Annotated in this window: 44 protein-coding genes (1 of these 44 running past the window's edge); 30 read left to right on the forward strand and 14 right to left on the reverse strand. The window is 55.1% G+C overall.

All coding sequences use genetic code 11. The features are described from left to right. From DD606_RS04930 to DD606_RS04975, 9 genes are all read left to right on the forward strand, one after another. Positions 1-2170: DNA translocase FtsK (locus tag DD606_RS04930; protein WP_255573085.1), on the forward strand; the 2170-nt coding region annotated here is incomplete at its 5' end. Between the two features lie 127 nt (positions 2171-2297). Further along, entirely contained in the window at positions 2298-2912 is a 615-nt protein-coding gene (lolA, locus tag DD606_RS04935) for an outer membrane lipoprotein chaperone LolA (RefSeq protein WP_003858270.1), read from the forward strand. 9 nt (positions 2913-2921) lie between these two features. Beyond that, positions 2922-4265 (forward strand): replication-associated recombination protein RarA, encoded by a 1344-nt coding sequence (rarA, locus tag DD606_RS04940; protein ID WP_045332347.1) that lies wholly within the window; start codon positions 2922-2924, stop codon positions 4263-4265. Positions 4266-4357: 92 nt separating this feature from the next. Beyond that, positions 4358-5650, forward strand: coding sequence for a serine--tRNA ligase (serS, locus tag DD606_RS04945; RefSeq protein WP_003858266.1), 1293 nt, complete (start codon positions 4358-4360; stop codon positions 5648-5650). A 211-nt stretch (positions 5651-5861) separates the two neighbouring features. Next, positions 5862-8306, forward strand: coding sequence for a dimethylsulfoxide reductase subunit A (gene dmsA / locus DD606_RS04950; protein ID WP_022650720.1), 2445 nt, complete (start codon positions 5862-5864; stop codon positions 8304-8306). Positions 8307-8316: 10 nt separating this feature from the next. Beyond that, positions 8317-8934 carry a DMSO/selenate family reductase complex B subunit gene (locus tag DD606_RS04955; RefSeq protein ID WP_003858259.1) on the forward strand — a complete coding sequence of 206 codons (618 nt, stop codon included), beginning with the start codon at positions 8317-8319 and terminating at the stop codon, positions 8932-8934. A gap of 1 nt (position 8935) precedes the next feature. Then, the gene (locus DD606_RS04960) at positions 8936-9799 is read left to right on the forward strand and encodes a dimethyl sulfoxide reductase anchor subunit family protein (RefSeq protein ID WP_003858256.1); all 864 of its coding nucleotides are present in this window, start codon (positions 8936-8938) and stop codon (positions 9797-9799) included. Between the two features lie 274 nt (positions 9800-10073). Further along, positions 10074-11222, forward strand: coding sequence for an MFS transporter (locus tag DD606_RS04970; RefSeq protein ID WP_003858254.1), 1149 nt, complete (start codon positions 10074-10076; stop codon positions 11220-11222). Positions 11223-11345: 123 nt separating this feature from the next. Next, positions 11346-11867, forward strand: a complete 522-nt coding sequence (locus DD606_RS04975) for an anti-virulence regulator CigR family protein (RefSeq protein WP_022650721.1) — start codon at positions 11346-11348, stop codon at positions 11865-11867. A 36-nt stretch (positions 11868-11903) separates the two neighbouring features. Here the strand turns inward: DD606_RS04975 and pflA are convergent, their stop codons facing one another. From pflA to ycaO, 4 genes are all read right to left on the reverse strand, one after another. Then, positions 11904-12644, reverse strand: a complete 741-nt coding sequence (gene pflA / locus DD606_RS04980; protein ID WP_003858250.1) for a pyruvate formate lyase 1-activating protein — start codon at positions 12642-12644, stop codon at positions 11904-11906. Between the two features lie 203 nt (positions 12645-12847). Further along, positions 12848-15130, reverse strand: coding sequence for a formate C-acetyltransferase (pflB, locus tag DD606_RS04985; RefSeq protein ID WP_023315750.1), 2283 nt, complete (start codon positions 15128-15130; stop codon positions 12848-12850). 51 nt (positions 15131-15181) lie between these two features. Continuing rightward, the gene (gene focA, locus DD606_RS04990; RefSeq protein WP_017384832.1) at positions 15182-16039 is read right to left on the reverse strand and encodes a formate transporter FocA; all 858 of its coding nucleotides are present in this window, start codon (positions 16037-16039) and stop codon (positions 15182-15184) included. 404 nt (positions 16040-16443) lie between these two features. Next, positions 16444-18204 (reverse strand): 30S ribosomal protein S12 methylthiotransferase accessory factor YcaO, encoded by a 1761-nt coding sequence (ycaO, locus tag DD606_RS04995; RefSeq protein ID WP_176691436.1) that lies wholly within the window; start codon positions 18202-18204, stop codon positions 16444-16446. A 127-nt stretch (positions 18205-18331) separates the two neighbouring features. Between ycaO and DD606_RS05000 the strand changes: the two genes are divergently transcribed. From DD606_RS05000 to DD606_RS05060, 13 genes are all read left to right on the forward strand, one after another. Further along, positions 18332-19024: a DUF421 domain-containing protein gene (locus DD606_RS05000; protein ID WP_003858241.1), complete on the forward strand. Its 693-nt coding sequence runs from the start codon at positions 18332-18334 to the stop codon at positions 19022-19024. A gap of 162 nt (positions 19025-19186) precedes the next feature. After that, a complete protein-coding gene (gene serC, locus DD606_RS05005) occupies positions 19187-20275 on the forward strand; it encodes a 3-phosphoserine/phosphohydroxythreonine transaminase (RefSeq protein WP_023315752.1) in 1089 nt (362 codons plus the stop codon). A gap of 68 nt (positions 20276-20343) precedes the next feature. Continuing rightward, positions 20344-21627, forward strand: a complete 1284-nt coding sequence (gene aroA / locus DD606_RS05010) for a 3-phosphoshikimate 1-carboxyvinyltransferase (protein WP_003858238.1) — start codon at positions 20344-20346, stop codon at positions 21625-21627. Positions 21628-21812: 185 nt separating this feature from the next. Next, on the forward strand, positions 21813-22496 hold the full coding sequence (cmk, locus tag DD606_RS05015) for a (d)CMP kinase (RefSeq protein ID WP_003858236.1): 684 nt from the start codon (positions 21813-21815) through the stop codon (positions 22494-22496). 111 nt (positions 22497-22607) lie between these two features. Beyond that, positions 22608-24281, forward strand: coding sequence for a 30S ribosomal protein S1 (rpsA, locus tag DD606_RS05020; RefSeq protein WP_003858235.1), 1674 nt, complete (start codon positions 22608-22610; stop codon positions 24279-24281). Positions 24282-24451: 170 nt separating this feature from the next. Continuing rightward, positions 24452-24739: an integration host factor subunit beta gene (gene ihfB / locus DD606_RS05025; protein ID WP_003858233.1), complete on the forward strand. Its 288-nt coding sequence runs from the start codon at positions 24452-24454 to the stop codon at positions 24737-24739. 212 nt (positions 24740-24951) lie between these two features. Continuing rightward, positions 24952-27216, forward strand: coding sequence for a ComEC family protein (locus DD606_RS05030; RefSeq protein ID WP_032608959.1), 2265 nt, complete (start codon positions 24952-24954; stop codon positions 27214-27216). Positions 27217-27252: 36 nt separating this feature from the next. Next, a complete protein-coding gene (gene msbA, locus DD606_RS05035) occupies positions 27253-29001 on the forward strand; it encodes a lipid A ABC transporter ATP-binding protein/permease MsbA (protein WP_003858227.1) in 1749 nt (582 codons plus the stop codon). Then, positions 28998-29975: a tetraacyldisaccharide 4'-kinase gene (lpxK, locus tag DD606_RS05040; protein ID WP_032608960.1), complete on the forward strand. Its 978-nt coding sequence runs from the start codon at positions 28998-29000 to the stop codon at positions 29973-29975. The genes msbA and lpxK overlap by 4 nt, the downstream gene beginning before the upstream one ends. A gap of 43 nt (positions 29976-30018) precedes the next feature. After that, the gene (locus DD606_RS05045) at positions 30019-31248 is read left to right on the forward strand and encodes a winged helix-turn-helix domain-containing protein (RefSeq protein WP_022650726.1); all 1230 of its coding nucleotides are present in this window, start codon (positions 30019-30021) and stop codon (positions 31246-31248) included. Between the two features lie 45 nt (positions 31249-31293). Next, positions 31294-31476: a protein YcaR gene (gene ycaR, locus DD606_RS05050; RefSeq protein WP_003858220.1), complete on the forward strand. Its 183-nt coding sequence runs from the start codon at positions 31294-31296 to the stop codon at positions 31474-31476. Further along, positions 31473-32219 (forward strand): 3-deoxy-manno-octulosonate cytidylyltransferase, encoded by a 747-nt coding sequence (kdsB, locus tag DD606_RS05055; RefSeq protein ID WP_003858218.1) that lies wholly within the window; start codon positions 31473-31475, stop codon positions 32217-32219. Before ycaR ends, kdsB begins: the two co-directional genes overlap by 4 nt. Positions 32220-32362: 143 nt before the next feature. After that, entirely contained in the window at positions 32363-33256 is an 894-nt protein-coding gene (locus DD606_RS05060) for a YcbJ family phosphotransferase (protein ID WP_003858216.1), read from the forward strand. Here the strand turns inward: DD606_RS05060 and elyC are convergent. Continuing rightward, positions 33233-34012, reverse strand: a complete 780-nt coding sequence (gene elyC / locus DD606_RS05065; RefSeq protein WP_032608961.1) for an envelope biogenesis factor ElyC — start codon at positions 34010-34012, stop codon at positions 33233-33235. The two genes, DD606_RS05060 and elyC, sit on opposite strands and share 24 nt — an antisense overlap. Before the next feature lie 120 nt (positions 34013-34132). On the opposite strand from elyC, the gene cmoM reads away from it, so the two are divergent. The 7 genes from cmoM (at position 34133) to DD606_RS05100 (ending at position 44769) form a co-directional block, all read left to right on the forward strand. Continuing rightward, positions 34133-34912, forward strand: a complete 780-nt coding sequence (cmoM, locus tag DD606_RS05070) for a tRNA uridine 5-oxyacetic acid(34) methyltransferase CmoM (protein ID WP_003858212.1) — start codon at positions 34133-34135, stop codon at positions 34910-34912. Positions 34913-34915: 3 nt separating this feature from the next. After that, positions 34916-36238: a chromosome partition protein MukF gene (gene mukF, locus DD606_RS05075; protein ID WP_003858210.1), complete on the forward strand. Its 1323-nt coding sequence runs from the start codon at positions 34916-34918 to the stop codon at positions 36236-36238. Then, complete coding sequence (mukE, locus tag DD606_RS05080; RefSeq protein ID WP_003858208.1) at positions 36219-36923, forward strand: chromosome partition protein MukE; 705 nt, start codon at positions 36219-36221, stop codon at positions 36921-36923. The genes mukF and mukE overlap by 20 nt, the downstream gene beginning before the upstream one ends. Then, a complete protein-coding gene (gene mukB / locus DD606_RS05085) occupies positions 36923-41371 on the forward strand; it encodes a chromosome partition protein MukB (RefSeq protein WP_050871135.1) in 4449 nt (1482 codons plus the stop codon). Before mukE ends, mukB begins: the two co-directional genes overlap by 1 nt. Positions 41372-41550: 179 nt before the next feature. Continuing rightward, positions 41551-43374 carry a L,D-transpeptidase gene (gene ldtD, locus DD606_RS05090; RefSeq protein WP_003858203.1) on the forward strand — a complete coding sequence of 608 codons (1824 nt, stop codon included), beginning with the start codon at positions 41551-41553 and terminating at the stop codon, positions 43372-43374. A 175-nt stretch (positions 43375-43549) separates the two neighbouring features. Next, positions 43550-44101, forward strand: a complete 552-nt coding sequence (locus tag DD606_RS05095; RefSeq protein ID WP_003858202.1) for a YcbK family protein — start codon at positions 43550-43552, stop codon at positions 44099-44101. A 20-nt stretch (positions 44102-44121) separates the two neighbouring features. Further along, a complete protein-coding gene (locus DD606_RS05100) occupies positions 44122-44769 on the forward strand; it encodes an MBL fold metallo-hydrolase (protein ID WP_045343529.1) in 648 nt (215 codons plus the stop codon). Between the two features lie 54 nt (positions 44770-44823). On the opposite strand, the gene DD606_RS05105 is transcribed toward DD606_RS05100, so the two are convergent. From DD606_RS05105 to pncB, 4 genes are all read right to left on the reverse strand, one after another. After that, entirely contained in the window at positions 44824-46014 is a 1191-nt protein-coding gene (locus DD606_RS05105) for an amino acid aminotransferase (protein WP_003858198.1), read from the reverse strand. Positions 46015-46198: 184 nt separating this feature from the next. Then, positions 46199-47257, reverse strand: a complete 1059-nt coding sequence (gene ompF / locus DD606_RS05110) for a porin OmpF (RefSeq protein ID WP_022650730.1) — start codon at positions 47255-47257, stop codon at positions 46199-46201. A 606-nt stretch (positions 47258-47863) separates the two neighbouring features. Further along, positions 47864-49264, reverse strand: a complete 1401-nt coding sequence (gene asnS / locus DD606_RS05115) for an asparagine--tRNA ligase (protein WP_003858191.1) — start codon at positions 49262-49264, stop codon at positions 47864-47866. A gap of 168 nt (positions 49265-49432) precedes the next feature. Beyond that, positions 49433-50635 (reverse strand): nicotinate phosphoribosyltransferase, encoded by a 1203-nt coding sequence (pncB, locus tag DD606_RS05120; protein ID WP_003858188.1) that lies wholly within the window; start codon positions 50633-50635, stop codon positions 49433-49435. A gap of 254 nt (positions 50636-50889) precedes the next feature. On the opposite strand from pncB, the gene pepN reads away from it, so the two are divergent. Continuing rightward, the gene (gene pepN, locus DD606_RS05125) at positions 50890-53502 is read left to right on the forward strand and encodes an aminopeptidase N (protein WP_022650731.1); all 2613 of its coding nucleotides are present in this window, start codon (positions 50890-50892) and stop codon (positions 53500-53502) included. A 102-nt stretch (positions 53503-53604) separates the two neighbouring features. Here the strand turns inward: pepN and ssuB are convergent, their stop codons facing one another. The 5 genes in view from ssuB to ssuE are tightly spaced (at most 9 nt apart) and all read right to left on the reverse strand, a layout consistent with a single transcriptional unit that may run on beyond the window. Then, the gene (gene ssuB / locus DD606_RS05130) at positions 53605-54375 is read right to left on the reverse strand and encodes an aliphatic sulfonates ABC transporter ATP-binding protein (RefSeq protein ID WP_023324411.1); all 771 of its coding nucleotides are present in this window, start codon (positions 54373-54375) and stop codon (positions 53605-53607) included. Further along, a complete protein-coding gene (gene ssuC, locus DD606_RS05135; protein ID WP_003858185.1) occupies positions 54372-55163 on the reverse strand; it encodes an aliphatic sulfonate ABC transporter permease SsuC in 792 nt (263 codons plus the stop codon). Before ssuC ends, ssuB begins: the two co-directional genes overlap by 4 nt. 9 nt (positions 55164-55172) lie before the next feature. Further along, positions 55173-56318: an FMNH2-dependent alkanesulfonate monooxygenase gene (gene ssuD, locus DD606_RS05140; protein ID WP_017384817.1), complete on the reverse strand. Its 1146-nt coding sequence runs from the start codon at positions 56316-56318 to the stop codon at positions 55173-55175. Further along, on the reverse strand, positions 56315-57277 hold the full coding sequence (locus DD606_RS05145; RefSeq protein WP_023315761.1) for a sulfonate ABC transporter substrate-binding protein: 963 nt from the start codon (positions 57275-57277) through the stop codon (positions 56315-56317). Before DD606_RS05145 ends, ssuD begins: the two co-directional genes overlap by 4 nt. Further along, positions 57270-57671 carry the 3' portion of an NADPH-dependent FMN reductase gene (gene ssuE / locus DD606_RS05150; protein ID WP_003858180.1) on the reverse strand. The gene runs 174 nt beyond the window's last position, so 402 of the gene's 576 nt are visible here — the last part of the coding sequence; its start codon lies off the right edge, out of view — the gene reads right to left on this strand; its stop codon occupies positions 57270-57272. Before ssuE ends, DD606_RS05145 begins: the two co-directional genes overlap by 8 nt.

A 57671-nucleotide genomic window follows, 5' to 3' on the forward strand; every position in this document is an offset into this window, starting at 1 on the left:
CGCTGCCGCGTCCGCTCCGCTATTCAGCCCGGCAACCGACGGTGCGCCGCGTCCTCAGGTGAAAGAGGGCATTGGTCCACAATTGCCGCGCCCTAACCGCGTGCGCGTGCCGACTCGCCGGGAGCTGGCCTCTTATGGCATTAAACTGCCTTCCCAGCGTATGGCGGAAGAGAAAGCGCGTGGTTCTGACTACGAAGATGATGCCGACGAACTGCATCAGGACGAGCTGGCGCGTCAGTTTGCCGCCCAGCAGAATCAGCGCTACGGCGACGAGTATCAGCACGACGTGCCTTCACACCAGGAGGATGATGATGCGGCTGAAGCGGAGCTGGCGCGCCAGTTTGCCGCTACGCAGCAGCAGCGTTATTCCGGTGAGCAGCCTTCGGGGGCAAACCCGTTCTCGCTGTCGGATTTCGAATTCTCACCAATGAAAGATCTGGTGGATGATGGCCCAAGCGAACCGCTGTTCACGCCGAGCGTGATGCCAGAAGCGGAACCGGTGCGTCAGTCGCCTCCGCCACAGGTTTACGCGCAGCCGCAACAACCGGCGCCACAGGCGTATGCTCAGCCGCAGACGCCTGCCCAACCGCCGCAGCCGCAGTTCCAGCAGCCAGCACCACAGCCGCAGGAAAGCCTGATTCACCCGCTGCTGATGCGTAACGGAGACAGCCGTCCGCTGCAACGACCAAGTACGCCGCTGCCGTCGCTGGATCTGTTAACGCCGCCGCCAGCGGAAGTCGAGCCGGTGGATACCTTTGCCCTTGAACAGATGGCCCGTCTGGTGGAAGCGCGTCTGGCTGACTTCCGTATTAAAGCGGACGTGGTGAACTACTCACCTGGCCCGGTGATCACCCGTTTCGAACTGAATCTGGCGCCAGGCGTAAAAGCGGCACGTATTTCTAACCTGTCCCGTGACCTGGCGCGTTCTCTGTCGACCGTGGCGGTACGCGTGGTGGAGGTGATCCCAGGTAAGCCTTACGTTGGCCTTGAGCTGCCAAACAAGAAACGCCAGACCGTTTATCTGCGTGAAGTTCTGGATAACACCAAATTCCGCGACAACCCGTCCCCGCTGACCGTGGTGCTGGGTAAAGATATCGCCGGCGATCCGGTGGTTGCCGATCTCGCGAAGATGCCGCATCTGCTGGTTGCGGGTACCACCGGCTCCGGTAAATCAGTCGGGGTGAACGCCATGATCCTCAGTATGCTCTACAAAGCGCAGCCTGAAGATGTGCGTTTCATCATGATCGACCCGAAAATGCTTGAACTGTCCGTCTACGAAGGCATTCCGCACCTGTTAACGGAAGTGGTGACCGACATGAAGGACGCCGCCAACGCATTGCGCTGGAGCGTCAATGAAATGGAGCGTCGCTACAAGCTGATGTCGGCGCTGGGCGTGCGTAACCTGGCCGGTTATAACGAGAAAATCGCCGAGGCGGCGCGTATGGGCCGTCCGATTCCGGACCCATACTGGAAGCCGGGTGACAGCATGGATGCCCAGCATCCGGTGCTGGAAAAACTGCCTTACATCGTGGTGCTGGTGGATGAATTTGCCGACCTGATGATGACCGTTGGTAAGAAAGTGGAAGAGCTGATTGCGCGTCTGGCACAGAAAGCGCGTGCGGCGGGCATCCACCTGGTACTGGCAACGCAGCGTCCGTCCGTAGACGTTATCACCGGGCTTATTAAGGCAAACATCCCGACCCGTATCGCGTTTACCGTGTCGAGTAAAATTGACTCGCGTACTATCCTTGACCAGGGCGGTGCAGAGTCGCTGCTGGGAATGGGTGATATGCTCTATTCCGGCCCGAACTCCACCTCGCCGGTGCGTGTCCACGGTGCGTTTGTTCGCGACCAGGAAGTGCATGCGGTGGTACAGGACTGGAAAGCGCGCGGGCGGCCGCAATACGTTGACGGCATCACCTCCGACAGTGAAAGCGAAGGTGGCGGCGGTGGTTTTGACGGCGGCGAAGAACTGGATCCGTTATTTGACCAGGCGGTTAATTTCGTCACCGAAAAACGTAAGGCGTCCATCTCCGGCGTCCAGCGCCAGTTCCGTATCGGCTACAACCGCGCGGCGCGTATTATCGAGCAGATGGAAGCCCAGGGTATTGTGAGCGAACAGGGGCATAACGGTAACCGAGAGGTGCTGGCACCACCGCCTTTTGATTAACCTTCAGCGATTGCAAAGAAGGGTAAATCAGCAAAAATTAAGCATATTCTTCTGTCGCCTGCCTTCAGGCAGGTCCAGAATAGAAACGGAACCCCCATATCGGGAAGACGTATTTTAAGGAATAACAATGAAAAAAATCGCCATCGCCTGTGCATTACTCTCCAGTTTTGTTGCCAGCAGCGTCTGGGCTGATGCAGCAAGCGACCTTAAAAGCCGACTGGATAAAGTGAGCAGCTTCCACGCCAGCTTCACGCAAAAAGTGACTGACGGCAGCGGCAACGCGGTGCAGGAAGGTCAGGGGGATTTGTGGGTGAAACGCCCGAATCTCTTCAACTGGCACATGACCCAGCCTGATGAAAGCGTGCTGGTGTCCGACGGGAAAACCTTGTGGTTCTACAACCCGTTTGTTGAGCAGGCGACCGCCACCTGGCTGAAAGACGCGACCAGCAATACGCCGTTTATGCTCATTGCCCGTAACCAGTCCAGCGACTGGCAGCAGTACAACATCAAACAAAACGGTGATGAGTTCGTCCTGACGCCAAAAGGCAGCAACGGTAATCTGAAGCAGTTCACGATTAACGTGAGCAGCAACGGTACCATCAATCAGTTCGGCGCGGTTGAGCAGGACGATCAGCGCAGTAGCTATCAGCTTAAGTCTCAGCAAAACGGCGCTGTAGATGCTTCGAAATTCACCTTTACCCCGCCGCAGGGCGTAACGGTGGATGACCAACGTAATAAGTAAGAGGCATGAGTGAGCAACCTGTCGCTCGATTTTTCAGATAATGCGTTTCAACCTCTGGCCGCCCGTATGCGGCCAGAAAATTTAGCGCAGTACATCGGCCAGCAACACCTGCTGGCTGCGGGGAAACCCTTGCCGCGCGCTATTGAGGCGGGGCATCTGCACTCCATGATCCTCTGGGGGCCACCCGGCACCGGCAAAACCACCCTCGCTGAAGTGATCGCCCGCTATGCTAACGCGGACGTTGAGCGCATCTCGGCGGTTACCTCCGGCGTGAAGGAGATCCGCGAGGCGATCGAGCGCGCACGGCAAAACCGTAATGCCGGGCGCCGCACCATTCTGTTTGTTGATGAAGTCCACCGTTTCAACAAGAGCCAGCAAGATGCGTTTCTGCCGCACATTGAAGACGGCACGATTTTCTTCATCGGCGCAACCACGGAAAACCCGTCGTTTGAACTCAACTCCGCGCTGCTTTCCCGCGCCCGCGTTTACCTGCTTAAATCCCTGACCACAGAGGATATCGAAAAGGTTCTGACCCAGGCGATGGAGGACAAAGCGCGGGGTTACGGCGGACAGGATATCGTTCTGCCGGACGAGACGCGTCGTGCGATCGCTGAACTGGTCAACGGCGATGCGCGTCGGGCACTGAATACGCTGGAAATGATGGCCGATATGGCCGAAGTGGACGATGCGGGCAAGCGCGTATTGAAGCCTGAACTGCTCACCGAAATTGCCGGTGAACGCAGTGCGCGCTTCGATAATAAAGGCGACCGTTTCTACGACCTTATCTCTGCGTTACATAAATCCGTGCGCGGCAGCGCGCCGGATGCGGCACTCTACTGGTATGCGCGTATCATTACCGCCGGTGGCGATCCGTTATATGTCGCGCGTCGCTGCCTGGCCATTGCGTCAGAAGATGTCGGTAATGCCGATCCACGCGCCATGCAGGTCGCTATTTCCGCCTGGGACTGCTTTACCCGCGTCGGACCCGCGGAAGGTGAGCGTGCCATTGCGCAGGCAATTGTCTATCTGGCCTGCGCGCCGAAAAGCAATGCAGTGTATACCGCCTTTAAAGCGGCGATGTCGGATGCACGTGAACGTCCGGATTACGACGTTCCGGTACACCTTCGCAATGCCCCTACAAAGCTGATGAAAGAAATGGGTTACGGGCAGGAGTATCGCTACGCCCATGATGAACCCAATGCCTACGCCGCCGGGGAGGAGTATTTCCCGCTGGAGATGGCACAAACCCGCTATTATCACCCTACAAACAGAGGTCTTGAGGGTAAGATTGGCGAAAAGCTCGCCTGGCTTGCCGGACAGGATCAAAATAGCCCTATAAAACGCTACCGTTAGTTCAATCGTTGCGGTAATGTTGGCAATATATCTCTGTGGCCGCAGGCTGTGGTCACTTTTTCCTTTTTTAATTCGATAAGCACAGGATAAGCATGCTCGATCCCAATCTGCTGCGTAATGAGCCAGACGCAGTCGCTGAAAAACTGGCACGCCGGGGCTTTAAGCTGGATGTAGATAAGCTGCGCGCTCTTGAAGAGCGTCGTAAAGTTTTGCAGGTACAAACTGAAAATCTGCAAGCAGAGCGTAATTCTCGATCGAAATCCATTGGCCAGGCGAAAGCGCGCGGGGAAGATATTGAGCCATTACGCCTGGAAGTGAACAAACTGGGTGAAGAGCTGGATCAGGCGAAAGCTGAACTGGACGTTCTTCAGGCTGAAATTCGCGATATTGCTCTGGCGATCCCGAACATTCCTGACGACAGCGTGCCTGTCGGCAAAGACGAAAACGACAACGTTGAAGTGAAACGCTGGGGTACGCCTCGCGAGTTTGACTTCGAAGTGCGCGATCACGTGACGCTGGGCGAAATGCACGCGGGCCTGGACTTTGCGGCAGCGGTTAAGCTGACCGGTTCTCGCTTCGTGGTAATGAAAGGGCAAATTGCTCACCTGCACCGCGCGCTGGCGCAGTTCATGCTGGATCTGCACACCGAGCAGCACGGCTACAGCGAAACCTACGTTCCGTATCTGGTTAACCACGATACGCTGTACGGTACAGGCCAGCTGCCGAAATTTGCCGGCGATCTGTTCCATACCCGTCCGCTGGACGAGGAAGCTGACAGCAGCAACTACGCGCTGATCCCAACTGCGGAAGTGCCGCTGACCAACCTCGTGCGTGATGAGATCATCGACGAAGACGATCTGCCAATCAAACTGACTGCGCACTCTCCATGTTTCCGTTCTGAAGCCGGTTCTTACGGTCGCGATACGCGCGGTCTGATCCGTATGCACCAGTTCGATAAAGTTGAGATGGTGCAGATCGTTCGTCCGGAAGAGTCTATGGACGCGCTGGAAGAGATGACCGGCCACGCGGAAAAAGTGCTGGAGCTGCTGGGTCTACCATACCGTCGTATGGCGCTGTGCACCGGCGACATGGGCTTCGGTGCCTGCAAAACCTTCGACCTTGAAGTCTGGGTGCCTGCGCAGAACACCTACCGTGAAATCTCCTCCTGCTCTAACGTCTGGGATTTCCAGGCGCGTCGTATGCAGGCGCGTTGCCGCAGCAAATCTGACAAGAAAACCCGTCTGGTTCATACCCTGAACGGTTCTGGTCTGGCAGTAGGCCGTACGCTGGTTGCTGTGCTGGAAAACTACCAGCAGGCTGACGGGCGCATTGAGATCCCTGAAGTGCTGCGCCCTTACATGAAAGGCCAGCAGTTCATCGGATAATTATTTGCTCTAAGACAAAAAAGCGCCTCAGGGCGCTTTTTTTATGCCTCTGATTTGATACGAAGCAATAACCCCTCCCTCTAAAGTAGTAATACTCCTCCGAACGAAAGTCAGCATAAAACACCAATAACGTTGTAATTCGTTATAAATAAAACTACATAGCGGTTTGCGCCGCCTCTCTTTTCTTTGTGAGCAACCAAAGTGAGTCTTTATGAAAATCAAAGCGCCTGAAGCGTTAATGGCTGCCGAGGTCACTCGCCGTGGGTTGATGAAAACCACGGCAATAGGTGGTCTGGCGGTTGCCAGCAGCGCCTTTACGCTCCCCTTTACCCGACTGGCGTCGGCGGCGGAGGCTCTGTCTCCCGCTTCAGCCCCGGAAAAAGTGGTGTGGAGTGCCTGTACCGTTAACTGCGGTAGCCGCTGCCCACTGCGTATGCACGTGGTGGACGGTGAAATCAAATATGTCGAAACCGACAATACCGGCGATGATAACTACGAAGGGTTACATCAGGTTCGTGCCTGTCTGCGTGGTCGCTCAATGCGCCGTCGCGTATATAACCCGGATCGTCTGAAATACCCAATGAAGCGCGTCGGTAAGCGTGGGGAAGGGAAGTTCGAGCGCATTAGCTGGGACGAAGCCTACGATATTATCGCGACCAACATGCAGCGCCTGATCAAAGAGTACGGCAACGAATCTATCTACCTCAACTACGGCACCGGGACGCTTGGCGGCACCATGACCCGTTCCTGGCCGCCGGGTAAAACGCTGGTAGCGCGCCTGATGAACTGCTGCGGCGGCTATCTCAACCATTACGGCGACTACTCTTCCGCACAGATTGCCGCGGGCCTGAACTACACCTACGGCGGCTGGGCAGACGGCAACAGCCCGTCGGATATCGAGAACAGTAAACTGGTGGTGTTGTTCGGCAACAACCCGGGCGAAACGCGCATGAGCGGCGGCGGGGTAACCTATTACCTTGAGCAGGCGCGCGCCAAATCCAACGCACGAATGATCATCGTCGATCCGCGCTACACCGATACCGGCGCAGGGCGTGAAGACGAGTGGATCCCCATCCGCCCTGGTACCGACGCGGCGCTGGTCAATGCGCTGGCGTATGTAATGATTACTGAAAACCTCGTCGACCAGCCGTTCCTGGATAAATACTGCGTCGGTTACGACGAGAAGACGCTGCCAGCCAGCGCACCGGCTAACGGGCACTATAAAGCCTATATTCTTGGCCAGGGCAGCGACGGCGTGGCGAAAACCCCGGAGTGGGCATCCACTATCACCGGCATTCCTGTCGAACGTATTGTTCAGCTGGCACGTGAAATTGGTTCAACTAAACCGGCTTATATCAGCCAGGGCTGGGGACCTCAGCGCCACGCGAATGGCGAAATTGCCACCCGCGCTATTTCTATGCTCTCGATTCTGACTGGCAACGTCGGTATTCACGGCGGTAATAGCGGGGCGCGTGAAGGCTCGTATGAAGTACCGTTTGAACGTATGCCAACGCTGGATAACCCGGTTCAGACCAGCATCTCCATGTTTATGTGGACGGACGCGATCGAGCGCGGCCCGGAAATGACTGCGCTGCGCGACGGTGTTCGGGGCAAAGATAAGCTGGACGTGCCGATCAAAATGATCTGGAACTATGCCGGTAACTGCCTGATCAACCAGCACTCTGAGATCAACCGCACCCATGAAATTTTGCAGGACGACAAGAAGTGCGAAATGATTGTGGTGATCGACTGCCACATGACCTCATCGGCAAAGTATGCCGATATTCTGCTCCCAGACTGCACCGCGTCTGAGCAGATGGATTTCGCGCTGGATGCCTCCTGCGGCAACATGTCCTATGTGATCTTCACTGACCAGGCCATCAAACCGCGCTTCGAGTGCAAAACCATCTATGAGATGACTTCCGAGCTGGCGAAACGTCTTGGCGTTGAGCAGCAGTTCACTGAAGGACGTACTCAGGAAGGGTGGATGCGCCATCTGCACGAGCTTTCCCGCAAAGCCATTCCTGACCTGCCGGACTTCGATACCTTCCGCAAGCAGGGCATGTACAAGCAGCGCGATCCGGAAGGGCATCACGTGGCGTATAAAGCCTTCCGCGACGATCCGCAGGCCAATCCGCTGACCACGCCGTCGGGCAAAATCGAGATCTACTCCGAAGAGCTGGCAAAAATTGCCGCAACGTGGGAATTGCCGGAAGGGGACGTTATCGATCCGCTGCCGATTTATACGCCAGGCTTCGAAAACTACAACGATCCGCTGACGGAGAAATTCCCGCTTCAGTTGACCGGTTTCCACTACAAAGCGCGTGTTCACTCCACCTACGGCAACGTTGACGTACTGAAAGCGGCCTGCCGACAGGAGATGTGGATCAACCCGATGGATGCGAAAGCCCGCGGCATCAGTAATGGCGATCGCGTACGTATCTTCAACGGACGTGGCGAAGTGCATATCGAAGCTAAAGTGACTCCGCGTATGATGCCTGGCGTTGTCGCGCTGGGGGAAGGGGCCTGGTATAACCCGGATGCGAACCGTATCGATCAGGCGGGCTGCATCAACGTTCTCACTACGCAGCGTCCATCGCCGCTGGCGAAGGGCAACCCATCCCACACAAACCTCGTTCAGGTTGAAAAGGCGTAAGGAGTAACCGATGACAACCCAGTATGGATTTTTTATTGATTCCAGCCGCTGCACCGGGTGCAAAACCTGCGAGCTGGCCTGCAAGGATTACAAAGACCTGACCCCGGAGGTCAGCTTCCGGCGTATTTATGAATACGCGGGCGGCGACTGGCAGGAGGATAACGGCGTCTGGCATCAGAATGTCTTCGCCTATTACCTGTCGATTGCCTGCAACCACTGCGAAGATCCGGCCTGCACCAAGGTCTGCCCGAGCGGGGCAATGCACAAGCGCGACGACGGTTTTGTGGTGGTGGACGAGGATGTCTGCATCGGCTGTCGCTACTGCCACATGGCCTGCCCGTACGGCGCGCCGCAGTACAATGCCGCCAAAGGCCACATGACCAAGTGCGACGGCTGCCACAGCCGGGTGGCGGATGGCAAAAAGCCCATCTGCGTCGAATCCTGCCCGCTGCGCGCGCTGGACTTTGGCCCGATTGAGGAGCTGCGCAAAAAACACGGCCAGCTTGCTGCCGTCGCGCCGCTGCCGTCTGCGCATTTCACAAAGCCGAGTATTGTGATTAAACCTAACGCCAACAGCCGTCCGACGGGGGACACCACCGGCTACCTGGCAAACCCGAAGGAGGTGTGAGATGGGAAGTGGATGGCATGAATGGCCGCTGATGATCTTCACGGTCTTTGGGCAGTGCGTGGCGGGCGGGTTTATCGTTCTTGCGCTGGCGCTGTTAAAAGGGAACCTCAATACTGAACAGCAGCAGCGTTTAGTGTTAAGCATGTTTGGCCTGTGGGTGTTGATGGGCATTGGGTTTATCGCCTCTACGCTGCACCTGGGCTCACCGATGCGCGCGTTTAACTCCCTGAACCGCGTAGGTGCCTCTTCGCTGAGTAACGAGATTGCCAGCGGTGCAATCTTCTTTGCCGTTGGCGGGCTGGGGTGGTTACTGGCAGCGGTGAAAAAGCTGCCGTCAGGGTTACGCGCGTTGTGGCTCATCGTCACCATGGTACTGGGCGTTGTCTTCGTCTGGATGATGGTCAGGGTGTACAACACCATTGATACGGTTCCAACCTGGTACAGCGTCTGGACGCCGATGAGCTTCTTCCTGACCATGTTTATTGGCGGGCCGCTGCTGGGTTATCTGCTGCTGCGCGTGGCTGGCATTAATGGTTGGGCGATGCGCCTGCTGCCCGCGGTCTCGCTGTTGGCGCTGGTCATCAGTACCGTTGTCGCGCTCATGCAGGGAGCGGAGCTGGCGACCATTCACAGCTCTATCCAGCAGGCTTCGGCGCTGGTGCCGGATTACGGTTCGCTGATGGCCTGGCGTGTGGTGCTGCTGACGGCTGCGCTGGTGTGCTGGATTGCCCCTCAGCTTAAAGGTTACTCGCCTGCGCTGCCGTTACTGTCCCTGGCCTTTGTGCTGGTGCTGGCAGGGGAGTTAATTGGTCGCGGCGTATTTTACGGTCTGCATATGACGGTCGGTCTGGCTATCGCCAGCTAATTTTAGATTTTGTTATAAAAAGCCGGGACATAGCGCCCGGCTTTTCTTTTTTCATTCATGAAATTTTTCGACTGATGTTTCGTTGTAAAAATTCCCGGAAATAAATAAAAACAAATAGATAATTAATATCAGTAGCAGGCTTTGCATTAGCAGGATGAGTTTTTTAAATCGACAAGGCGCATAACGTGCGTGACGCCTGAATCGGTGGATTGACTTTGTTTTTGCCAGTGGCATGATGCGCACGAAATCTGAACTTCCTCACGGTTTTTAATCCATGACCACCTATACCCGCCCGGTGCTTTTGTTGCTCTGTGGCCTGCTTTTGCTGACCCTGGCGATCGCGGTGTTAAACACACTCGTCCCGCTATGGCTCGCCCATGAAAACTTACCGACCTGGCAGGTGGGTATGGTTAGCTCGTCCTTTTTTACGGGCAATCTGCTGGGCACCTTATTAACGGGCAGCCTTATTAAGCGCTTTGGTTTTAACCGCAGTTATTATCTGGCGTCGCTGATCTTTGCCGTCGGCTGCGCCGGTTTAGGCCTTATGGTCGGCTTCTGGAGCTGGATGGTCTGGCGCTTTATTGCGGGCGTCGGCTGCGCCATGATCTGGGTGGTGGTTGAAAGCGCGCTGATGTGCAGCGGCACGTCCCGTAATCGCGGGCGTCTGCTGGCGGCCTATATGATGGTTTACTATGTCGGTACCGTTCTGGGACAGCTGATGGTCAGCAAACTGCCAACTGACCTGATGAGCGTGCTGCCGTGGGTGACGGGCATGGTGCTGGCGGCGATCCTGCCGCTGCTCTTTACCCGTATTGTGAATCAAAACAGCGAACATCAGGAAGCCACCCACGTCTGGCCGATGCTGAGACTGCGCCAGGCGCGTCTGGGGGTTAACGGCTGCATTATTTCCGGCATTGTGCTGGGCTCGCTCTATGGCCTGATGCCGCTCTATCTTAACCATCAGGGCGTCAGTGATTCCGGGATCGGTTTCTGGATGGCGGTGATGGTCAGCGCGGGGATTGTCGGCCAGTGGCCGATTGGCCGCCTGGCGGACCGCTTTGGTCGTCTGCTGGTGCTGCGCGTTCAGGTCTTCGTGGTCATCATGGGCTGTCTCGCCATGCTCAGCAACGCCGCGATGGCGCCCGCGCTGTTCATTCTGGGGGCTGCGGGCTTTACGCTCTATCCAGTCGCGATGGCGTGGGCCTGTGAGAAAGTTGAGCATCACCAGTTGGTGGCGATGAACCAGGCTTTGTTGCTGAGTTACACCATCGGCAGTTTACTGGGGCCGACTTTTACCGCTATGCTCATGCAAAATTATTCTGATAATCTGCTGTTTATCATGATCGCCAGCGTGTCGTTTATTTATCTGCTAATGCTGCTGCGCAAAGTGGGCGAACATCCAACGCCAGTGGCCCATGCCTGATTTATTAAAAGCCTGTCGATGACAGGCTTTTTTGTCCCTGTCACATATAAGACTTTTACTGATTGTGAGTTTTTACTGCCTGGCGATAATTCCAATGAGTTCTCCCACTAAAAGGCAGCCATCATGTCTACTCGTCGTTTTTCCACTACCGCACTTGCCGTAGTGTTGGCTTTAACGTTTGCAACGGCTCCGGCCATGGCTAATCCTGGTAACGGGAATGGCGGTGGTCACGGAAACGGTGGCGGACAAGGTAATAGCGGCAATCATGGTAACGGGAACTCTGGTAACCATGGTAATAAGCACAATAACGGTCAGGATAACCCTGGGAAATCGGATAAGAGCTTTAAAAACAGCAAAGATGTCGGTAATGATGTGGATGCTCGCGTAAGCTTCGATCATGCCCGCCATCTGGCCCTGAATTACGGCTTAACGGGCTACGACTCTCTGCCTCCGGGTATTGCGAAAAACCTGGCGCGCGGTAAGCCACTGCCTCCGGGCATTGCGAAGAAAACCGTGCCAGCCGATATGCTGGGTCAGCTTCCTTCCTATCCGGGCTATGAATGGCGCGTGGTAGGTGACGACCTGGTCTTAATTGCGCTGAGTACAGCGATTGTGACTTCCGTTATTAACGGCGTCTTTAAATAGAATATAAAAAGGCCCGGTTTTCACCGGGCCTTTTCGTTAATACATGACCTTGTGGCCATACTGCTCAAGAATACCTTTGACGCGCTCCATCGTCTCTTTTTTCGGCGGCTTCACGCCATCGAGCTTGTACTCTTCACCCATCGCCACCCATTTATGTTTACCCAGCTCGTGATAGGGCAGGAGTTCGATTTTCTCCACGTTACCCATATCCCGGGTAAATTCACCCAGACGATGTGCAGAGTCATCATCATCTGACCAGCCCGGCACCACCACGTAGCGGATCCAGGTCTTGACGCCTTTGTTGGCAATGTATTTGGCAAATTCCAGGGTACGGTGGTTCGAGACGCCAACCAGATTCTGGTGGATCTCATCGTTCATCTGCTTGAGATCGAGCATGACCAGATCGGTCACTTCAAGCAGTTCATCAATAACTGGATCGTAACGGCGCACAAAGCCGTTGGTGTCGAGGCAGGTATGAATGCCTTCTTTGTGGCAGGCGCGGAACCAGTCGCGCACAAATTCAGCCTGAAGAATGGCTTCACCGCCGGATGCCGTCACGCCACCGCCGGACGCGTTCATAAAGTGGCGATAGGTCACCACCTCTTTCATCAGATCTTCTACGGTGACTTCTTTACCGCCATGGGTGTCCCAGGTGTCACGGTTATGGCAGTACAGGCAGCGCATCAGGCAGCCCTGGAAGAAAGTGATAAAGCGGATCCCCGGGCCATCGACGGTGCCACAGGATTCAAAGGAGTGAATGCGACCAATAATTGACATTGCGGTGATATCTCCGAATTTGGCCCATCCGGGGGCCTATGTAGATGCACAGCTCAAAGGCTATGTCGAGTCTGTTTTGGCTGTTATCCATTAAGTATAGATAGCGGACAAAAGAGACTGATGAAGCGAGGGTGTTAAAAAGGCCCCACTTGCGTGGAGCCTTTATTGTACGCTTTTTAACGCGTGATTTCAGTCAATTCCACTTACATGGACTGAGTGAAAGTACGGGTAATAACGTCCTGCTGCTGTTCTTTCGTCAGGGAGTTAAAACGTACTGCGTAGCCAGATACGCGGATGGTCAGCTGAGGATATTTCTCAGGGTGTTCCATCGCATCGAGCAGCATTTCACGGTTCATCACGTTCACGTTCAGGTGCTGACCACCTTCGATGGACGCTTCGTGGTGGAAGTAACCATCCATCAGACCCGCGAGGTTAGTTTTACGCACTTCGTCGTCTTTACCCAGCGCGTTTGGCACGATAGAGAAGGTGTAAGAGATACCATCTTTCGCGTAAGCAAACGGCAGTTTAGCAACGGAGGTCAGAGAGGCAACCGCACCTTTCTGGTCACGACCGTGCATTGGGTTAGCACCTGGGCCGAATGGCGCGCCAGCACGACGACCGTCTGGGGTGTTACCGGTTTTCTTACCATACACAACGTTAGAGGTGATGGTCAGAACAGACTGAGTCGGGATAGCGTTACGATAGGTAGTGAGTTTCTGAATTTTCTTCATGAAACGTTCTACCAGGTCAACCGCCATGTCATCAACGCGAGCGTCGTTGTTACCAAACTGCGGATATTCGCCTTCGATTTCGAAGTCGATAGCCAGACCATCTTCGTCACGAATTGGTTTAACTTTCGCATATTTGATTGCAGACAGGGAGTCAGCCGCAACGGACAGACCTGCGATACCACATGCCATGGTGCGAATGACGTCACGGTCATGCAGCGCCATCAGAGAGGCTTCGTAGCTGTACTTGTCGTGCATGTAGTGGATAACATTCAGCGCGGTCACGTACTGTTTAGCCAGCCAGTCCATGAAGTGATCCATGCGATCCATGACTTCGTCATAGTTCAGCACGTCGCCTTTGATCGGTTCAGACTTAGGACCAACCTGCATTTTCAGTTTTTCATCAACGCCGCCGTTGATTGCGTACAGCATGGTTTTCGCCAGGTTTGCACGCGCACCGAAGAACTGCATTTGCTTACCAACAACCATTGGACTTACGCAGCAAGCGATAGCGTAGTCATCGTTGTTGAAGTCAGGACGCATCAGGTCATCGTTCTCATATTGCAGAGAAGAGGTGTCGATGGACACTTTAGCGGCGAATTTCTTGAAGTTCAGAGGCAGTTTTTCAGACCACAGAACGGTGATGTTCGGCTCCGGAGAAGGACCCATGGTGTACAGGGTGTTCAGGAAGCGGAAGCTGTTTTTGGTTACCAGAGTACGGCCATCTACGCCCATACCGCCGATAGATTCGGTTGCCCAGATTGGGTCACCAGAGAACAGCTCATCATATTCTGGGGTACGCAGGAAGCGAACCATACGCAGTTTCATGACCAGGTGGTCAATCATTTCCTGAGCGTCTTGTTCGGTGATTTTGCCTGCTTTCAGGTCACGTTCGATGTACGCATCCAGGAAGGTGGATACGCGGCCGAAGGACATTGCTGCACCGTTCTGAGACTTAACTGCGGCCAAGTAGCCGAAGTAGGTCCACTGGATAGCTTCCTGAGCGTTGGTAGCAGGACCAGAGATATCGCAGCCGTATTTAGCCGCCATCTCTTTGATCTGACCCAGCGCACGGTGCTGTTCAGCGATCTCTTCACGCAGACGGATAGTCGCTTCCAGGTTTACGCCGTTTTCCAGGTCAGACTGGAGAGAGACGAACTGCGCGTATTTGTCTTTCATCAGGAAGTCGATACCGTACAGCGCAACGCGACGGTAGTCACCGATGATACGGCCACGGCCATAGGCATCTGGCAGACCGGTCAGAACGCCAGATTTACGGCAGTTCAGAATGTCTTTGGTGTAAACATCGAATACGCCCTGGTTATGGGTTTTGCGGTATTCGGTGAAGATTTTTTTCAGCATTGGGTCCAGCTCGCGATTATACGCTTTGCAGGAACCTTCAACCATTTTGATACCACCGAACGGGATGATTGCGCGTTTCAGTGGTGCTTCAGTTTGCAGACCAACAATTTTCTCAAGGGCTTTATTGATGTAGCCAGCATCGTGAGAAGTGATGGTAGAAGCAACGGAGGTGTCAAAATCAACTGGCGCGTGAGTGCGGTTTTCCAGTTTAACGCCTTCCATTACGCTGTCCCACAGCTTGGTGGTTGCGTCAGTCGCACCAGCCAGGAAGGATTCGTCACCTTCATACGGGGTATAGTTTTTCTGAATAAAGTCACGGACGTTGACTTCATTCTGCCAGTCACCTTTCGTAAAACCTTCCCAGGCTGTGGCTAACTTTTCATTAAGCTCGGACATGTAACACCTACCTTCTTAAGTGGATTTTTTATTTACTGCCTGAGACAACCATTAATGATGATCGCCGCCACGCAGGTAAATGACCCAGTATGTCAACCCAACTAACAGACCCCCACCGATAATGTTCCCGATAGTGACGGGGATCAGGTTATCAGTAATGAAGTTCATAATCGTCAGGTGTGAAAAACTTTCCGGGGTTGAACCTACAGCAGTCCAGAACTCCGGGCTTGCAAAGTTGCGGATAACAATCCCCATCGGGATCATGAACATATTCGCAATACTGTGCTCAAAGCCGCTGGCAACAAACATCGCAACCGGCAGAACCATAATCATGGCTTTATCCATCAGGCTACGACCAGAGTAGCTCATCCAGACCGCCAGGCAGACCATCAGGTTTGCGAGGATGCCGAGAGCAACGGCTTCGATAAATGTATGGTGCATTTTGTGGTCGGCGGTTTGCAGGACGTTAAGCCCCCAGCCGCCGTTGGCGGTCATATACTCGCCAGAGAGCCACATCAACAGAACAAAGAGCAGACAGCCAATCAGGTTGCCAACGTAAACGTTGAGCCAGTTGCGCCCCAGTTGACCCCAGGTAATTCTTCCGCTGGCTTTTGCCACAACAATCAGCACCGTTGAGGTGAAGAGGTCGGCGCCGCAGATGACGCAGAGAATCAGGCCCAGTGAGAAGCAAATACCACCAATCAGTTTCGCTATGCCGAAAGGCATACCGGCAGTGCCGGTGGTGGCTGTGATATAGAAGACGAAAGCGATGGAGATGAACACCCCAGCCGTAATGGCCAGAAAGAACGTCGTCATCGGATGTTTCGTGGCTTTGTAGACACCCGCTTCTTCGGCAACTTTCGCCATCGCAGCGGGGAGTAATAGATCAAAAGGGTTGTCAGCTTTCACACTAACTCTCTCTTTATTAAGTCGGCGACGAGATACTAACAAAGCATTATAGAAGAGAAATTGATATAGATCATATCTCGCCTGGCTTATAGGCCCGCAGTGTGTATGGTTTTACAGCAAAAGCGGAGTAAGTATTTGATTATCCGTATAAAAATAAATTTTAAAAGTTATGAAAAGAGTTGAATTTTTTCCTTCAGCCTCCCATGGAACAGTTAATTAAAATGGAGTATTTATTATAATTAGTAACAGTAAAGCTCAGGTAAGCGTTTTTATATTTACCCGTGGTTAACTTAATTATTACAATTAAACGTCATTGCGGAAAAATAAAAAAAGGGGCAATGAAATTGCCCCGTAATATAGCTCAGGCGATTGAATACGCCTACAGCCATTAATGTTATATGCGCTTATTTTGACCAGTAAGCGGCTTTTGCCTTCTGCAATTTTTCATACGCATTCAGCAGTGACTGATGCGCCGGGAAGGCTTTCAGATCGCTGTCAACCGCTTGCAGGCCGTAGAATGGTTCTTCACCGCTCAGCGCCGCGCTGGCAGCTTCAACGGCATCCGCACCGTACATACGCACAAAGGCGTTCAGATACTGCAATGGCTCGCGGTCGTCTTCCTGAGAAAGCAGGAGCAGCGTTTGCAGGCAACGGTAATAATTAGTGCGCTCGGCGGAGAAGACGGACTGGTTAAACTCCATCGTCCACTCGGTCCAGGCCAAAGCCTGATCCAGATCGCCGCCCGCCAGCGCCAGCATCGCTTTCAGCTCGCCGATGCGCAGGGTGTACCAGCCGTTATCTTTTCCGGTCGCCAGACCCAGCAGTTCGCGTACGCGGGTGAAATCATCATGGCCTTCTTCGTCCAGCTGGGCGATCAGGTTCAGATAATCCTCTTTCTCCCATTCGCTGCCCGGCAGAGCCAGCAGCGTTTCACGCAGATGCGCGCCCATGCTGTTGTTCGCCAGCCACAAATCTTCCGCCGGATAGATATCAGACATGCCAGGCACGATGATGCGGCACGCGTAAACGCCAAGATGCTCGTAGTCGGCAATGTACACTTCCTGGTCTTCCGCGTTAAAGATCGCCATCAGCGTCGCGAACTCTTCTTCCGTGGTACCGGCAAAGCTCCAGTCCACGAACGGATAGTCCGCGTCCTGCTTGAACATATCCCAGGAAATTAAGCCGCTGGAATCGATGAAGTGAGTTTCGAGGTTGGTATGCTCGGCCACTTCTTCATCGTCAAACGTTGGCGGCGTAAACACGTCGAGATCTTTCAGGCTACGGCCCTGGAGCAGCTCGGTAACGGTACGCTCCAGCGCCACGCCGAAGTCCGGGTGCGCGCCGAAGGAGGCGAAGCAGGTGCCGTTGGTCGGGTTAAACAGCACGACGCAGATCACTGGATACTTGCCGCCCAGCGAGCCGTCATACGCAAAGATTGGGAAACCTTCTGCTTCCAGCTTGGCGATGGATTCCACCACGCCCGGGTAGCGCGCCAGCACCTCTGCCGGAATTTCAGGCAGGCTGATGGATTCGGCAATAATGCGGTTTTTGATATGACGCTCGAAGACTTCAGACAGCCCCTGCACGCGCGCTTCATTGCGGGTGTTACCGGCGGACATGCCGTTAGACACATACAGGTTGCCGACGATGTTCATCGGGATATAGACGGTCTGCTCGTCAGACTGACGGGTAAACGGCAGGGCGCAAATACCGCGATCGTCGTTACCGGACTGCAGATCGATCAGCATGCTGGAGGTCAGTTCGTTTTCCGGATCGTAGAAGGCACGCAGGCGCGCGTCGAGAATTCCTTCCGGCAGTTCATCGTCTTCGGTCAGCGGGAACCATTTTTCGTTCGGATAGTGAACGAACGGGCCGTTGGCGATGGTTTCGCCCAGCCAGAAGTCAGCAAAGAAATAGTTGGTGGACAGACGCTCAAAATACTCACCCAGCGCGGAGGCCAGTGCCGCTTTTTTTGTCGCGCCTTTACCGTTGGTAAAGCACAGGGCACAGTCTTTATCGCGAATATGCACAGACCAGACATGCGGCACCGGATTGAGCCAGGAGGCTTCTTCGATGTTAAAACCCAGGTCGGTCAGTTTCTGCTGGAAGCGAGCGATGGAATCTTCCAGAGCGGCGTCTTTGCCGGGGATAAACGTTTGAGTCATGGCGTTCACTTTTATCGTACGTAAAGCGCGCAATGATACGGGTTTTGCGTGACGGGTGCTATCTCCGGCGAAAATAAAAGACTGGGCTATGCTTATTGTCAGTAACTCACTGTTAAGGCATAGAAAAATGAAAGCATTCGATCTCCAGCGGATGGCGTTTGATAAAGTCCCCCCTGAATTTTTAGGCGAAGTGGCGCTGCGTAGTCTGTATACCTTCGTTCTGGTCTTCCTGTTTCTTAAAATCACCGGTCGTCGCGGCGTGCGGCAGATGTCGCTTTTTGAAGTATTGATCATCCTGACGCTGGGTTCCGCGGCGGGGGATGTCGCCTTCTATGATGATGTGCCGATGGTGCCGGTATTTATCGTTTTTGTCACACTGGCGCTGCTTTACCGCCTTGTCATGTGGCTGATGTCGAAAAGTGAAAAGCTGGAAGATCTGCTTGAAGGGAAGCCGGTCGTTATCGTCGAGGACGGTCAGCTGGCCTGGGAAAATGTGCAAAGCGCCAATATGACGGAGTTTGAGTTCTTTATGGAACTCCGTCTGAGCAGTGTTGAGCAACTGGGGCAGGTGCGTCTGGCGATTATGGAAACGAATGGTCAAATCAGCGTTTATTACTATCCCGACGATGAGGTGAAGCCCGGTCTGTGCATCCTGCCGGATATGCTTATCGAACGATACAAAACTGTACCTGAAGCGGGGGAGTATGCCTGCATAAAATGTAGTCATGTGGTGGTCATGCAGGCGGGCGATCATCAATTATGCCCCCGCTGTACGAATCCAGAATGGACGAAGGTTAGCCGGGCTAAACGCATCACCTGACAGCGATTTTGTCGGTTTTGTGACAACGGTACGGCAGATTGTATTGTGTGACGAGTGACACATTTCTTCGGCCATCAGTTTTAGACATTGCGGCGCGTGTCACTGAATGATAAAACCGATATCCACAGTTATAACTTATGGCTTTTAGCGTGGTGAGGGGAAATGGCTCAAGTCTTTAATTTCAGTTCAGGTCCGGCAATGTTACCGACAGATGTGCTCAAACAGGCTCAACAGGAGCTGTGTGACTGGAACGGTCTGGGTACGTCGGTGATGGAAGTCAGCCACCGGGGTAAAGCGTTTATTCAGGTGGCGGAAGAGGCAGAAAAGGATTTTCGCGATCTGCTGAATATTCCCTCGAACTACAAAGTATTGTTCTGTCACGGCGGTGGACGCGGCCAGTTTGCGGGTATCCCGCTCAATCTGCTGGGCGACAAAACCACCGCTGATTACGTTGATGCGGGCTACTGGGCGGCCAGTGCGGTAAAAGAAGCGCATAAATATTGCACGCCGAATGTCATCGATGCCAAAGTGACCGTTGACGGTCTGCGCGCCGTGAAGCCGATGAGTGAGTGGCAGCTTTCTGACAACGCCGCGTATCTTCACTACTGCCCGAACGAAACCATCGACGGTATTGCCATTCACGAAGAGCCAGACTTTGGCGAAAATGTCATTGTGACGGCGGACCTCTCTTCAACCATTCTGTCCACCCCGCTGGATGTCAGCCGCTACGGCGTCATCTACGCGGGTGCCCAGAAAAACATCGGTCCTGCGGGCCTGACAATCGTTATCGTGCGTGAAGACCTGCTGGGGAAAGCCCATAAGTCTTGCCCGTCAATTCTGGATTACACTGTCCTGAACGACAACGATTCCATGTTCAACACCCCACCAACTTTTGCCTGGTATCTCTCCGGCCTGGTCTTCAAATGGCTGAAGCAAAAAGGCGGTGTGGCGCAGATGGATAAGATCAATCAGCAAAAGGCTGAACTGCTGTACGGCGTGATCGACAAGAGCGATTTCTACCGTAACGATGTCGCCAAAACTAACCGTTCGCGCATGAACGTGCCGTTCCAGCTGGCGGACAGCAACCTGGATAACGTGTTCCTGGAAGAGTCCTTCGCGGCGGGTCTGCATGCGCTGAAAGGCCATCGTGTGGTAGGCGGGATGCGCGCCTCTATCTATAACGCCATGCCGCTGGAAGGCGTTAAAGCCCTGACTGATTTCATGATCGACTTCGAACGTCGTCACGGTTAATTGGCTGTTTTTCACCCCCGCAGCGTTCCTGCGGGGTTTTTATTATGTTGAGTTGAGAGTTGAGTTTCATGGAATCCCTGACGTTACAACCTATCGCGCGGGTAGATGGCACCATTAATCTGCCTGGTTCAAAAAGTGTCTCGAACCGCGCTCTGCTGCTGGCAGCTCTGGCAAACGGCACCACCGTCCTCACTAATCTGCTGGACAGCGATGACGTGCGCCATATGCTCAATGCACTGAAAGCGTTGGGCGTTCAGTACGCGCTGTCTGACGATCGTACCCGTTGTGAAGTCACTGGTAACGGCGGCGCGTTACATTCTGCTGAAGCGCTGGAGCTTTTCCTGGGTAACGCCGGTACCGCGATGCGTCCTCTGGCCGCTGCGCTGTGTCTGGGGAGTAACGATATTGTGCTGACCGGTGAGCCGCGAATGAAAGAGCGTCCGATCGGCCATCTGGTGGATGCCCTGCGCCAGGGCGGCGCGCAGATTGATTATCTTGAGCAGGAAAATTACCCGCCCCTGCGTCTGCGCGGGGGATTCACTGGCGGCAATGTTGAGGTTGACGGTAGCGTTTCCAGTCAGTTCCTGACTGCGCTGCTGATGACCGCACCGCTGGCACCACAGGACACCGTTATCAGCATTAAAGGCGACCTGGTTTCTAAGCCGTACATTGATATCACCCTGCACCTGATGAACACCTTTGGTGTTGAGGTGGAAAACCAGTCTTATCAGCGCTTCGTGGTGCGCGGAGCGCAGCAGTATCAGTCCCCGGGCCACTACCTGGTTGAAGGCGATGCTTCCTCCGCCTCCTATTTCCTTGCCGCAGGTGCGATTAAAGGCGGTACGGTAAAAGTGACGGGCATTGGCCGCAACAGCGTGCAGGGCGATATCCGTTTTGCTGACGTACTGGAAAAAATGGGCGCGGTGGTGACCTGGGGCGATGACTTCATCTCCTGTACCCACGGTGAGCTGAACGCCATTGATATGGATATGAACCATATTCCGGATGCGGCGATGACCATTGCTACCGCTGCGCTGTTTGCGAAAGGCACCACCACGCTGCGAAACATTTACAACTGGCGTGTGAAAGAGACGGACCGCCTGTTCGCGATGGCAACCGAGCTGCGTAAAGTGGGGGCCGAGGTAGAAGAGGGCGAAGACTACATTCGCGTCACGCCGCCGGCAAAACTGCAATTTGCAGAAATTGGCACCTACAACGATCACCGCATGGCGATGTGTTTCTCGCTGGTGGCGTTGTCAGATACGCCAGTCACTATCCTTGATCCGAAGTGTACGGCAAAAACGTTCCCGGACTACTTCGAACAGCTGACGCGCATTAGCACCCTGGCCTGATGATCGTATGCCGCATCACCTGATGCGGCATTTCCTTACGCTTTCTGACACTCATCCTCTTTCATTTCTTCTACACTCTGCTTCAATCATTCCGTAATTTGCACGCAAAGGTAACAGTTGCGCACGTTGGCGCGTATAATGCGCGGCGTTCATGTAAACGGTATGCCTTAATTAAGGAGAAAAAGATGACGGCAATTGCCCCGGTAATCACCATTGATGGGCCAAGTGGCGCAGGGAAAGGTACTCTGTGCAAAGCGATGGCGGAAGCATTGCAATGGCATCTTTTAGATTCGGGAGCAATCTATCGCGTGCTGGCGCTGGCTGCGCTGCATCATCATGTGGATGTTGCGTCTGAAGAAGCGCTGGTACCGCTGGCTGCGCATCTGGATGTGCGCTTTGTCTCGACCGATGGCAACCTTGAAGTGATCCTGGAAGGGGAAGATGTCAGCGGTGAAATCCGTACCCAGGAAGTGGCCAATGCGGCCTCTCAGGTGGCGGCTTTCCCACGCGTTCGTGAAGCGCTGTTACGTCGCCAGCGCGGTTTCCGTGAAGCGCCGGGGCTGATCGCCGACGGCCGCGACATGGGAACCGTGGTATTCCCTGATGCGCCAGTGAAAATTTTCCTTGACGCCTCTTCAGAAGAACGTGCCCATCGCCGCATGCTTCAGTTGCAGGAAAAGGGGTTTAGTGTTAACTTTGATCGCCTTTTATCCGAGATAAAAGAGCGCGATGACCGCGATCGTAACCGCGCCGTCGCACCACTTGTTCCCGCGCAAGACGCATTAGTGCTGGATTCAACCAGTTTAACTATTGAGCAAGTGATTGAAAAAGCGCTACAATATGCGCGCCAAAAACTGGCACTCGCGTAATCGCGACCGATTTAGCAGTACCCCCGCTGCAATGGATTGACGGCGGGTATGTGAAACAACCCCATCCGGCACGGAGCCAGGTGGACGTTAATATTAACCTGAAGATTAAACATGACTGAATCTTTTGCTCAACTGTTTGAAGAATCCTTAAAAGAAATCGAAACCCGTCCGGGTTCCATCGTTCGTGGCGTTGTTGTTGCTATCGACAAAGACGTTGTACTGGTTGACGCCGGTCTGAAATCTGAGTCTGCCATCCCGGCTGAGCAGTTCAAAAACGCCCAGGGCGAGCTGGAAATCCAGGTAGGTGACGAAGTTGACGTTGCTCTGGACGCAGTAGAAGACGGCTTCGGCGAAACCCTGCTGTCTCGTGAGAAAGCTAAACGTCACGAAGCATGGATCACGCTGGAAAAAGCTTACGAAGAAGCTGAAACTGTGGTCGGTGTTATCAACGGCAAAGTTAAAGGTGGCTTCACTGTTGAGCTGAATGGTATTCGTGCGTTCCTGCCAGGTTCTCTGGTAGACGTTCGTCCAGTCCGTGACACCCTGCACCTCGAAGGCAAAGAGCTTGAGTTCAAAGTAATCAAGCTGGACCAGAAGCGTAACAACGTTGTTGTTTCCCGTCGTGCCGTTATCGAATCCGAAAACAGCGCAGAACGCGATCAGCTGCTGGAAAACCTGCAGGAAGGCATGGAAGTCAAAGGTATCGTTAAGAACCTCACTGACTACGGCGCATTCGTTGACCTGGGCGGCGTTGATGGCCTGCTGCACATCACCGACATGGCGTGGAAACGCGTTAAGCACCCAAGCGAAATCGTGAACGTGGGCGACGAAATCACTGTTAAAGTGCTGAAGTTCGACCGCGAGCGTACTCGTGTATCCCTCGGCCTGAAACAGCTGGGCGAAGATCCATGGGTAGCTATCGCTAAGCGTTACCCAGAAGGTACTAAACTGACTGGTCGCGTAACCAACCTGACTGACTACGGCTGCTTCGTTGAAATCGAAGAAGGCGTTGAAGGTCTGGTGCACGTTTCCGAAATGGACTGGACCAACAAAAACATCCACCCATCCAAAGTTGTTAACGTTGGTGATGTAGTGGAAGTGATGGTTCTGGATATCGACGAAGAACGTCGTCGTATCTCCCTGGGCCTGAAGCAGTGCAAAAACAACCCATGGCAGCAGTTCGCGGAAACCCACAACAAGGGTGACCGTGTTGAAGGTAAAATCAAGTCTATCACTGACTTCGGTATCTTCATCGGCCTGGACGGCGGCATCGATGGCCTGGTTCACCTGTCTGACATCTCCTGGAACGTTGCAGGCGAAGAAGCAGTTCGTGAATACAAAAAAGGCGACGAAATCGCAGCAGTTGTTCTGCAAGTTGACGCAGAGCGTGAGCGTATCTCCCTGGGCGTTAAACAGCTTGCAGAAGATCCGTTCAACAACTGGGTTGCACTGAACAAGAAAGGCGCAATCGTAAACGGTAAAGTGACTGCTGTTGACGCTAAAGGCGCAACCGTAGAACTGGCTGACGGCGTTGAAGGTTACCTGCGCGCTTCCGAAGCTTCACGTGACCGCGTTGAAGATGCAACTCTGGTTCTGAGCGTTGGTGACGACGTTGAAGCTAAGTTCACCGGTGTTGACCGTAAGAACCGTGCAATCAGCCTGTCTGTTCGTGCTAAAGACGAAGCTGATGAGAAAGATGCAATCGCAACTGTGAACAAACAGGAAGATGCAAACTTCTCTAACAACGCAATGGCTGAAGCTTTCAAAGCAGCTAAAGGCGAGTAAGTTCAGGTTCGCACCATCATTTGAGCTGTAACGCATTTACAGCGCGAAGGATGGAGAGCAGACTTGACAGATTGCAGGATTCGTCCTGTAATCAATAACAAAGGGCGGCTACGGCCGCCCTTGTTTAATAAGCTGTTCAGCTAATGGGTTTGAAAGGAACCGGAGGAATCATGACCAAGTCAGAATTGATTGAAAGACTTGCCAGTCAGCAACCGCATATCCCTGCCAAGGCTGTGGAAGATGCCGTTAAAGAGATGCTGGAGCATATGGCTACCACTCTTGCCCAGGGCGAGCGCATTGAAATCCGCGGTTTCGGTAGTTTTTCCCTGCACTATCGTGCACCACGTACCGGGCGTAACCCGAAGACTGGCGATAAAGTGGAGCTGGAAGGAAAGTATGTTCCGCACTTTAAGCCGGGTAAAGAACTGCGCGATCGCGCCAATATTTACGGTAACTGAGTTTAATCATCAGGGTTAAACTGAGTTTAAAGAAAGCACCTTAGGGTGCTTTTTTTGTATCCCGCCCCTGCATTTCTGAATACGCGCCGCATTTAAATTTTCTCTTTACTGTAAACGCTAAAAAACGTTGCAGCGTCCGCTGTAAATCACGCCTTTTCTGTCTGACGACGCATCAGTCCCGCCGCATAATCGCCTGAAACATGGAGGTGAAGATGGGGATCCACGTTATCAGTATGTGCGCCATTCTGGCCATAATCCCGCTCTATTGGTTACCCGTTTTGCCAGATTTGCATATTGTCTGGTTGCTGATTGCCGCAGGAATTGCGTTATCAGTACAGCAGAGAAAATGGCTCAGGTTTTCAGGCCTAGCATTGCTTTTTATGTGCTGGGGGATCCTGGCCGCTCAGGAAAGCGTGTGGCCGATGAACCATTTAACGAAAGTTCCGCAGCAGGCCGAGGTGGTCATTACCGCAACGGACGGCGCAACGATGCATCAGGGAAGGATTGTCAGCCTCAATGGAGAACGTGTGTGGGCTGCCATGGGCGTGGCGCTGTATGGCAACTATCTGCCGCAAAACGTCTGCGTGGGTCAACGCTGGGCAATGACCCTGCGGCTCAGGGTGGTACACGGAGAACTCAACGATGGCGGCTATGATTCACAGAAAAATGCCTTTGCCCGACATCAGACGCTGAGTGGACGGTTTACCCATGCGGCGCTCGTTGACGAAGGCTGTAGCCTGCGTGCGCAGTACCTGACATCACTACAGAGTACGCTTTCAGCATATCAGTGGGGACCCGTGATACTGGGGCTGGGAATGGGGGAGCGGCTGTCGGTCTCGCGGGAGATAAAAAACCTGATGCGTGAGACCGGAACGATGCATCTGATGGCAATCTCGGGATTGCATATTGCGCTGGCCGCTTCTGTCATCTGGTTTCTGGCGCGAGGCATCCAGTTCTTCCTGCCGGGCCGCTGGATTATCTGGCAAATCCCCTTGCTGGCAGGGCTGATTTTTGCCGCGTTTTACGCATGGCTAACAGGCTTACAGCCGCCTGCGCTGCGCACGGTTATCGCGCTTGTGGTACTGGCGGTGTTAAAAATGAGCGGTCGCCAGTGGTCGCCCTGGCAGGTATGGCTTACCTGCGTGGCGGCGATCTTGGTTTTCGATCCACTGGCGGTCCTGTCACAAAGCCTGGCGCTATCAGCGTTTGCGGTCGCCGCGCTTATTTTTTGGTATCAGTGGTTGCCTCTCCCGCTCTGGCAACGTGGCCGGTGCCTGCGACCGCTGGTTACGCTGTTGTATTTGCAGGTCGGTATGCTGCTGCTTCTGTTGCCGCTTCAGGTGCTGATTTTCCATGGTTTCAGTCTCTCCTCGCTGGCGGCGAATCTGTTTGCCGTTCCTCTGGTCACGTTTATCTCAGTTCCGCTGATCCTGCTCGGCATGTTTCTGCATCTGTTTCCGGTGGCGACGCTGGAAAGTATCGTCTGGCTGGCTGCCGATAAATCTCTGGCAGGGCTTTTCTGGCTATTGATGCGTTTACCGAATGGCTGGCAGGACGTTGATGAACGCTGGCAATACCTGACGTTACTGCCATGGCTGCTGATCATTGGCTGGCGATTCAGGGCCTTCAGCGCAGTACCCGCAGTCTGTCTGGCAGGCAGCGTGGTGCTGGCATTTCCCCTCTGGCACAGGGCCAAAACAGACAGCTGGTCCCTGCATATGCTGGATGTAGGGCAGGGGCTGGCGATGGTCATTGAGCGTCACGGGAAGGCCATTCTGTATGACACTGGGTTGGCATGGCCCGGTGGGGACAGTGCGCAGCAGCTGATTATCCCCTGGCTACGCTGGCATCATCTGAGGCCGGAAGGGGTGATCCTGAGCCATGAACATCTCGACCACGCGGGGGGACTGGCATCGCTAAAAGCTGCCTGGCCCGCAATGTGGATCAGAAGCCCCTTATCCTGGGCCGGGCATCTTCCTTGCTTTCGTGGAGAGCGATGGCAGTGGCAGGGTTTAACGTTCTCCGTGCACTGGCCACCCGAAAATACCTCGGCAAAAGGTAACAACCGCTCCTGCGTGGTAAAAATCGATGACGGCGAACAAAGCGTTTTACTGACCGGAGATATTGAAGGGCAGGCAGAACTGGCAATGCTGAGCCACCGCTGGCGTCAACTAGCGTCTACACTGATTCAGGTGCCGCATCATGGAAGTAACACGTCATCTTCAACACCGCTGCTACAGCGCGTGGAGGGACAGGTTTCGCTGGCCTCGATGGCCCGCTATAACGCGTGGCGTTTCCCTTCCATCAAAGTAGTCAGGCGCTATCGAACTGAGGGATATCTCTGGCTTGATACTCCGCAGTCCGGACAGATATCTGTGACGTTTTCGCACCAAAGTCGGCAAATTCGCCGCTTACGTGAACACTATTTACCGCGTTGGTATCATCAGTGGTTTGGCGCGCCCGTAGATAACGGGTAGAATATGCGGCTATTTCAACAAATGCTGGTTTTTTGAATGCATAACGACAAAGATCTCTCCACGTGGCAAACGTTCCGCCGGCTCTGGCCGATGATTGCTCCTTTCAAAGCAGGCTTGATCGTGGCGGGCGTAGCGTTAATCCTCAACGCAGCCAGCGATACGTTTATGTTATCGCTTCTCAAACCGTTACTGGATGACGGTTTCGGTAAAACGGATCGTTCAGTGCTGCTATGGATGCCGCTGGTGGTTATTGGGCTGATGATCTTACGCGGAATCTCCAGCTATGTATCCAGCTACTGCATCTCCTGGGTATCCGGTAAAGTGGTGATGACCATGCGCCGTCGGTTATTCAGCCATATGATGGGGATGCCGGTCTCATTCTTTGACAAGCAGTCAACCGGTACCCTGCTGTCGCGTATTACCTACGATTCAGAGCAGGTTGCGTCGTCCTCTTCCAGCGCACTGATTACCGTTGTGCGTGAAGGCGCATCCATCATCGGCCTGTTCGCGATGATGTTCTATTACAGCTGGCAACTGTCGCTGATCCTTATTGTGCTGGCGCCGATTGTCTCCATCGCGATCCGCGTGGTATCAAAGCGTTTTCGCAACATCAGTAAAAATATGCAGAATACGATGGGGCAGGTGACTACCAGCGCCGAGCAGATGCTGAAAGGCCATAAGGAAGTGTTGATCTTCGGCGGTCAGGAAGTCGAAACCAAACGCTTTGACAAGGTCAGCAACAGAATGCGTCTGCAAGGGATGAAAATGGTATCGGCCTCGTCGATTTCCGATCCGATCATTCAGCTGATTGCCTCTCTGGCCCTGGCCTTCGTCCTGTATGCCGCAAGCTTCCCGAGCGTCATGGAAACCCTGACTGCGGGTACCATTACCGTGGTGTTCTCATCCATGATCGCGCTGATGCGTCCGCTGAAATCGCTGACTAACGTCAACGCCCAGTTCCAGCGCGGGATGGCAGCCTGTCAGACGCTGTTCAGCATCCTCGATTCCGAACAGGAAAAAGATGAAGGTACACGCGTGATCGAGCGCGCTAAAGGCGACCTGGAATTCCGTAACGTGACCTTTACCTATCCAGGCCGTGAAGTGCCGGCGCTGCGTGACATCAGCCTGTCCATCCCGGCGGGTAAAACCGTCGCGCTGGTTGGTCGTTCCGGTTCGGGCAAGTCGACCATAGCCAGCCTGATTACCCGTTTCTACGATATCGACCAGGGCGAGATCCTGCTTGATGGTCACGACCTGCGGGAATATACCCTCCAGTCGCTGCGTAACCAGGTTGCGCTGGTCTCGCAGAACGTGCATCTGTTCAACGATACGGTGGCGAACAACATTGCGTATGCCCGTACCGAAGAGTACAGCCGTGAAGAGATTGAGAATGCGGCGCGTATGGCCTATGCGATGGACTTCATTAACAAAATGGATAACGGTCTGGATACGATCATTGGCGAAAACGGGGTGCTGCTCTCTGGTGGTCAGCGTCAGCGTATCGCGATTGCCCGTGCGCTGCTGCGCAACAGCCCGATTCTGATCCTCGATGAAGCAACGTCCGCACTGGATACGGAATCTGAACGCGCTATCCAGTCTGCTCTGGATGAATTACAGAAAAACCGTACCTCGCTGGTTATCGCGCACCGTCTGTCGACCATCGAACAGGCTGACGAAATCGTGGTGGTGGAAGATGGCGTGATCGTTGAACGCGGCAGCCATGCGGACCTGCTGGAACAGCGTGGTGTTTACGCGCAGCTTCATAAAATGCAGTTCGGTCAATGATTGCACGCATCTGGTCGGGTGAATCCCCTCTGTGGGTGCTGCTTCTCCCGCTCTCCTGGCTGTATGGCCTGGTGAGCGGTGCTATTCGTCTGCTTTACCGCCTCGGGATCAAGCGCGCCTGGCGCGCACCGGTACCGGTGGTGGTGGTCGGCAACCTGACGGCGGGTGGAAACGGCAAAACCCCGGTGGTGATCTGGCTGGTAGAACAGCTCCAGAGGCGCGGTATCCGCCCGGGAGTTGTCTCACGCGGTTACGGTGGTAAAGCGGCGCAGTATCCACTGGTGCTGAGCCCAGCTACGACAACCGCTGAAGCCGGCGATGAGCCGGTACTGATTTACCAGCGTACAGGCGCGCCGGTTGCGGTATCGCCGGTGCGCAGTGATGCCGTGAAGGCACTGCTTGCGGAGCATGATGTACAAATCATCATTACCGATGATGGTTTGCAGCATTACGCGCTGGCGCGTGATAAAGAGATCGTGGTCATTGACGGCGTTCGGCGTTTTGGCAACGGCTGGTGGCTTCCAGCCGGTCCAATGCGCGAGCGTGCGTCGCGCCTGAAAACCGTCGATGCCGTGATTGTGAACGGTGGTGAAGCCAGAGCGGGCGAAATCCCGATGCTTCTTCGTCCCGGACAGGCCGTAAATATGCTGACCGGCGAGCGTAAAGATGTCGCGCAACTGGAACATCTGGTTGCGATGGCCGGTATAGGTCATCCGCCGCGTTTCTTCGCAACGCTGGAGAAGTGCGGCGCAAAGCTTGATAAACGGGTGCCGCTGGCCGATCACCAGGCGTTAGTTGCCGAAGAGGTTGAAAGGCTGGCAGCGCCGGGCCAGACGCTGATCATGACGGAAAAAGACGCGGTAAAATGCGGGGCCTTTGCGAAAGAAAACTGGTGGTATCTGCCGGTTGACGCTGAACTCAGCGGCGAACAGCCGGAACATTTGCTCAAGGAACTGCTCGCGTTAGTGCAGTAACTTCTACGCGGTTCCGGTGGTGCTTTGACTGACAGGAAAACGCATGTCTCTACCGCAACTCTCACTTGCAGCCGCACGAAACCTGCATCTTGCCGCCCAGGGGCTTCTGAAAAAGCCCCGCCGCCGCGCGCAGCCAGCTGATATCCTCTCTACCGTGCAACGCATGTCGTTGCTGCAAATCGACACCATTAACATCGTGGCGCGTAGCCCGTATCTGGTCCTGTTTAGCCGCCTGGGAAATTATCCTCCGCAGTGGCTGGATAATGCGCTGAGTCAGGGCGAACTGATGGAATACTGGGCGCATGAAGCCTGTTTTCTCCCGCGCAGCGATTTTGCACTGGTGCGTCACCGCATGCTCGCCCCGGACAAAATGGGCTGGAAATACCGCCAGGAGTGGATGGTGGAACACGCGGATGAAATAGAACAACTGATTGCCCATATTCAGAAAAACGGTCCGGTACGCTCCGCGGATTTTGAACACCCGCGAAAAGGCGCCAGCGGATGGTGGGAGTGGAAACCGCACAAACGCCATCTTGAAGGGCTGTTTACGTCGGGCAAAGTGATGGTGGTCGAGCGCCGCAACTTTCAGCGCGTCTATGACCTCACGCACCGCGTTATGCCTCACTGGGACGATACGCGTGACCTGCTGTCTCAGGAGGTAGCCGAAGCCATCATGCTCGGGAACAGCGCCCGCAGCCTTGGCATCTTCCGCCCGCAGTGGCTGGCGGATTATTATCGTCTGCGTCAGCCGCAGCTAAAACCACTGCTCGAAACGTGGCAGCGCGAACAGCGCGTCATGCCGGTCTCGGTAGAGTCGTTAGGTGAAATGTGGCTGCATGCGGATTTGTTCCCTCTGCTGGCGCAGGCGCAGGAGGGCAAACTCCAGGCGACCCACAGTGCCGTGCTGTCGCCGTTCGACCCCGTTGTCTGGGACAGAAAGCGGGCCGAACAGCTGTTTGATTTCAGCTACCGTCTGGAATGCTACACCCCGGCGCCCAGGCGTCAGTATGGTTATTTTGTTTTGCCGCTGCTGCACAAAGGACAGCTTGTCGGGCGCATGGACGCTAAAATGCACCGTAAAACCGGCATGCTTGAAATTATCGCGCTCTGGCTGGAAGAGGGCATAAAGGTGACGGCTGGCCTGGAAAAAGGGTTAACGACTGCGCTCAGTGAATTTGCGCGCTGGCAGGGGGCGCATGAAATTGTACTCGGTCGCGTGCCTGTGGAGCTGTTTGCGACCTGCCGAGATGGCTGGGAAACAGACACTCCCTGAAAAGGGAATATGATAAGCTTTAGGGATTACCCATACGGAGGAACTATGGATCACCGTTTACTAGAAATTATTGCCTGCCCGGTGTGCAACGGCAAACTGTATTACAGCCAGGATAAACAAGAGCTGATTTGCAAACTGGACAGCCTGGCGTTCCCGCTGCGTGACGGTATTCCGGTCCTGCTGGAAAATGAAGCCCGTTCACTGGTGGCAGAAGAGATCAAACCATGAGTTTTGTTGTCATTATCCCTGCGCGTTATGCTTCAACGCGCCTGCCAGGTAAACCGCTGGTGGATATCAATGGCAAACCGATGATTGTGCATGTCCTTGAACGGGCACGCGAATCGGGCGCCGGACGTGTCATCGTCGCCACCGATCACCCGGATGTCGCGCGAGCGGTTGAGGCCGCGGGTGGGGAAGTGTGCATGACCCGTGCCGATCATCAGTCAGGCACCGAGCGCCTGGCGGAAGTCGTCGAAAAATGTGGTTTCAGCGACGAGACGGTGATTGTGAACGTGCAGGGCGATGAGCCGATGATCCCGGCGGCGATTATCCGTCAGGTGGCCGACAACCTGGCTCGGCGTCAGGTCGGGATGGCAACCCTCGCGGTGCCGATTCACCACGCTGAAGAGGCGTTCAATCCGAATGCGGTGAAAGTGGTCATGGACGCAGAGGGCTACGCGCTCTATTTCTCCCGCGCCACCATTCCGTGGGATCGCGATCGTTTCGCGCAATCGAAAGAGACAATCGGCGAAACCTTCCTGCGCCACATCGGTATTTACGGCTACCGCGCCGGCTTTATTCGTCGCTACGTCGCCTGGGCACCAAGCCCGCTGGAGCATATTGAAATGCTCGAACAGCTTCGCGTGCTGTGGTACGGCGAGAAAATTCACGTTGCGGTTGCCCAGGAAATCCCAGGCACCGGCGTGGATACCCCTGAAGATCTCGAGCGCGTACGCGTCGAAATGCGTTAATTCGCTGGCATCCCCTCGTCTGGGGGGGATGCTCTCCCGCCAGGCAATTTTCCTTTTCTTTTTCATTATTGATCTCTACCGGGTGACATCCGGGTTTCGCGCGCTCATTATAAAAGCAGTAGTCTTAATGGGGGTAATCTCATATGGAACAGCTGCGTGCTGAACTCAGCCATCTCCTTGGCGAAAAGCTAAGCCGGGTGGAATGCGTGAATGAAAAGGCCGATACCGCACTCTGGTCGTTGTATGACAGTCAGGGAAACCCCATGCCGCTGATGGCCAGAAGTTTTACCTCGCCGGGCGTCGCCAGACAGCTGGCCTGGAAAATGTCGATGCTGGCGCGGGAAGGGACTGTCCGTATGCCGACGGTCTACGGCGTGATGACCCATGAGGAGCATCCCGGCCCGGATGTTCTGCTTATCGAGCGTTTACGCGGGGTTTCTGTTGAAGCCCCGACGCGTACACCGGAGCGCTGGGAACAGCTGAAAGATCAGATTGTCGAGGCTCTGCTTGCCTGGCATCGGCAGGACAGCCGGGGTCTTGTTGGCGCGGTAGACAGCACCCAGGAAAACCTGTGGCCGCTGTGGTATCGCCAGCGTGTCGAAGTGCTGTGGGGCACGCTGAACCAGTTCAACAACACCGGCTTAACGATGCAGGACAAACGTATTCTGTTCCGCACCCGGGAATGTCTGCCGACGCTGTTTGAGGGTTTTAACGACAACTGCGTGCTGGTTCACGGCAACTTCACGCTACGCAGTATGCTTAAAGACTCGCGCAGCGACCAACTGCTGGCGATGGTCGGGCCGGGGATCATGCTCTGGGCGCCGCGCGAGTACGAACTGTTCAGGCTGAGCGAGGGCGGGGCGGCGGAAGATTTGCTCTGGCACTATCTTCAGCGCGCCCCCGTTGCGGAGGCCTTTCTCTGGCGACGCTGGCTCTATCTTCTCTGGGATGAGGTGGCGCAACTGGTCAACACCGGGCGCTTTAATCGCGCCAGTTTCGATCTGGCCGCAAAATCACTCCTGCCCTGGCTTGCCTGACGAACCCTTAAGCCACTGCCACAAGCGGCCAAGCGTCTCGTAGCCGACGCGGTCGCTGTGCATCAGCCATACCGGGGACGGGATTATCCGTTCCCACGGATTGAGCGGGGCGTCAATGGCCAGCTGGTTTGCCGGAGCAGGAAGCGGATGCAGGCCCTGCTTCTCAAAGAAAATCATTGCGCGCGGCAGGTGTGAAGCAGAAGTCACCAGCAGGAACGGCACATCACCGATGGCCTGTTTCACCGCCGCCGCCTCTTCTTCGGTATCTTTTGGGCTATCCAGCGTGATGATGGCGGAACGCGGTACGCCAAGTGATTCAGCCACTCTTGCTCCTGCTTCAGCGGTACTGACCGGGTTGGTTTTTGCCGCAGCGCCCGTGAAGATCATCTTCGATCCAGGATTGGCCAGCCACAGGCGGATCCCCTCGTTCAGGCGCGGCAGGCTGTTGTTGATCAGGTTCGAGCTGGGCGCCCAGTTCGGATCCCAGGTATACCCGCCGCCCAGCACCACGATATAGCCCACCTTCTGATTTCCCTGCCACGTCGGGTAGGTGTTTTCAATCGGACGTAATAAACCGTCAGCGATCGGTTGCAGGCTGAGTAACAGCAGCGCCAGCCAGCCCACGGTAACAAGGGATTTACCGCTTTTCTGAAAGCGGCTAAACCATATCATTGCCAGCCCCAGCGCGATGAGAAGCAACAGCAGGGGAAGGGGAAGCATCATGCCTCCGATATATTTTTTTAGGGTAAAAAGCATCCTTTTTGGTTCCTTTTTTAACCATACAGCAGGCGATTGTCGGTGATATTACACCAGAGTGGTTCATTCTCCGCGCGGGTGTGACAAAATAGCGGTTTTGCAGTGAGTGGAACCCTCCCAATGCGGGATCGCAATTTTGATGACATCGCGGAAAAGTTTTCGCGCAACATTTATGGCACCACCAAAGGTCAGCTTCGTCAGACGATCCTCTGGCAGGATCTGGACAAGCTGCTGGCTGAATTCGGTGACCGACCGTTGCGCGTGCTGGATGCCGGCGGTGGGGAAGGTCAGACTGCAATTCTGATGGCGCAGCGGGGACATCACGTCACGCTTTGCGATCTTTCTGCCGAGATGGTTGCGCGCGCCGGGCGAGCGGCAGAAGAGAAAGGTGTGAGCGACAACATGCATTTTATACATTGCGCCGCTCAGGACATTCCGCAGCATTTGGAAACGCAGGTTGATCTGATATTGTTTCATGCTGTGCTCGAATGGATCGCCGAACCCCAGGCGATGTTAAAAACGCTGTGGTCGATGTTGCGCCCGGGCGGTGCGTTATCGCTGATGTTTTACAATGCCAACGGCCTGCTAATGCGAAACGTGCTGGTCGGCAATTTTGGCTACGTACAGCAGGGCATGTATAAAAAGAAACGACGCACGCTTTCACCGGATTTCCCCCGTGAACCGCAGCAGGTCTATGGCTGGCTGGAGGAGATCGGTTGGGAAATTACCGGCAAAACCGGCGTGAGGGTGTTTCATGATTATCTGCGTGATAAACAAAAACAGGATGACTGTTTAGACGCCTTAACAGAAATAGAGACGCGGTACTGCCGCCAGGAGCCTTATCTGAGCCTTGGCCGCTATATACACGTCACCGCGCGCAAGCCGCAGATGCAAGGATAATCTATGAGTGAATTTTCCCAGACAGTCCCCGAACTGGTTGCCTGGGCCAGGAAAAACGATTTCTCCATCTCGCTGCCGGTAGACAGACTCTCATTCCTGCTGGCGGTTGCGACGCTAAACGGCGAACGCCTGGATGGCGAAATGAGTGAAGGCGAACTGGTGGATGCGTTCCGCCACGTCAGTGATGCGTTTGAGCAAACCAGCGAAACCATTAGCGTGCGTGCCAACAACGCAATCAATGATATGGTGCGTCAACGTCTGCTGAACCGCTTTACCAGCGAGCAGGCGGAAGGAAACGCCATCTATCGTCTTACGCCACTGGGCATTGGCATTACCGACTATTACATCCGCCAGCGCGAATTTTCCACGCTGCGTCTCTCCATGCAGCTCTCTATTGTTGCAGGTGAGCTGAAGCGTGCCGCCGACGCGGCTGATGAAAACGGTGACGAATTCCACTGGCATCGCAACGTTTACGCGCCGCTGAAATACTCGGTCGCCGAGATTTTCGACAGTATCGATCTGACTCAACGTCTGATGGACGAACAGCAGCAGCAGGTGAAAGACGATATCGCTCAACTGCTTAATAAAGACTGGCGTGCGGCTATCTCCAGCTGTGAACTCTTGCTGTCAGAAACGTCCGGTACGCTGCGTGAGTTGCAGGATACGCTGGAGGCGGCGGGGGATAAGCTACAGGCCAATCTGCTGCGCATCCAGGACGCGACAATGGCGCACGACGATCTGCATTTTATCGACCGTCTGGTGTTTGATTTGCAGAGCAAGCTTGACCGCATTATCAGCTGGGGCCAGCAGTCAATCGACCTGTGGATCGGTTACGACCGCCACGTGCATAAATTTATCCGTACCGCCATCGATATGGATAAGAATCGCGTCTTTGCTCAACGTCTGCGCCAGTCGGTACAGACCTATTTCGATGCGCCGTGGGCGCTGACCCACGCCAACGCCGATCGTCTGCTGGATATGCGCGACGAAGAGATGGCGCTGCGCGATGAAGAGGTCACCGGTGAACTGCCGCCGGATCTGGAATACGAAGAATTTAACGAAATTCGCGAGCAGCTTGCGGCGATGATCGAAGAACAGCTCGCTGTCTACAAAACCAGACAAGCACCGCTGGATCTTGGCCTCGTGGTACGCGACTATCTGGCGCAGTATCCGCGCGCGCGCCACTTCGATGTTGCCCGCATTGTTGTAGACCAGGCGGTGCGCCTGGGCATCGCACAAGCCGATTTCACCGGACTGCCGCCGAAGTGGCAGCCGATTAACGATTACGGAGCCAAGGTACAGGCGCATGTCATTGACAAATATTGAACAAGTGATGCCAGTTAAGCTGGCACAGGCGCTGGCGAATCCGTTGTTTCCGGCGCTGGACAGCCAGCTGCGTGCCGGTCGTCACATTGGCCTTGACGAGCTGGATAATCACGCCTTTTTGATGGACTTTCAGGAGTACCTGGAAGAGTTTTACGCTCGCTATAACGTTGAGCTGATCCGCGCGCCGGAAGGGTTTTTCTACCTGCGTCCGCGCTCTACCACGCTTATTCCGCGCTCGGTGCTTTCCGAACTGGATATGATGGTCGGCAAAATTCTCTGCTACCTCTATCTCAGCCCGGAACGTCTGGCGAATGAAGGGATCTTCACCCAGCAGGAGCTTTACGATGAGCTGCTGTCGCTGGCGGATGAAAGCAAGCTGCTCAAGCTGGTGAATAACCGCTCAACGGGGTCCGATCTGGACCGTCAGAAATTACAGGAAAAAGTTCGCTCATCCCTTAACCGTCTACGCCGTCTGGGAATGGTCTGGTTCATGGGTCACGACAGCAGCAAGTTCCGCATCACCGAATCGGTCTTCCGTTTTGGCGCCGACGTGCGTGCGGGTGATGATGCGCGTGAAGCGCAGCTGCGCATGATACGTGACGGTGAAGCGATGCCGGTGGAAAACCATTTGCAGCTCAATGACGAGCACGAAGAGAATCAGCCGGATAGCGGGGAGGAAGAGTAATGATTGAACGCGGTAAATTTCGCTCACTGACGCTGATTAACTGGAACGGCTTCTTTGCCCGAACCTTCGATCTGGATGAGCTGGTGACAACGCTCTCCGGCGGTAACGGGGCGGGTAAATCCACCACCATGGCGGCCTTCGTGACGGCGCTGATACCTGACCTGACCCTGCTGCACTTCCGTAACACCACTGAAGCGGGCGCCACGAGCGGCTCTCGTGATAAAGGTCTGCACGGTAAGCTGAAAGCGGGCGTTTGTTATTCAGTGCTGGACGTGATCAACTCCCGCCATCAGCGCGTGGTTGTTGGCGTGCGTCTGCAACAGGTTGCCGGCCGCGACCGTAAAGTAGATATCAAACCGTTTGCGATCCAGGGGCTGCCTACCTCCGTACAGCCAACCGCGCTGCTGACGGAAACCCTGAATGAACGTCAGGCACGCGTCCTGACGCTCCAGGAGCTGAAAGACAAGCTGGAAGCCATCGAAGGCGTACAGTTTAAGCAGTTTAATTCCATTACCGACTACCACTCTCTGATGTTCGATCTCGGCGTGGTAGCCCGTCGTCTGCGCAGCGCGTCAGATCGTAGTAAATACTACCGTCTGATTGAAGCCTCCCTGTACGGCGGTATCTCCAGCGCCATTACCCGCTCCCTGCGCGACTACCTTTTGCCGGAAAACAGCGGCGTGCGTAAGGCCTTCCAGGATATGGAAGCCGCGCTGCGTGAAAACCGCATGACGCTGGAAGCGATTCGCGTTACGCAGTCTGACCGGGACCTGTTTAAGCACCTGATCAGCGAAGCCACCAACTACGTGGCGGCGGACTATATGCGCCACGCCAACGAGCGCCGTATTCATCTCGATCAGGCGCTGGAGTATCGCCGCGAGCTGTTTACCTCCCGCAAACAGCTGGTGGCCGAGCAGTATAAGCATGTCGAAATGGCGCGCGAACTGGGCGAGCACAATGGTGCGGAAGGGGATCTGGAAGCCGATTACCAGGCGGCCAGCGATCATCTGAATCTGGTGCAGACCGCGCTGCGTCAGCAGGAAAAAATCGAGCGCTACGAAGCCGATCTTGATGAGCTGCAAATTCGTCTTGAAGAGCAAAATGAAGTGGTGGCCGAAGCTGCCGAATTGCAGGAAGAGAACGAAGCCCGCGCGGAAGCCGCCGAGCTGGAAGTGGATGAGCTGAAAAGCCAGCTCGCTGACTACCAACAGGCGCTGGACGTGCAGCAGACGCGTGCGATTCAGTACAACCAGGCGTTGCAGGCGTTGCAGCGTGCCAAAGAGCTGTGCCATCTGCCGGACCTGACCCCGGAAAGCGCTGACGAATGGCTGGATACCTTCCAGGCCAAAGAGCAGGAAGCCACTGAGAAACTGCTTTCTCTCGATCAGAAAATGAGCGTGGCGCAAACGGCGCATAGCCAGTTTGAGCAGGCGTACCAGCTGGTGGTGGCGATTAACGGTCCGCTGGCGCGTAACGAAGCGTGGGACGTTGCCCGTGAGCTGCTGCGCGACGGCGTCAATCAACGCCATCTGGCCGAACAGGTGCAGCCGCTGCGCATGCGCCTGAACGAGCTGGAACAGCGTCTGCGTGAACAGCAGGAAGCCGAGCGTCTGCTGGCGGAATTCTGCAAGCGTCAGGGTAAAAATTACGATTTCGACGAGCTTGAGGCCCTGCATCAGGAACTGGAAGCGCGTATTGCGGCCCTGTCCGATACCGTATCGAATGCCAGCGAACAGCGCATGACGTTGCGTCAGGAGCTGGAACAGCTTCAGTCCCGTTCGAAGACGCTCTTACAGCGTGCGCCGATCTGGCTGGCTGCACAAAGCAGCCTGAACCAGCTCAGCGAACAGTGTGGCCAGGAGTTTGCCTCCAGCCAGGACGTCACCGAATACATGCAACAGCTGCTGGAGCGTGAGCGTGAAGCGATTGTTGAGCGTGACGAAGTGGGCACGCGCAAGCGTGACGTCGATGAAGAAATCGAGCGTTTAAGCCAGCCTGGCGGCTCAGAAGATCCGCGTCTGAATGCCTTAGCCGAGCGTTTCGGCGGCGTGCTGTTGTCTGAAATTTACGACGATGTTGGTCTGGACGATGCGCCGTACTTCTCCGCGCTGTACGGTCCATCCCGTAACGCGATTGTGGTGCCGGATCTGTCGCTGATTTCTGACCAGCTTGCAGGGCTGGAAGACTGCCCGGAAGATCTCTACCTCATCGAAGGAGATCCGCAGTCGTTTGATGACAGCGTATTCAGCGTTGACGAGCTGGAAAAAGCGGTGGTGGTGAAAATCGCCGATCGCCAGTGGCGCTATTCGCGCTTCCCGGAACTGCCGCTGTTTGGCCGCGCCGCGCGTGAAAGCCGCATTGAAAGCCTGCATGCCGAGCGCGAAACGCTTTCTGAACGTTTTGCGACCCTGTCGTTTGATGTACAAAAAACGCAGCGTCTGCATCAGGCGTTCAGCCGCTTTATCGGCAGCCATCTGGGCGTGGCCTTTGAGCCCGATCCGGAAGCCGAAATTCGCAAGCTCAACACCCGCCGCGGTGAGCTGGAGCGTGCGCTGGCTAGCCATGAAAATGACAACCAGCAGAGCCGCGTCCAGTTCGAGCAGGCGAAAGAGGGCGTTGCGGCGCTTAACCGCATTCTGCCGCGCCTGAACCTGCTGGCGGACGATACGCTCGCCGACCGCGTGGATGAAATTCAGGAACGACTGGACGAGGCGCAGGAAGCCGCGCGCTTTGTGCAGCAGCACGGCAATCAGCTGGCGAAGCTGGAGCCGATGGTTTCCGTTCTCCAGAGCGACCCGGAACAGTTTGAACAGTTAAAAGAGGATTACGCCTGGTCACAGCAGGTGCAGCGCGAAGCGCGTCAGCAGGCGTTTGCCCTGACGGAAGTAGTGCAACGTCGCGCGCACTTCGGCTACTCCGATTCAGCAGAAATGCTGAGCGGGAACAGCGATCTTAATGAAAAGCTGCGCCAGCGCCTTGAGCTGGCGGAAGCGGAACGTACGCGCGCGCGCGAAGCGATGCGTACTCACGCCGCACAGCTGAGCCAGTACAGTCAGGTGATGGCGTCGTTGAAAAGCTCCTTCGACACCAAGAAAGAGCTGTTAAACGACCTGCATAAAGAGTTGCAGGACATTGGCGTGCGCGCCGACAGCGGTGCAGAAGAGCGGGCACGTATTCGCCGCGATGAGCTGCATGCTCAGCTCAGCAACAACCGTGCGCGTCGTAATCAGCTGGAAAAAGCGCTGACCTTCTGTGAAGCGGAGATGGACAACCTGACGCGTCGCCTGCGCAAGCTGGAACGTGACTATCACGAGATGCGCGAGCAGGTTGTGACCGCGAAGGCGGGCTGGTGCGCGGTGATGCGCATGGTGAAAGACAACAACGTGGAGCGTCGTCTGCACCGCCGCGAGCTGGCGTATCTGTCGGCCGATGAACTGCGTTCTATGTCGGATAAGGCGCTGGGCGCGCTGCGTCTGGCGGTGGCGGATAACGAACACCTGCGCGACGTGCTGCGCATGTCCGAAGATCCGAAGCGTCCTGAGCGCAAAATCCAGTTCTTCGTGGCGGTGTATCAGCACTTGCGCGAGCGTATCCGTCAGGACATCATCCGTACCGACGATCCGGTTGAAGCGATCGAACAGATGGAGATCGAGCTGGGCCGTCTGACGGAAGAGCTGACCTCCCGCGAGCAAAAGCTGGCAATCAGCTCCCGCAGCGTGGCGAATATTATTCGTAAAACCATTCAGCGCGAGCAGAACCGTATCCGTCAGCTGAACCAGGGCCTGCAAAGCGTGTCGTTTGGCCAGGTCAACAGCGTGAGGCTGAACGTGAACGTGCGCGAGGCGCACTCCACGCTGCTGGACGTGTTGTCTGAACAGCATGAGCAGCACCAGGATCTGTTCAACAGTAACCGCCTGACCTTCTCCGAAGCGCTGGCGAAGCTGTATCAGCGTCTGAATCCGCAGATTGACATGGGCCAGCGTACGCCGCAAACCATCGGCGAGGAGCTGCTGGACTACCGCAACTATCTGGAAATGGAAGTTGAGGTTAACCGTGGCTCAGACGGCTGGCTGCGCGCGGAATCCGGTGCGCTCTCTACCGGTGAAGCCATCGGTACCGGTATGTCGATTCTGGTGATGGTGGTGCAGAGCTGGGAAGATGAAGCGCGTCGTCTGCGCGGCAAAGACATCTCTCCATGTCGTCTGCTGTTCCTCGATGAAGCCGCGCGTCTCGACGCCCGCTCCATCGCCACGCTGTTTGAGCTTTGCGAGCGACTCGATATGCAGCTCATCATCGCGGCGCCGGAAAACATCAGTCCGGAAAAAGGGACAACCTATAAGCTGGTGCGTAAGGTGTTCCAGAACAGTGAACACGTGCACGTCGTGGGCCTGCGTGGTTTCGCCCCGCAGCCACCGGAGTCATTACCGGGCACGGCTGACGCCTCTTAACCTGGGGTGCGACAAATAGCGGCGCTCATGCGCCGCTTTTTTTATTCACTTAACTTGTGTTCAGGGCTGCGTTATCTTTAAACTTCTTTACATAAGGCAAGGCAGCAGCGTGTATGCCTTTCTATACTGAAGGAAAGCTCCAGAATACTGGGCATGTCGTGAAAAACAGGGGGCAAGGGATGTTGCTTAAGAAGAATCGTGGTCGTCAGCTGTCTGCGCTGAGTTTGTGCCTGACAGTGATGTTTGCTCCACTGTTTACCGCTCAGGCCGATGAGCCTGAAATTGTACCGACTGACAGCTCCGCGACGATGGGCGCGCAGCCGACGTCGCTGTCACAACCGCTGGATCAGTCTCCGGCGACGGCCATCATGGCCGGCATTAAACCGCTGCCGGAAGGCATCGATACTGGATCATTACGTCAGCAGCTTATGACCGGGCTGCCCTCGGGCTATACTCCCGCTTATATTAACCAGCTCACGCTGCTTTACGCTGCGCGCGATATGAAACCGATGTGGGAAAATCGCGAGGCGGTACGTGCCTTCCAGCAGCAGCTGGCTGAAGTGGCGATTGCAGGTTTTCAGCCGCAGTTCACGACCTGGGTTGAACTCCTGACCGATCCTGCCGTGACCGGACAAGCGCGTGACGTGGTGCTGTCTGATGCCATGATGGGCTACTTACAGTTTGTTGCGGGGATTTCGGTGAACGGCAACCGCTGGTTATACAGCAGTAAGCCGTACAAGCTGGCGACGCCTGCGCTGTCCGTCATTAACCAGTGGCAGCTGTCGCTGGATAACGGCGAACTGCCGCGCTTTATCGCAAGCCTTGCGCCTGCCCATCCGCAGTATGCCACGATGCATCAGTCGCTTCTTGAGCTGGTTGCGGATTCCCGCCCGTGGCCTCAGCTGCGCGGCACCACAACGCTGCGTCCGGGGCAGTGGAGTAGCGATGTGCCTGCGATCCGCGAAATTATGAAACGCTCCGGCATTCTCGACAGCGGCCCTAAAATTGCGCTGCCCGGTGACGAGACGCAAAATGCGGTCGTCAGCCCGTCGGCGCCGGTAAAAGAGAAAACCGCCGTTGCGTTGAGCAATAAGCCCGCCGCTTACGATCGCGAGCTGGTCGCCGCAGTGAAGCAGTTCCAGGCCGCGCAGGGGCTGGGCGCTGACGGCGTGATTGGTCCATCTACTCGCGACTGGCTGAACGTCTCTCCGGCCCAGCGGGCTGGAGTGCTGGCGTTGAATATCCAGCGCTTGCGCTTGCTGCCGGGCACGTTATCCACCGGCATTATGGTCAACATTCCGGCGTACTCCCTGGTCTACTATCAGGACGGTAGTGAAGTGCTGGCGTCCCGCGTGATTGTCGGCCGACCTGACCGTAAAACGCCAATGATGAGCAGCGCGCTGAATAACGTGGTGGTTAACCCGCCGTGGAACGTGCCGCCGACGCTGGCGCGCAAAGATATTCTGCCTAAGGTCTGGAATGACCCGGGTTATCTGGAGCGACATAACTATACGGTGATGCGTGGCTGGAACAGCAAAGAAGCGATTGACCCCTGGATGGTGGACTGGTCAACGATTACGCCTTCGAACCTGCCGTTCCGTTTCCAGCAGGCACCGGGCGCACATAACTCGCTGGGACGTTACAAATTCAATATGCCAAGTTCGGACGCAATCTATCTGCATGATACCCCGAACCATAATTTGTTCCAGAAAGACGCACGCGCGCTCAGCTCGGGCTGTGTCCGCGTGAACAAGGCCTCTGAGCTGGCAAATATGCTGTTGCAGGATGCAGGCTGGAACGATACGCGGATATCAGATGCGCTGAAGCAGGGAGATACGCGTTACGTCAATATCCGCCACAATATTCCGGTCAATCTTTACTATCTGACGGCGTTTGTAGGGGCAGACGGACGTACCCAGTATCGTACAGATATTTACAATTATGATCTGACAGCGCGATCCGGCGCACAAATTTTGCCAAAAGCGGAACAATTAATCAGGTAAATGAAGTAGTTCGGTAAAAATGATTGTCGTAAGTTATGGTGAATATGAGGCGATCTGGCTGCAAGCCGCGTATTTACTGGGGTTGGGCGCCTTGACGTAACAGGTTTTGCCAGTTATGGTGCCCTTCGTGCGCTAAGCATATTGACAATTTCTTTTACCTGTAGACCTGATTATCATGGACAAATTTGACGCTAATCGCCGCAAATTGCTGGCGTTAGGTGGCGTTGCGCTGGGCGCAGCAGCCATCCTTCCGACGCCAGCATTTGCCACCCTCTCGACACCTCGTCCGCGTATTTTAACGCTCAACAATCTGCATACTGGTGAGACGCTTAAAGCGGAATTTTTCGATGGCAGAGGCTATATTCAGGATGAATTAGCAAGACTCAACCATTTTTTCCGTGATTTCCGCGCGAATAAAATCAAAGCCATCGACCCTGGATTATTCGATCAGCTTTACCGCTTGCAGGGACTGCTGGGGACCAAAAGGCCGGTGCAGCTCATCTCTGGCTATCGCTCTCTGGATACCAACAATGAACTGCGTGCCCACAGCCGTGGGGTAGCGAAAAAAAGCTATCACACCAAAGGGCAGGCGATGGATTTCCATATTGAGGGCGTTTCGTTAGCCAATATTCGCAAAGCGGCGTTATCTATGCGCGCAGGTGGTGTAGGATACTACCCACGTAGCAACTTTGTGCATATTGATACCGGGCCGGTTCGGCACTGGTAATAACGAAACACAGGAGCAGTATGAACTATCGTATTATTCCGGTTACCGCGTTCTCACAGAACTGTTCATTGATCTGGTGTGAACAAACTAAACTGGCCGCGCTTGTCGATCCCGGTGGCGACGCAGGGACAATCAAGCAGGAAGTCGCTGCCAGCGGTGTAACGCTGATGCAGATTTTACTCACCCATGGCCATCTCGACCATGTGGGTGCAGCGGCAGAACTGGCTGAACACTACGGTGTGCCGATTATCGGCCCGGAAAAAGAAGATGAGTTCTGGCTTCAGGGGCTACCTGCCCAAAGCCGTATGTTTGGTCTGGATGAGTGTCAGCCACTGACACCGGACCGCTGGCTGAACGAAGACGATCGCGTTAACGTAGGGAATGTAACTTTACAGGTGTTGCATTGCCCCGGACATACGCCCGGCCATATTGTCTTCTTTGATGACGTGTCGCGTCTGCTGATTTCCGGTGACGTGATTTTCAAAGGGGGCGTAGGACGCAGTGATTTCCCACGCGGCGATCACGGTCAGCTGATTCAGTCGATTAAGCAGAAGTTATTACCGTTAGGTGATGATGTGACGTTTATCCCTGGACACGGACCAATGTCAACGCTGGGGGATGAGCGGTTGCATAACCCGTTCCTTCAGGATGAAATGCCTGTCTGGTAAACCCGGTAAAATAAAAAAGCCTGCGCGATGCAGGCTTTTTTTTAGGGATGCAGGTTATAGCACCGCGACAATGGCTTCGCACAGCGGCGCCATGTTGTCAGGCGTCATACCTGCAACGTTCACGCGGCCAGATGCAACGGCATACACGCCAAACTCTTCACGCAGGCGCAGCACCTGCTCTTTGGTCAGGCCGCTGAAGGAGAACATGCCGTTCTGCTTGATGATGAAGCTGAAGTCACGGTCAGCGCCTTTCTCAGCCAGCGTGTTCACAAACAGCAGACGCATGCGCTGAATGCGCTGACGCATATCGTTCAGCTCTTGCTCCCAGATGGCGCGCAGCGCATCGTTGCTCAGGATCGTCGCGACCACAGACGCACCGTGTGCCGGTGGGTTGGAGTAGTTAGCGCGGATCACGGACTTCATCTGGCTGAATGCGCGATCGACGGTTGCTTCGTCAGCAGCCACCAGCGTACAGGCGCCGACACGCTCGTTATACAGACCAAAGTTCTTGGAATAGGAGCTTGCGACTATCAACTCTTGATGCACGGCGGCGAATGCACGCAGACCTTCTGCATCTTCTTCCAGACCACGGGCAAAGCCCTGGTAAGCGAAGTCAAACAGCGGCAGCCAGCCTTTTTCAACGGACAGCTTAGCCAGCTGTTCCCACTGCTCAAGCGTAGGATCGATACCGGTTGGGTTATGGCAGCAGCCGTGGAACAGCACCACATCGCCCGCCTGGGCTTCGCTCAGGCTGGCCAGCAGGCCGTCAAAATCCAGCGCGTGGCTGGCTGCGTCGTAGTAGGCGTATTCACGCACTTCCAGACCCGCAGAATTAAACACGCTCTTATGGTTCGGCCAGCTTGGATTGCTTACCCACACACGCTTCACAGAAGTGTTTTTCGCCAGGAAATCTGCCGCCACGCGCAGTGCGCCGGTACCGCCTGGGGTCTGCGCCGTGCGGGCGCGTTTTTCGCTCACAATGGTGCTGCCTTTGCCGAACAGCAGCTCCTGGGTGCAGCGACCAAATTCAGGGATACCATCAATACCGAGGTAGTTTTTGGTGGTTTCGTTTTCCAGCAGATACTGCTCAGCTTTTTTGACGCTGGTCAGTACCGGAGTTTTGCCGGTTTCATCTTTATATACACCAATACCCAGGTTGATTTTTCCAGGGCGGTCGTCGGCGCGAAACAGATCGGCCAGGCCCAGAATTGGGTCGGCAGGAGCGGCAGTAATGTTCTCAAACATGACGAAGTTCCATTGTGATTACAGAAGTGAAATCCGCTATCAGGTTAACGGTAGATTTACAAAATGCCAACCGTTTGCGACGAAAAGCGTGCGGCTTTTCAAAAGTCGCTATTATTTTCTCTCAGGAATAAAAAAACAGGGCCGAAGCCCTGTTCATTAAGCATATAACAACGAGGTGTGCTGATTAGAACTGGTAAACCAGACCCAGAGCCACGATGTCGTCGTTGTTGATGCCCAGCTTGTTGTCGTCTTTCAGCTGGTTGATCTGATAGTCAACATAGGTAGACATGTTTTTGTTGAAGTAGTATGTCGCACCAACGTCGATGTAGTTGATGTAGTCTTCGTCACCGATACCTTCTACGTCTTTCGCTTTAGATTTGTAATAAGCGATGGATGGACGCAGACCGAAATCGAACTGGTACTGAGCGACGACAGAGAAGTCCTGAGACTTGTTAGCGAAACCACGGCTGCCCAGACGCGCTGCGTTACGCATTTCGCCATAAATAGCTGCCAGGTAGATGTTGTTCGCGTCATATTTCAGGCCGGTTGCCCACTGTTCAGCTTTGTCGCCTTTACCCCATTCCAGCGTCTGCTGGTTGTTGGTACGGTCAGCGGCGCCATAAGCACCCACAATGCCGAAGCCTTCGAAATCATAGCTCAGTGAGGTTGCCCAGCCGTCGCCGTTGGAACGTACTGCATCAGTACGCTCGTTTTTGCCCAGGTATTGAACACCAAAGTTCAGACCGTCAACCAGGCCGAAGAAGTTGCTGTTACGGTACGTCGCCAGGCCACCGGTACGGCCAGAGAAGAAGTTATCGCTCGCGCCGGTGTCGCCACCGAACTCAGGGAGCATATCGGTGATGCCGATTGCATCATAGACCAGACCGTAGTTACGACCGTAGTCGAAGGAGCCTGCGTCACCGAATTTCAGACCTGCGAATGCCAGACGGGTTTTGTTGCCGTTCTGTGCATCGCCACCTTCAGAGTTGTTACCCTGGAAGTTGTATTCCCACTGACCGTAGCCAGTCAGCTGATCGTTGATCTGAGTTTCGCCTTTGAAGCCCAGACGTGCGTAAGTGTTGTCGCCATCGTTGCTGTCATTATCGGAGAAGTAATGCAGGCCAACTGCTTTCCCGTAAAGATCTAATTTGTTGCCGTCTTTGTTATAGATTTCAGCAGCGTTTGCTGCACCGGCTACCAGCAGGGCAGGGACTACCACTGCCAGGATATTGCGCTTCATCATTATTTATTACCCTCATTGGTTTTTTTATGACACTCGCCACTGCCGTCAATAAATTCTGTCAATAAATATTTCCGGAACTATTGATGAGAGTTAGGTGTCTTTATGTGTCTGACAGGCATCTTTCCATTCATAGAACCGTTTCGCTACACTGAAAGTGCTACAATCTTCAAGATTCAGTTACCAAAAGAAAATATATGTAACTAAATGTGTATTTTTGGGAACTTTGTGAAGCACCTCAAACTTCAGCGCTTTCTGGTGAATTAAACCTCCGCTTTATTCTTATATATATGATTTCCTTATGTTTAATTTAGCTAAAGGCCTTTCGTATAAACAGAAGTTAAACGGCTCATTTTTTCTTGTAATCGACAAAAGCCATCCAGATGGCTGTGAGGGTGGTTGTTTTTTGTGCTATTGCGTAAGGATTGTATTAAGCGCCATAAAAATGGGGTTATTTTTTTATCTCAGGATATTTCGTGGAAACAAAACGTAACAGGTAGAGGTAATCGCGGGGTTGTGGTTTAAAGACGCTTACTTTTGACTGACGAAAACTGACATTGCAGGATAAAATAATGGCCAGCATTTGCTGGCCATTAAGGATTTGGTCGGTTAGAAACTTGCGTTACGCGGTGTGCGTGGGAACGGAATCACATCACGTACGTTCTGAACACCTGTTACGTAAGCAATCAGACGTTCAAAGCCAAGGCCAAAGCCGGAGTGCGGGACGGTGCCGTAGCGACGGAGATCGCGATACCAGCTGTAGTCCGCCGGGTTCAGACCCATCTCCTGCATACGCGCGTCCAGCACATCCAGTCGCTCTTCACGCTGGGAGCCACCGATAATCTCACCGATGCCCGGCGCCAGCACGTCCATCGCGGCAACGGTTTTACCGTCTTCGTTAAGGCGCATATAGAACGCCTTAATGTCTTTCGGATAATTTTTCACCACAACCGGTGCTTTGAAGTGCTTCTCTGCCAGATAACGTTCGTGCTCGGAGGAGAGATCCACGCCCCAGTAAACCGGGTTTTCGAATTTCTCACCGCATTTTTCCAGGATAGCGACCGCGTCGGTGTAATCCACCTGCGCGAAGTCTGCGGAGACGAAGCGCTCAAGACGGGCGATGGCGTCGTTATCGACACGCTCAGCGAAGAATTTCATGTCGTCTGCGCGCTCTTCGAGAACCGCTTTGAACACGTATTTCAGCATCGCTTCTGCCAGGCCTGCCACGTCATTCAGATCGGCAAAGGCCACTTCCGGCTCCAGCATCCAGAATTCCGCCAGGTGACGGCTGGTGTTGGAGTTTTCCGCACGGAAGGTTGGGCCGAAGGTATAGATCTTAGACAGCGCACAGGCGTAGGTTTCGCCGTTCAGCTGGCCAGAAACCGTCAGGAAGGCTTCTTTACCAAAGAAGTCTTTGTCGTAATCCACTTTACCTTCCGGCGTACGCGGCAGGTTTTCCATATCCAGCGTTGAAACGCGGAACATTTCACCTGCGCCTTCGGTATCGGATGCCGTGATCAGCGGAGTAGAAACCCAGAAGTAACCCTGCTCGTCAAAGAAGCGATGCAGCGCCTGCGCCAGCGTATGACGCACGCGGGCAACCGCACCAATCAGGTTGGTGCGCGGACGCAGGTGCGCAACTTCACGCAGATATTCGATGCTGTGACGCTTTGCAGCCATCGGATAGGTGTCCGGATCTTCAACCCAGCCGGTCACTTCCACCGAGGTCGCCTGAATTTCGTAGCTCTGACCCTGGCCCGGAGAGGCCACCACAACACCGGTGACGATCACGGAACAGCCGGTTGTCAGGTGCAGAACGTCATCATTGTAATTGGGCAGAGAATTATTAATGACGGCCTGTACAGGATCAAAGCAGGAACCGTCATAGACGGCGAGGAAGGAGATGCCAGCTTTAGAATCTCGGCGAGTACGCACCCATCCGCGCACGGTGACCTCCTGGTCAACGGCGACACGGCCCTGGAGTACGTCGGCTACAGGCACAACGCTCATAATATTCTCTCTGTTAATAGTCGGAAAAAATAAACACTTGTCCGCCCTTATAGGGGGGATATCTATGTTACCTGCCATCCGCTATCAGACAAGTAAATTTCACCGTCTTGAGAGAAGAAATAAGAAATAAATAAGAGAAGGGGAGCCATGAAGGCTCCCCCGAAGCCGTTAACTGGCTTTTTTAACCTGAGGCAGATCGAAGGCTTTACGTAATGCGCGGACAAACGCTTTGTCATGGCAGATGGTTTTGCCAGGGCTGTCGGAGAGCTTCGCGACCGGCTTACCGTTACATTCCACTAGCTTTATGACGATGTTCAGCGGTTTCACCTGGGGGATATCACAGGTTAAGCGCGTACCAATCCCGAAACTCAGGTTCACCCGCGATGAGAAGTGGCGATAAAGGTCGACGGCTTTCGCCAGGTCAAGGTTATCGGAAAAGACCAGCACCTTACTCATTGGGTCGATACCCAGCTTTTCGTAATGGGCGATGGCTTTCTCACCCCATTCAACCGGGTCCCCGGAATCATGGCGCAAACCCTGGTAGCGTTCGGCAAACTCAGGGCCAAAGTCGCGCAGGAACGCGTCCATGGTAATGCAGTCGGTAAGGGCAATACCCAGCCGATCCGGGTATTCCTCTAGCCACGCGGCGAGGGCGGCGCGCTGGCTGTTGGCAAGGTCAGGGCTAATCTGCTGGTGCGCCTGGAACCATTCGTGCGCCTGGGTGCCCATCGGCGTTAAATCAAGGCGACGTGCCAGATCGTAGTTACTGGTGCCAACGAACCACGGCTCCTGTTGCAGACGTCTGACAATGGCTTCCTGAACCTCGCGAGAGAAGCGGCGGCGCGTGCCAAAGTCCATCAGACGGAAGCGGGACATATCCAGCCCTTCGGTCAGTCTGGAAAACTCAACGAGTTTATTCTCCAGAGCGGCGACCGCCTGCGTCACACCGGTCTCAGGGGAGCGATAGCGGTGGGCCAGCTCGCTGATCACGGCCAGAAGCGGCACTTCCCACATGATCACCTCGCGCCACGGGCCGGTCAGACGAATGTCCAGCTTGCCGTTATCATTGGTGACGGTGACCTGTTCCGGCTTATAGCGGAACTCACGCAGCCAGTTCAGATAGTCCGCTTTGAAGAAAGGCAGGCCTGAAAGCCACTGATATTCGTCATCGGTGAGCGCCAGATGCTGCATGGCCTCGACCTGTTCACGAATGGAATCTGCGTAGATACCCAGCAAGTCGTCACCCCGGCAGCGAAATTCCGCCGCAACATGGACATCATGATAGTGGTGAAACACGGCTTGCTGCATATGCAGCTTGTACGCGTCGGTATCCAGCAACGTATGCAGAACCGGAGAAGCGAATTGAGTCATAGGTGCGCTGTAGCATCCTCTCACGGGAGCGTTTAGTACAATAAACAACTCCGGAGTATACCCTGTTTAGTGATTTATTGAACCCCGATCACAACATAAGCACACTTTATGGTCGAGAGCATTTCGTGCCCCGTGTTATAAAAATGTAGCTAAAAAGGGCGTTGTGCCTGAAAAGATGAACATTCTGCATAGCGCGTTTTACACAACAGGAATATATTGAATCGTTACTCGACAAACGATGCATAAGGTTTTCTATGACACAACAGCCACAAGCTAAATACCGCCACGACTACCGTGCGCCGGAATACCTGATAAGCGATATCGATCTGACTTTCGACCTGGATGCCACAAAAACCGTCGTGACGGCGGTAAGCCAGGTGACGCGCCAGAGCGCGACAGCCGTGCCGCTGCGTCTGGATGGTGAAGACCTGACGCTGGTTTCCCTGCATATTAACGATGAAGCCTGGTCAGACTATAAAGAAGAAGGCAACCAGCTGGTCATCGACAACCTGCCGGAACGCTTTACCCTGCGCATCGTGAATGAAATTAGCCCTGCCGCCAATACCGCGCTGGAAGGGCTTTACCAGTCAGGCGTAGCCCTGTGTACCCAGTGTGAAGCCGAAGGTTTCCGCCACATTACCTGGTATCTTGATCGCCCGGACGTCCTGGCGCGCTTTACCACCAAAATTATTGCCGACAAAACGCTGTACCCGTACCTGCTCTCCAACGGCAACCGGATTGGCGAGGGGGAAATGGAGAATGGCCGTCACTGGGTACAGTGGCAGGATCCGTTCCCGAAACCCTGCTATCTGTTTGCGCTGGTGGCGGGAGATTTCGATGTTCTCCGCGACACCTTTAAAACGCGCTCTGGCCGTGAAGTCGCGCTGGAGCTGTTCGTGGACCGTGGCAACCTTGACCGCGCACCGTGGGCAATGACCTCTCTCATCAACTCCATGAAGTGGGATGAAACGCGCTTTGGTCTCGAATATGACCTCGATATCTATATGATTGTTGCTGTCGATTTCTTCAACATGGGCGCGATGGAGAATAAAGGTCTTAACATCTTTAACTCCAAATACGTGCTGGCGCGTACCGATACCGCCACGGATAAAGATTACCTCGATATCGAACGCGTTATCGGCCACGAATATTTTCACAACTGGACCGGGAACCGCGTCACCTGTCGCGACTGGTTCCAGCTGAGCCTGAAAGAGGGCTTAACCGTCTTCCGCGATCAGGAGTTCAGCTCCGATCTGGGATCGCGGGCGGTGAACCGCATCAACAACGTGCGCACTATGCGTGGTCTGCAATTTGCAGAAGATGCCAGCCCAATGGCCCACCCGATCCGCCCGGATAAAGTCATTGAGATGAATAACTTCTACACCCTGACGGTGTATGAAAAAGGCGCTGAAATTATCCGCATGATCCACACCCTGCTGGGCGAAGAGAATTTCCAGAAAGGGATGCAGCTTTACTTCGAGCGTCACGACGGCAGTGCGGCCACCTGCGACGATTTCGTCCAGGCGATGGAGGACGCCTCTAACGTGGATCTGTCTCATTTCCGCCGCTGGTACAGCCAGGCCGGTACGCCGATCGTGACGGTCAAAGACGACTACAACCCGGAAACCGAGCAGTACACGCTGACCATCAGCCAGCGCACGCCGCCAACGGCCGAGCAGGAAGAGAAACATCCGCTGCACATTCCGTTCAGCGTTGAGCTGTACGACAACGAAGGCAACGTGATCCCGTTACAGAAGGGCGGTCACCCGGTGCATAACGTGCTGAACGTGACCCAGGCAGAGCAGACCTTTATCTTCGATAACGTCTATTTCCAGCCCGTTCCCGCCCTGCTGTGCGAATTCTCCGCGCCGGTGAAACTCGAATACAAGTGGAGCGATCAGCAGCTGACGTTCCTGATGCGTCACGCGCGCAACGATTTCTCGCGCTGGGATGCGGCACAAAGTCTGCTGGCGACCTACATCAAGCTGAACGTCAACCGTTACCAGCAGGGCCAGCCGTTGACGCTGCCGGTTCATGTGGCAGACGCGTTCCGTGCCATCCTGCTGGATGAGAACATTGACCCGGCGCTGGCGGCTGAAATTTTAACGCTGCCGTCTGCGACTGAAATCGCCGAGCTGTTTGACATCATTGATCCGATTGCCATCGTCGCCGTGCGTGAAGCGCTGACCCGCACGCTGGCGACCGAACTGGCAGATGAGTTCCTCGCCATTTACAACGCCAACAAGCTGGACGCGTATCGGGTGGAACATGCGGATATCGGTAAACGTTCCCTGCGCAATACCTGCCTGCGCTATCTGGCGTTTGGTGAGGCAGAGCTGGCGAACACGCTGGTCAGCAAGCAGTACCACGAAGCCGATAACATGACGGATGCCCTGGCCGCGCTGGCTGCAAGCGTTGCCGCCGAGCTGCCGTGCCGCGATGCGCTGATGCAGGAGTACGACGACAAGTGGTATCAGGATGGTCTGGTGATGGACAAGTGGTTCATCCTTCAGGCCACCAGTCCGGCAGCCGATGTACTCAGCAAAGTACGTAGCCTGCTGAAGCACCGTTCGTTCACCATGAGCAACCCGAACCGCGTCCGCTCTCTGATTGGTGCCTTCGCCAGCAGCAACCCGGCCGCGTTCCATGCCGAAGACGGCAGCGGTTATCAGTTCATGGTTGAAATGCTGACCGAGCTGAACAGCCGTAACCCGCAGGTGGCGTCTCGTCTGATTGAGCCGCTGATCCGCCTGAAACGTTACGATGCGCAGCGTCAGGCGAAAATGCGCGCCGCGCTTGAGCAGCTGAAAGGGCTGGAAAATCTGTCTGGCGATCTGTACGAGAAGATTGCTAAGGCCTTAGCGTAATAAAAAATTGCCCGGTGGGCAGGTAAAAGCAAAACGGCAACCTCGGTTGCCGTTTTTAGTTTTTTCTCCCTCTCCCTGTGGGAGAGGGCCGGGGTGCGGGCATCAGGCATTAGCTTTAATCAACACCCGTTCACTTACCCCACGCTTCATCACCCGATCCAGCACTTCGGCTTCCAGCTCCCCCAGTCGGGCCGATCCCACGCGGCGAGGACGCGGAATATCTACCGTCAGATCCAGACCAATTTTACCTTCTTCTATTAACAGCACCCTGTCTGCCATTGCCACGGCTTCACTGACATCATGCGTCACCAGCAGCACCGTAAAGCCGTGCGTCTGCCATAGGGTTTCAATCAGATCCTGCATTTCGATCCGCGTCAGGGCATCAAGCGCGCCGAGCGGTTCATCAAGCAGCAGCAGGCCGGGACGATGAATCAGCGCGCGTGCCAGCGCTACGCGCTGCTTTTGTCCACCCGACAGGGCCGCAGGCCACTCTCCCGCGCGATTCTCCAGCCCTACCGCAGCGAGTGCCTGCCGGGCGTCCTCCCGCCAGCTGCCCTTCAGGCCCAGCCCGACGTTATCCATCACCGTTTTCCACGGCAGCAGACGCGCATCCTGAAACATCATGCGCGTATCATCCTGAATCGTGGCCAGCGGCGTAGTGCCTGCCAGAATGTCACCGCTGTTTGGCGCTTCCAGCCCGGCTAAAAGACGCAGCAGGGTACTCTTGCCGCCACCGCTGCGGCCGACAACGGCAACAAACTGTCCGGCAGGAATGTGCAGATCCAGTGCATTCAGAATGGTGTTGTCGCCGTAGCGTTTGGTCACGCCGTTCAGCAGTAACGGTGTTCCCTGGTTCAGTCGTGCAGTATTCATGCTTTCGCCTCCTGAGCGGTGTAGGCCGGGTTCCAGCGCAGCCAGCTACGTTCCAGCCACTGGGCGCTGACGTCCGCAAGTTTGCCGAGCAGGGCATAAAGGATAATGGCAACCACCACCACGTCCGTTTGCAGGAACTCGCGGGCGTTCATCGCCAGATAACCAATGCCGGAGTTAGCCGAAATGGTTTCCGCCACGATCAGGGTTAGCCACATCAGGCCGAGCGCAAAACGCACCCCAACCATAATAGAGGGCAGGGCGCCCGGCAGGATCACATGGGTAAACAGGGCAAAACCTGACAGGCCATAGCTGCGGGCCATCTCAACCAGACCGCGATCGATATTGCGGATCCCATGCCAGGTATTGATATAAATCGGGAATAACGTTCCCAGCGCCACGAGGAAAATTTTGGCGCTCTCATCAATGCCAAACCACAAAATAACCAGTGGGATAAGCGCCAGATGCGGCACGTTACGCAGCATCTGAACGGAGGTATCCAGCAGCCGCTCACCCCAGCGGGACAGGCCGCTGATCAGCCCCAGCGTCAGGCCGATGCTTCCGCCAATCGAAAAGCCGATTACCGCGCGCCAGGAGCTGATGGCAAGATGTTGCCACAGCTCACCGCTGGCGCTGAGCGACCAGAACGCTTCCACAACGCCCTCCGGAGAGGGCAAAATGCGGCTCGACAGCCAGCCAGTTGAAGACGCCAGTTGCCAGACGAGGACAATGCCGACGGGCAGAAACCACGGCGCGGCGCGCAGTAGCCATTTTTGTGCGGTTGCAGACATGGTGGCTCCTTAGCTTTGCGCGACTTTTCTCGGGATAAACGCGTTCGCCACGGCTTCGCCCTGTAACTGAAGCTGGCGTGGCTGCGGAATTTCCGGGATAGCGACATCCAGGTGCGGAAACAGCAGTTCACCCACCTTGTACGCCTCCTCCAGATGCGGGTAGCCAGACAGGATAAAGCTGTCGATCCCCAGCGCCGCGTATTCATTAATGCGTGCCGCTACGGTTGGACCGTCGCCGACCAGCGCCGTGCCGGCGCCGCCGCGCACCAGACCCACCCCGGCCCACAGGTTCGGGCTGATCTCAAGATTTTCACGCTTGCCGTTGTGCAGGGAGGCCATCCGGTGCTGGCCCACGGAGTCGGTTTTGGCAAACGCCGCCTGTGCTTTGGCGATAGTGTCGTCGTCCAGATGAGCGATCAGACGGTCGGCGGCTTGCCAGGCCTCGTCGTTGGTTTCGCGGACGATCACGTGCAGGCGAATACCAAAGCGTACCGTACGGCCATGTTCTGCGGCTTTAGCGCGTACCTGAGCAATTTTCTCTTTCACCAGCTCCGGTGGCTCGCCCCAGGTCAGATAGAGATCGACCTGCTCGGCCGCCAGCTCCTGCGCCACGTCCGACGATCCGCCAAAATAGAGGGGAGGGCGCGGCTGCTGTACCGGCGGGAAGTAGAGCTGCGCATCGCGAACGTGGATATGTTTCCCTTCGAAGGTGACGGTTTCCCCTTCCAGCAGACGTCGCCAGACGCGGGTGAACTCTGCGGAGGCTTCATAGCGTTCGGTATGATCGAGGAAAACGCCATCCCCCGCCAGCTCCTGCGGATCGCTGCCCGTCACAAGGTTGAACAGCGCACGGCCGTTGGAAAGCCTGTCCAGCGTTGCCGCCTGACGCGCCGCGACGGTGGGCGACACCACGCTCGGGCGCAAGGCTACCAGGAATTTCAGGCGCTGGGTGACGGGGATCATTGACGCGGCAACCAGCCACGCATCCTCACATGAACGGCCCGTCGGGATCAGCACCCCGGTAAAACCGATGCGGTCTGCCGCCTGGGCGATCTGCTGTAGGTAGCCGTGATCGACCGGGCGGGCGCCTTCTTCTGTGCCAAGATAGTGTCCATCACCGTGGGTGGGTAAAAACCAGAAAAGATTCAGACTCATGATTTTTTTCCTTCAATGCCAGCGGGTTGCCAGATGCGTTCGCGAATATTCACCTGCTTTGGAACCAGGCGGTTTTGATAAAAGAGGTCTGCCGTTTGCTGCTGGAGAGCGGCAACGTGGGCGTCAACCGGCGCTATGGTGGTGGGAGGACGGTGGTCAAGATAGGTGGCGATCACCGGTTCAGGCAGGCCCATGGTTTTTGCCAGCAGCGTGATGCTCTGCTGACGCTGGCTTTGGGTCAGCGCATCGGCCTGAGAGAAGGTATCCAGCACCTGCTGAATAAAGGCGCCATTTTTCTCAGCGTAAGGACGTGCCGCCAGGTAGAACGAACCGGTCTGCTTCAGGGTGGTGCCGTCTTTCAGCACCCGCACACCGCCCTGCAACAGTGCGGCGGAGTAGTACGGATCCCAGATAGCCCAGGCATCAACATTTTTTTGCTGAAACGCCGCGCGCGCATCGGCAGGCGTCAGGTAAACGGGCTGGATATCGGTGAATTTTAGGCCGGCCTCCTGCAACGCGCGCAGCAGCAGGTTGTGCGAGCTTGAACCTTTCTGGAAAGCAACCTTATGGCCTTTGAGGTCGGCGACGCTTTTGATCTCGCTGTTTTCGGGCACCAAAATAACCTCTGCCTTCGGCTTGGCGGGCTCAACGCCAACGTAAACCAGATCCGCCCCGGCAGCCTGCGCAAAGATCGGCGGGATATCGCCGGTGCTGCCTAAATCAATACTCCCGACGTTCAGCGCCTCCAGCATCTGTGGTCCGGCAGGGAACTCGACCCATGAGAATTTGGTCTCCGGGAAACGCTTCTCCAGCAACGCATGGCTTTTCGCCAGCACCATGCTGACGCTGCCTTTCTGATAACCGATACGCAGGCTCTCCGGCGCTTTCACCGTCGCCTGAGCCAGCGACGCCACTGCCAGCAGACCTGCCAGCCCGATACGGGTAACTGTTTTAAACATGCGCCACTCCTTGTGATTGATGAAATGCCGCCGCGTGGCGATCCCGACGGTTCAGGGCGTGCCAGAAGGTTTCAAGCGCGCTGTCGAGGCGGGTTTGCAGATTCGGCGTGAAATGCGGTTTATGCTGGTAGTCGATTACCTGTGAGTCGTCAGCGAAGACGCCATGCAGGATCTCCTGTGCTTTCAGCGCGTTCAGAACCGGCTTGAGGGCATAATCCACCGCCAGTAAATGGGCTACCGTACCGCCTGTGGCCAACGGCAGGACGACCTTACCGTCCAGCGCACGTTCGGGCAGCAGATCGAGGAGCGTTTTCAGTGCGCCGGAAAAAGAAGCTTTATAAATCGGTGTCGCGACGACCAGCCCGTCAGCACTCTTAAGTTGTTCGATCAGGGT

This window comes from Enterobacter cloacae complex sp. GF14B (genome assembly GCF_004136805.1).
Lineage (GTDB): Bacteria > Pseudomonadota > Gammaproteobacteria > Enterobacterales > Enterobacteriaceae > Enterobacter > Enterobacter hormaechei_C.

What these genes read in the sequence shown, in the direction of transcription:
- cmoM (WP_003858212.1), top strand. Translation starts at nt 34,133, where the DNA reads ATGCGGGATCGCAATTTTGATGACATCGCGGAAAAGTTTTCGCGCAAC.
- pflA (WP_003858250.1), bottom strand. Translation starts at nt 12,644, where the DNA reads ATGTCAATTATTGGTCGCATTCACTCCTTTGAATCCTGTGGCACCGTC.
- cmk (WP_003858236.1), top strand. Translation starts at nt 21,813, where the DNA reads ATGACGGCAATTGCCCCGGTAATCACCATTGATGGGCCAAGTGGCGCA.
- DD606_RS04970 (WP_003858254.1), top strand. Translation starts at nt 10,074, where the DNA reads ATGACCACCTATACCCGCCCGGTGCTTTTGTTGCTCTGTGGCCTGCTT.
- DD606_RS05105 (WP_003858198.1), bottom strand. Translation starts at nt 46,014, where the DNA reads ATGTTTGAGAACATTACTGCCGCTCCTGCCGACCCAATTCTGGGCCTG.
- msbA (WP_003858227.1), top strand. Translation starts at nt 27,253, where the DNA reads ATGCATAACGACAAAGATCTCTCCACGTGGCAAACGTTCCGCCGGCTC.
- DD606_RS05060 (WP_003858216.1), top strand. Translation starts at nt 32,363, where the DNA reads ATGGAACAGCTGCGTGCTGAACTCAGCCATCTCCTTGGCGAAAAGCTA.
- pflB (WP_023315750.1), bottom strand. Translation starts at nt 15,130, where the DNA reads ATGTCCGAGCTTAATGAAAAGTTAGCCACAGCCTGGGAAGGTTTTACG.
- lpxK (WP_032608960.1), top strand. Translation starts at nt 28,998, where the DNA reads ATGATTGCACGCATCTGGTCGGGTGAATCCCCTCTGTGGGTGCTGCTT.
- ssuB (WP_023324411.1), bottom strand. Translation starts at nt 54,375, where the DNA reads ATGAATACTGCACGACTGAACCAGGGAACACCGTTACTGCTGAACGGC.
- asnS (WP_003858191.1), bottom strand. Translation starts at nt 49,264, where the DNA reads ATGAGCGTTGTGCCTGTAGCCGACGTACTCCAGGGCCGTGTCGCCGTT.
- DD606_RS05045 (WP_022650726.1), top strand. Translation starts at nt 30,019, where the DNA reads ATGTCTCTACCGCAACTCTCACTTGCAGCCGCACGAAACCTGCATCTT.
- DD606_RS04975 (WP_022650721.1), top strand. Translation starts at nt 11,346, where the DNA reads ATGTCTACTCGTCGTTTTTCCACTACCGCACTTGCCGTAGTGTTGGCT.
- pncB (WP_003858188.1), bottom strand. Translation starts at nt 50,635, where the DNA reads ATGACTCAATTCGCTTCTCCGGTTCTGCATACGTTGCTGGATACCGAC.
- serC (WP_023315752.1), top strand. Translation starts at nt 19,187, where the DNA reads ATGGCTCAAGTCTTTAATTTCAGTTCAGGTCCGGCAATGTTACCGACA.
- ycaR (WP_003858220.1), top strand. Translation starts at nt 31,294, where the DNA reads ATGGATCACCGTTTACTAGAAATTATTGCCTGCCCGGTGTGCAACGGC.
- mukF (WP_003858210.1), top strand. Translation starts at nt 34,916, where the DNA reads ATGAGTGAATTTTCCCAGACAGTCCCCGAACTGGTTGCCTGGGCCAGG.
- dmsA (WP_022650720.1), top strand. Translation starts at nt 5,862, where the DNA reads ATGAAAATCAAAGCGCCTGAAGCGTTAATGGCTGCCGAGGTCACTCGC.
- serS (WP_003858266.1), top strand. Translation starts at nt 4,358, where the DNA reads ATGCTCGATCCCAATCTGCTGCGTAATGAGCCAGACGCAGTCGCTGAA.
- ldtD (WP_003858203.1), top strand. Translation starts at nt 41,551, where the DNA reads ATGTTGCTTAAGAAGAATCGTGGTCGTCAGCTGTCTGCGCTGAGTTTG.
- ssuD (WP_017384817.1), bottom strand. Translation starts at nt 56,318, where the DNA reads ATGAGTCTGAATCTTTTCTGGTTTTTACCCACCCACGGTGATGGACAC.
- lolA (WP_003858270.1), top strand. Translation starts at nt 2,298, where the DNA reads ATGAAAAAAATCGCCATCGCCTGTGCATTACTCTCCAGTTTTGTTGCC.
- ycaO (WP_176691436.1), bottom strand. Translation starts at nt 18,204, where the DNA reads ATGACTCAAACGTTTATCCCCGGCAAAGACGCCGCTCTGGAAGATTCC.
- DD606_RS05100 (WP_045343529.1), top strand. Translation starts at nt 44,122, where the DNA reads ATGAACTATCGTATTATTCCGGTTACCGCGTTCTCACAGAACTGTTCA.
- ssuC (WP_003858185.1), bottom strand. Translation starts at nt 55,163, where the DNA reads ATGTCTGCAACCGCACAAAAATGGCTACTGCGCGCCGCGCCGTGGTTT.
- DD606_RS05145 (WP_023315761.1), bottom strand. Translation starts at nt 57,277, where the DNA reads ATGTTTAAAACAGTTACCCGTATCGGGCTGGCAGGTCTGCTGGCAGTG.
- rpsA (WP_003858235.1), top strand. Translation starts at nt 22,608, where the DNA reads ATGACTGAATCTTTTGCTCAACTGTTTGAAGAATCCTTAAAAGAAATC.
- DD606_RS05000 (WP_003858241.1), top strand. Translation starts at nt 18,332, where the DNA reads ATGAAAGCATTCGATCTCCAGCGGATGGCGTTTGATAAAGTCCCCCCT.
- elyC (WP_032608961.1), bottom strand. Translation starts at nt 34,012, where the DNA reads ATGCTTTTTACCCTAAAAAAATATATCGGAGGCATGATGCTTCCCCTT.
- ompF (WP_022650730.1), bottom strand. Translation starts at nt 47,257, where the DNA reads ATGATGAAGCGCAATATCCTGGCAGTGGTAGTCCCTGCCCTGCTGGTA.
- kdsB (WP_003858218.1), top strand. Translation starts at nt 31,473, where the DNA reads ATGAGTTTTGTTGTCATTATCCCTGCGCGTTATGCTTCAACGCGCCTG.
- DD606_RS04960 (WP_003858256.1), top strand. Translation starts at nt 8,936, where the DNA reads ATGGGAAGTGGATGGCATGAATGGCCGCTGATGATCTTCACGGTCTTT.
- DD606_RS04955 (WP_003858259.1), top strand. Translation starts at nt 8,317, where the DNA reads ATGACAACCCAGTATGGATTTTTTATTGATTCCAGCCGCTGCACCGGG.
- DD606_RS05030 (WP_032608959.1), top strand. Translation starts at nt 24,952, where the DNA reads ATGGGGATCCACGTTATCAGTATGTGCGCCATTCTGGCCATAATCCCG.
- pepN (WP_022650731.1), top strand. Translation starts at nt 50,890, where the DNA reads ATGACACAACAGCCACAAGCTAAATACCGCCACGACTACCGTGCGCCG.
- DD606_RS05095 (WP_003858202.1), top strand. Translation starts at nt 43,550, where the DNA reads ATGGACAAATTTGACGCTAATCGCCGCAAATTGCTGGCGTTAGGTGGC.
- aroA (WP_003858238.1), top strand. Translation starts at nt 20,344, where the DNA reads ATGGAATCCCTGACGTTACAACCTATCGCGCGGGTAGATGGCACCATT.
- mukB (WP_050871135.1), top strand. Translation starts at nt 36,923, where the DNA reads ATGATTGAACGCGGTAAATTTCGCTCACTGACGCTGATTAACTGGAAC.
- ihfB (WP_003858233.1), top strand. Translation starts at nt 24,452, where the DNA reads ATGACCAAGTCAGAATTGATTGAAAGACTTGCCAGTCAGCAACCGCAT.
- mukE (WP_003858208.1), top strand. Translation starts at nt 36,219, where the DNA reads ATGTCATTGACAAATATTGAACAAGTGATGCCAGTTAAGCTGGCACAG.